The organism is Roseovarius litorisediminis (assembly GCF_900172295.1).
GTDB classification, from domain to species: domain Bacteria; phylum Pseudomonadota; class Alphaproteobacteria; order Rhodobacterales; family Rhodobacteraceae; genus Roseovarius; species Roseovarius litorisediminis.
Genome location: NZ_FWFL01000001.1, coordinates 513,316 through 569,131, shown reverse-complemented (window position 1 = coordinate 569,131; position 55,816 = coordinate 513,316). Strand labels below are relative to the sequence as shown.

The 55,816-nt window shown below is 56.1% G+C and carries 56 protein-coding genes, 2 tRNA genes and 2 pseudogenes (2 of these 60 running past the window's edge); 38 read left to right on the top strand and 22 right to left on the bottom strand.

All coding sequences use genetic code 11. The features are described 5' to 3' along the window. Nucleotides 1-1,127 carry the 5' portion of a substrate-binding protein gene (locus PEL8287_RS02725; RefSeq protein ID WP_085890799.1) on the bottom strand. Its footprint begins 220 nt before the window's first position, so 1,127 of the gene's 1,347 nt are visible here — the first part of the coding sequence; the start codon lies at nt 1,125-1,127; its stop codon lies beyond the left edge, outside the window. A 219-nt stretch (nt 1,128-1,346) separates the two neighbouring features. On the opposite strand from PEL8287_RS02725, the gene PEL8287_RS02720 reads away from it, so the two are divergent. From PEL8287_RS02720 to PEL8287_RS02680, 8 genes are all read left to right on the top strand, one after another. Next, nucleotides 1,347-2,654 (top strand): helix-turn-helix domain-containing protein, encoded by a 1,308-nt coding sequence (locus PEL8287_RS02720; RefSeq protein ID WP_085890798.1) that lies wholly within the window; start codon nt 1,347-1,349, stop codon nt 2,652-2,654. A gap of 71 nt (nt 2,655-2,725) precedes the next feature. Next, nucleotides 2,726-3,094 carry a response regulator transcription factor gene (locus tag PEL8287_RS02715; RefSeq protein WP_085890797.1) on the top strand — a complete coding sequence of 123 codons (369 nt, stop codon included), beginning with the start codon at nt 2,726-2,728 and terminating at the stop codon, nt 3,092-3,094. Nucleotides 3,095-3,360: 266 nt separating this feature from the next. Further along, on the top strand, nt 3,361-6,045 hold the full coding sequence (locus tag PEL8287_RS02705; protein ID WP_085890795.1) for a sensor histidine kinase: 2,685 nt from the start codon (nt 3,361-3,363) through the stop codon (nt 6,043-6,045). A 157-nt stretch (nt 6,046-6,202) separates the two neighbouring features. Beyond that, nucleotides 6,203-7,006, top strand: coding sequence for a flagellar motor switch protein FliM (locus PEL8287_RS02700; RefSeq protein WP_176228534.1), 804 nt, complete (start codon nt 6,203-6,205; stop codon nt 7,004-7,006). Further along, on the top strand, nt 6,978-7,220 hold the full coding sequence (locus tag PEL8287_RS19695; RefSeq protein WP_139837669.1) for a hypothetical protein: 243 nt from the start codon (nt 6,978-6,980) through the stop codon (nt 7,218-7,220). The genes PEL8287_RS02700 and PEL8287_RS19695 overlap by 29 nt, the downstream gene beginning before the upstream one ends. A 177-nt stretch (nt 7,221-7,397) precedes the next feature. Next, a complete protein-coding gene (locus PEL8287_RS02690) occupies nt 7,398-7,721 on the top strand; it encodes a TraR/DksA family transcriptional regulator (protein WP_085890792.1) in 324 nt (107 codons plus the stop codon). Nucleotides 7,722-7,815: 94 nt separating this feature from the next. Next, a complete protein-coding gene (locus PEL8287_RS02685) occupies nt 7,816-8,025 on the top strand; it encodes a hypothetical protein (protein ID WP_085890791.1) in 210 nt (69 codons plus the stop codon). Between the two features lie 78 nt (nt 8,026-8,103). Then, nucleotides 8,104-10,158, top strand: coding sequence for an enoyl-CoA hydratase-related protein (locus PEL8287_RS02680; RefSeq protein WP_085890790.1), 2,055 nt, complete (start codon nt 8,104-8,106; stop codon nt 10,156-10,158). Nucleotides 10,159-10,166: 8 nt separating this feature from the next. Here the strand turns inward: PEL8287_RS02680 and PEL8287_RS02675 are convergent, their stop codons facing one another. After that, nucleotides 10,167-10,382: a hypothetical protein gene (locus PEL8287_RS02675; RefSeq protein ID WP_085890789.1), complete on the bottom strand. Its 216-nt coding sequence runs from the start codon at nt 10,380-10,382 to the stop codon at nt 10,167-10,169. A gap of 157 nt (nt 10,383-10,539) precedes the next feature. On the opposite strand from PEL8287_RS02675, the gene PEL8287_RS02670 reads away from it, so the two are divergent. Continuing rightward, on the top strand, nt 10,540-10,797 hold the full coding sequence (locus PEL8287_RS02670; protein ID WP_085890788.1) for a DUF2312 domain-containing protein: 258 nt from the start codon (nt 10,540-10,542) through the stop codon (nt 10,795-10,797). Between the two features lie 9 nt (nt 10,798-10,806). Here the strand turns inward: PEL8287_RS02670 and PEL8287_RS02665 are convergent, their stop codons facing one another. After that, a complete protein-coding gene (locus tag PEL8287_RS02665; RefSeq protein WP_085890787.1) occupies nt 10,807-11,682 on the bottom strand; it encodes a hypothetical protein in 876 nt (291 codons plus the stop codon). Between the two features lie 168 nt (nt 11,683-11,850). Here PEL8287_RS02665 and PEL8287_RS02660 point away from each other — a divergent pair. Both PEL8287_RS02660 and PEL8287_RS20525 read left to right on the top strand, forming a co-directional pair. Next, nucleotides 11,851-11,926: transfer RNA gene (locus tag PEL8287_RS02660), tRNA-Thr, on the top strand. 183 nt (nt 11,927-12,109) lie between these two features. Beyond that, nucleotides 12,110-12,634, top strand: a pseudogene (locus PEL8287_RS20525) (tyrosine-type recombinase/integrase); the annotation flags it as partial. Nucleotides 12,635-12,892: 258 nt separating this feature from the next. Here the strand turns inward: PEL8287_RS20525 and PEL8287_RS02650 are convergent. Next, nucleotides 12,893-13,132, bottom strand: coding sequence for a hypothetical protein (locus PEL8287_RS02650; protein ID WP_085890786.1), 240 nt, complete (start codon nt 13,130-13,132; stop codon nt 12,893-12,895). A gap of 5 nt (nt 13,133-13,137) precedes the next feature. Beyond that, nucleotides 13,138-13,791, bottom strand: coding sequence for an alpha/beta hydrolase (locus PEL8287_RS02645; protein ID WP_085890785.1), 654 nt, complete (start codon nt 13,789-13,791; stop codon nt 13,138-13,140). 157 nt (nt 13,792-13,948) lie between these two features. Here PEL8287_RS02645 and iscR point away from each other — a divergent pair, with 157 nt between their 5' ends. From iscR to PEL8287_RS02585, 13 genes are all read left to right on the top strand, one after another. Then, on the top strand, nt 13,949-14,410 hold the full coding sequence (gene iscR / locus PEL8287_RS02640) for a Fe-S cluster assembly transcriptional regulator IscR (protein WP_085890784.1): 462 nt from the start codon (nt 13,949-13,951) through the stop codon (nt 14,408-14,410). A 169-nt stretch (nt 14,411-14,579) separates the two neighbouring features. Further along, complete coding sequence (locus PEL8287_RS02635; RefSeq protein WP_235862164.1) at nt 14,580-15,566, top strand: cysteine desulfurase family protein; 987 nt, start codon at nt 14,580-14,582, stop codon at nt 15,564-15,566. A gap of 15 nt (nt 15,567-15,581) precedes the next feature. Beyond that, nucleotides 15,582-17,105 (top strand): Fe-S cluster assembly protein SufB, encoded by a 1,524-nt coding sequence (gene sufB / locus PEL8287_RS02630; protein ID WP_085890783.1) that lies wholly within the window; start codon nt 15,582-15,584, stop codon nt 17,103-17,105. Beyond that, nucleotides 17,098-17,340 (top strand): hypothetical protein, encoded by a 243-nt coding sequence (locus tag PEL8287_RS02625; RefSeq protein WP_085890782.1) that lies wholly within the window; start codon nt 17,098-17,100, stop codon nt 17,338-17,340. The genes sufB and PEL8287_RS02625 overlap by 8 nt, the downstream gene beginning before the upstream one ends. A gap of 1 nt (nt 17,341) precedes the next feature. Further along, nucleotides 17,342-17,947 (top strand): hypothetical protein, encoded by a 606-nt coding sequence (locus PEL8287_RS02620; RefSeq protein ID WP_085890781.1) that lies wholly within the window; start codon nt 17,342-17,344, stop codon nt 17,945-17,947. A 35-nt stretch (nt 17,948-17,982) separates the two neighbouring features. Next, nucleotides 17,983-18,738: a Fe-S cluster assembly ATPase SufC gene (gene sufC, locus PEL8287_RS02615; protein ID WP_085890780.1), complete on the top strand. Its 756-nt coding sequence runs from the start codon at nt 17,983-17,985 to the stop codon at nt 18,736-18,738. Then, nucleotides 18,738-20,024, top strand: a complete 1,287-nt coding sequence (sufD, locus tag PEL8287_RS02610) for a Fe-S cluster assembly protein SufD (protein ID WP_085890779.1) — start codon at nt 18,738-18,740, stop codon at nt 20,022-20,024. Before sufC ends, sufD begins: the two co-directional genes overlap by 1 nt. Further along, nucleotides 20,024-20,506 (top strand): YIP1 family protein, encoded by a 483-nt coding sequence (locus PEL8287_RS02605; RefSeq protein ID WP_085890778.1) that lies wholly within the window; start codon nt 20,024-20,026, stop codon nt 20,504-20,506. Before sufD ends, PEL8287_RS02605 begins: the two co-directional genes overlap by 1 nt. Then, entirely contained in the window at nt 20,506-21,102 is a 597-nt protein-coding gene (locus PEL8287_RS02600; protein ID WP_235862130.1) for a Yip1 family protein, read from the top strand. Before PEL8287_RS02605 ends, PEL8287_RS02600 begins: the two co-directional genes overlap by 1 nt. A gap of 1 nt (nt 21,103) precedes the next feature. After that, nucleotides 21,104-22,324, top strand: coding sequence for a cysteine desulfurase (locus PEL8287_RS02595; RefSeq protein ID WP_085890776.1), 1,221 nt, complete (start codon nt 21,104-21,106; stop codon nt 22,322-22,324). 114 nt (nt 22,325-22,438) lie between these two features. Next, nucleotides 22,439-22,570 carry a hypothetical protein gene (locus PEL8287_RS20425; RefSeq protein WP_268877792.1) on the top strand — a complete coding sequence of 44 codons (132 nt, stop codon included), beginning with the start codon at nt 22,439-22,441 and terminating at the stop codon, nt 22,568-22,570. A 146-nt stretch (nt 22,571-22,716) separates the two neighbouring features. After that, nucleotides 22,717-22,793, top strand: a tRNA-Arg gene (locus PEL8287_RS02590). An 844-nt stretch (nt 22,794-23,637) separates the two neighbouring features. Then, complete coding sequence (locus PEL8287_RS02585) at nt 23,638-24,252, top strand: Hint domain-containing protein (RefSeq protein ID WP_085890775.1); 615 nt, start codon at nt 23,638-23,640, stop codon at nt 24,250-24,252. Between the two features lie 143 nt (nt 24,253-24,395). On the opposite strand, the gene PEL8287_RS02580 is transcribed toward PEL8287_RS02585, so the two are convergent. After that, nucleotides 24,396-24,995 carry a nucleotidyltransferase family protein gene (locus PEL8287_RS02580; RefSeq protein ID WP_085890774.1) on the bottom strand — a complete coding sequence of 200 codons (600 nt, stop codon included), beginning with the start codon at nt 24,993-24,995 and terminating at the stop codon, nt 24,396-24,398. Nucleotides 24,996-25,072: 77 nt separating this feature from the next. Beyond that, nucleotides 25,073-27,493: a GcvT family protein gene (locus PEL8287_RS02575; RefSeq protein ID WP_085890773.1), complete on the bottom strand. Its 2,421-nt coding sequence runs from the start codon at nt 27,491-27,493 to the stop codon at nt 25,073-25,075. Nucleotides 27,494-28,096: 603 nt separating this feature from the next. On the opposite strand from PEL8287_RS02575, the gene PEL8287_RS02565 reads away from it, so the two are divergent. Next, a complete protein-coding gene (locus PEL8287_RS02565; protein ID WP_085890771.1) occupies nt 28,097-30,526 on the top strand; it encodes a GcvT family protein in 2,430 nt (809 codons plus the stop codon). A gap of 239 nt (nt 30,527-30,765) precedes the next feature. Here PEL8287_RS02565 and PEL8287_RS02560 read toward each other — a convergent pair whose 3' ends face one another. Continuing rightward, complete coding sequence (locus tag PEL8287_RS02560) at nt 30,766-32,082, bottom strand: HlyC/CorC family transporter (RefSeq protein WP_085890770.1); 1,317 nt, start codon at nt 32,080-32,082, stop codon at nt 30,766-30,768. A gap of 70 nt (nt 32,083-32,152) precedes the next feature. Between PEL8287_RS02560 and PEL8287_RS02555 the strand changes: the two genes are divergently transcribed. Next, nucleotides 32,153-32,971, top strand: a complete 819-nt coding sequence (locus PEL8287_RS02555; RefSeq protein WP_085890769.1) for a metallophosphoesterase family protein — start codon at nt 32,153-32,155, stop codon at nt 32,969-32,971. On the opposite strand, the gene PEL8287_RS02550 is transcribed toward PEL8287_RS02555, so the two are convergent. Genes PEL8287_RS02550 through PEL8287_RS19925 form a run of 3 tightly spaced genes read right to left on the bottom strand, consistent with a single transcriptional unit; the run spans nt 32,908 to nt 35,544 of the window. Beyond that, complete coding sequence (locus tag PEL8287_RS02550) at nt 32,908-33,879, bottom strand: site-specific tyrosine recombinase XerD (RefSeq protein WP_085890768.1); 972 nt, start codon at nt 33,877-33,879, stop codon at nt 32,908-32,910. The two genes, PEL8287_RS02555 and PEL8287_RS02550, sit on opposite strands and share 64 nt — an antisense overlap. Beyond that, a complete protein-coding gene (locus tag PEL8287_RS02545) occupies nt 33,876-35,408 on the bottom strand; it encodes a hypothetical protein (protein ID WP_235862129.1) in 1,533 nt (510 codons plus the stop codon). The genes PEL8287_RS02550 and PEL8287_RS02545 overlap by 4 nt, the downstream gene beginning before the upstream one ends. Further along, complete coding sequence (locus tag PEL8287_RS19925; protein ID WP_176228533.1) at nt 35,395-35,544, bottom strand: hypothetical protein; 150 nt, start codon at nt 35,542-35,544, stop codon at nt 35,395-35,397. The genes PEL8287_RS02545 and PEL8287_RS19925 overlap by 14 nt, the downstream gene beginning before the upstream one ends. Nucleotides 35,545-35,656: 112 nt before the next feature. Here PEL8287_RS19925 and PEL8287_RS02540 point away from each other — a divergent pair, with 112 nt between their 5' ends. Next, nucleotides 35,657-36,217: a shikimate kinase gene (locus PEL8287_RS02540; protein WP_370737911.1), complete on the top strand. Its 561-nt coding sequence runs from the start codon at nt 35,657-35,659 to the stop codon at nt 36,215-36,217. Continuing rightward, nucleotides 36,214-37,329 (top strand): 3-dehydroquinate synthase, encoded by a 1,116-nt coding sequence (aroB, locus tag PEL8287_RS02535; RefSeq protein ID WP_085890766.1) that lies wholly within the window; start codon nt 36,214-36,216, stop codon nt 37,327-37,329. The genes PEL8287_RS02540 and aroB overlap by 4 nt, the downstream gene beginning before the upstream one ends. 92 nt (nt 37,330-37,421) lie before the next feature. On the opposite strand, the gene arsH is transcribed toward aroB, so the two are convergent. From arsH to tyrS, 4 genes are all read right to left on the bottom strand, one after another. Beyond that, complete coding sequence (arsH, locus tag PEL8287_RS02530; protein ID WP_085890765.1) at nt 37,422-38,144, bottom strand: arsenical resistance protein ArsH; 723 nt, start codon at nt 38,142-38,144, stop codon at nt 37,422-37,424. Between the two features lie 10 nt (nt 38,145-38,154). Further along, nucleotides 38,155-39,174: an ACR3 family arsenite efflux transporter gene (arsB, locus tag PEL8287_RS02525; protein ID WP_176228547.1), complete on the bottom strand. Its 1,020-nt coding sequence runs from the start codon at nt 39,172-39,174 to the stop codon at nt 38,155-38,157. Nucleotides 39,175-39,226: 52 nt separating this feature from the next. Continuing rightward, entirely contained in the window at nt 39,227-39,559 is a 333-nt protein-coding gene (locus PEL8287_RS02520) for an ArsR/SmtB family transcription factor (protein WP_085890763.1), read from the bottom strand. 127 nt (nt 39,560-39,686) lie between these two features. After that, on the bottom strand, nt 39,687-40,940 hold the full coding sequence (tyrS, locus tag PEL8287_RS02515; protein WP_085890762.1) for a tyrosine--tRNA ligase: 1,254 nt from the start codon (nt 40,938-40,940) through the stop codon (nt 39,687-39,689). 63 nt (nt 40,941-41,003) lie between these two features. On the opposite strand from tyrS, the gene PEL8287_RS02510 reads away from it, so the two are divergent. The 3 genes from PEL8287_RS02510 to PEL8287_RS02500 are packed head-to-tail and all read left to right on the top strand — an operon-like array spanning nt 41,004 to nt 44,010. Further along, nucleotides 41,004-42,119 carry an anhydro-N-acetylmuramic acid kinase gene (locus tag PEL8287_RS02510; RefSeq protein WP_085890761.1) on the top strand — a complete coding sequence of 372 codons (1,116 nt, stop codon included), beginning with the start codon at nt 41,004-41,006 and terminating at the stop codon, nt 42,117-42,119. Further along, complete coding sequence (locus PEL8287_RS02505; RefSeq protein ID WP_235862127.1) at nt 42,116-42,865, top strand: maleate cis-trans isomerase family protein; 750 nt, start codon at nt 42,116-42,118, stop codon at nt 42,863-42,865. The genes PEL8287_RS02510 and PEL8287_RS02505 overlap by 4 nt, the downstream gene beginning before the upstream one ends. Next, nucleotides 42,862-44,010 carry a trans-sulfuration enzyme family protein gene (locus tag PEL8287_RS02500; protein WP_085890760.1) on the top strand — a complete coding sequence of 383 codons (1,149 nt, stop codon included), beginning with the start codon at nt 42,862-42,864 and terminating at the stop codon, nt 44,008-44,010. The genes PEL8287_RS02505 and PEL8287_RS02500 overlap by 4 nt, the downstream gene beginning before the upstream one ends. Before the next feature lie 3 nt (nt 44,011-44,013). On the opposite strand, the gene PEL8287_RS02495 is transcribed toward PEL8287_RS02500, so the two are convergent. Next, complete coding sequence (locus tag PEL8287_RS02495; RefSeq protein ID WP_235862121.1) at nt 44,014-44,769, bottom strand: Hint domain-containing protein; 756 nt, start codon at nt 44,767-44,769, stop codon at nt 44,014-44,016. Between PEL8287_RS02495 and PEL8287_RS20230 the strand changes: the two genes are divergently transcribed. Together PEL8287_RS20230 and PEL8287_RS02490 are read left to right on the top strand one after the other, a co-directional pair. Beyond that, nucleotides 44,759-45,076 (top strand): hypothetical protein, encoded by a 318-nt coding sequence (locus tag PEL8287_RS20230; protein ID WP_235862118.1) that lies wholly within the window; start codon nt 44,759-44,761, stop codon nt 45,074-45,076. The two genes, PEL8287_RS02495 and PEL8287_RS20230, sit on opposite strands and share 11 nt — an antisense overlap. Nucleotides 45,077-45,263: 187 nt before the next feature. Beyond that, complete coding sequence (locus tag PEL8287_RS02490) at nt 45,264-45,569, top strand: PLP-dependent transferase (RefSeq protein ID WP_085890758.1); 306 nt, start codon at nt 45,264-45,266, stop codon at nt 45,567-45,569. A gap of 3 nt (nt 45,570-45,572) precedes the next feature. On the opposite strand, the gene PEL8287_RS02485 is transcribed toward PEL8287_RS02490, so the two are convergent. From PEL8287_RS02485 to PEL8287_RS02470, 5 genes are all read right to left on the bottom strand, one after another. After that, nucleotides 45,573-46,715 (bottom strand): Hint domain-containing protein, encoded by a 1,143-nt coding sequence (locus PEL8287_RS02485; RefSeq protein WP_085890757.1) that lies wholly within the window; start codon nt 46,713-46,715, stop codon nt 45,573-45,575. Nucleotides 46,716-46,858: 143 nt separating this feature from the next. Beyond that, entirely contained in the window at nt 46,859-48,043 is a 1,185-nt protein-coding gene (locus PEL8287_RS02480) for a vWA domain-containing protein (protein WP_085890756.1), read from the bottom strand. A 6-nt stretch (nt 48,044-48,049) separates the two neighbouring features. Next, nucleotides 48,050-48,217 (bottom strand): hypothetical protein, encoded by a 168-nt coding sequence (locus PEL8287_RS19920; RefSeq protein WP_176228532.1) that lies wholly within the window; start codon nt 48,215-48,217, stop codon nt 48,050-48,052. Nucleotides 48,218-48,221: 4 nt separating this feature from the next. Then, on the bottom strand, nt 48,222-49,595 hold the full coding sequence (locus PEL8287_RS02475) for a DUF2927 domain-containing protein (protein WP_085890972.1): 1,374 nt from the start codon (nt 49,593-49,595) through the stop codon (nt 48,222-48,224). Nucleotides 49,596-49,720: 125 nt separating this feature from the next. Beyond that, nucleotides 49,721-50,560, bottom strand: a complete 840-nt coding sequence (locus PEL8287_RS02470) for an AAA family ATPase (protein ID WP_085890755.1) — start codon at nt 50,558-50,560, stop codon at nt 49,721-49,723. A gap of 159 nt (nt 50,561-50,719) precedes the next feature. Between PEL8287_RS02470 and dksA the strand changes: the two genes are divergently transcribed. Further along, the gene (gene dksA, locus PEL8287_RS02465) at nt 50,720-51,175 is read left to right on the top strand and encodes an RNA polymerase-binding protein DksA (protein WP_085890754.1); all 456 of its coding nucleotides are present in this window, start codon (nt 50,720-50,722) and stop codon (nt 51,173-51,175) included. A gap of 71 nt (nt 51,176-51,246) precedes the next feature. Next, a complete protein-coding gene (locus PEL8287_RS02460) occupies nt 51,247-52,428 on the top strand; it encodes an FAD-dependent oxidoreductase (protein WP_085890753.1) in 1,182 nt (393 codons plus the stop codon). Nucleotides 52,429-52,455: 27 nt separating this feature from the next. Here the strand turns inward: PEL8287_RS02460 and xth are convergent, their stop codons facing one another. Beyond that, complete coding sequence (gene xth / locus PEL8287_RS02455) at nt 52,456-53,238, bottom strand: exodeoxyribonuclease III (RefSeq protein ID WP_085890752.1); 783 nt, start codon at nt 53,236-53,238, stop codon at nt 52,456-52,458. A gap of 336 nt (nt 53,239-53,574) precedes the next feature. Here xth and PEL8287_RS02450 point away from each other — a divergent pair, with 336 nt between their 5' ends. The 3 genes and pseudogenes from PEL8287_RS02450 to PEL8287_RS02440 all read left to right on the top strand — a co-directional run. Then, complete coding sequence (locus PEL8287_RS02450) at nt 53,575-53,946, top strand: DUF6749 family protein (RefSeq protein ID WP_085890751.1); 372 nt, start codon at nt 53,575-53,577, stop codon at nt 53,944-53,946. 53 nt (nt 53,947-53,999) lie between these two features. Then, nucleotides 54,000-55,076, top strand: a pseudogene (locus PEL8287_RS20520) (DUF6902 family protein). Continuing rightward, nucleotides 55,073-55,816: the 5' portion of a DMT family transporter gene (locus PEL8287_RS02440; protein ID WP_085890750.1), read on the top strand. Its footprint extends 171 nt past the window's final position; the window shows 744 of its 915 coding nt (coding positions 1-744); its start codon is at nt 55,073-55,075; its stop codon lies off the right edge, out of view. Before PEL8287_RS20520 ends, PEL8287_RS02440 begins: the two are co-directional and overlap by 4 nt.

Here is a 55,816-nt window from a genome sequence, read left to right as displayed (position 1 = left end):
CCTTCCAGAGCTTCTGCAACACCGCAGGGGTTGAATGTGCCAGCACGTTCGCATGCATCCGCATAAAGCAGGGTCTGCACATAGCAGGTGTGCGCCGAGTTCGAGGGCGGACGGCCATATTTTTCACCGAAGGATTTAACAAAGGCTTTGGTGCCTTCATCCTGCAGTTGCCAGTTCCAGTTCATCGAACCGATAACGCCTTGCACGTTTTCGCCAGCACCCGCTGCCATCAACTCCGAATAGAGCGGAACAACGATTTCGAACTGTTTACCGTTGACCATCTTGTCCTGAAGGCCGAACTGAACCGCGTTGGTCAGCGAGTTTACCATGTTGCCGCCGTAGTGGTTCAGAACCAGAACATCGGCGCCCGAGTTCAGAACCGGCGCGATATAGGACGAGAAGTCGGTCGAGGCCAGCGGTGTCAAAACGTTGTTGACGGTTTCCCAACCCATGGCTTCGGTTGCAGCCTGCATCGACGCCTGCTGAGTCCAGCCCCAGGTGTAGTCTGCTGTCAGGTGATAGGCGCGACGGTCTTTGCCGTACGCGTTTGCCAGAACCGGGGCCAGCGCGGCACCCGACATGTAGGCGTTAAAGAAGTGACGGAACCCGTTAGCCTTCTTGTCTTTACCGGTGGTGTCGTTCGAGTGGGTCAGGCCCGCCATGAAGATAACGCCAGCCTCTTGGCAGAGACCCTGAACAGCAACAGCCACGCCCGAGGACGAACCGCCGTTGATCATGATTGCGCCGTCTTTTTCAATCATCGACTTGGCCGATGCACGTGCAGCGTCTGATTTGGTTTGCGTGTCGCCGGTCACGAACTTGACCTTGTTGCCCAGAATGCCGTTGCCCTTGAGCGCTTTCGAGCTGAAGGTGTTCATCATGCCACCGTCGCCTTCGCCGTTCAGGTGCTGAACTGCAAGTTCCTGCGCGCGCAGCTCATCCATGCCTTCTTCGGCATAGGGGCCTGTTTGCGGTACGTTGAAGCCCAGGGTGACGCCGCTACCCGTGGGTTCATTGGTGTAGGCTGCTGCAGAAGAAGCCGTAAAAATCGTCGGCATGGCCACGCCTGCACCAGCAATTGCACTGGTTTTCAGTAGCCCGCGACGAGTGAAGTTAGATTTGGACATAGATACCCTCCCATTGAGAAATTCTTGGAGAGGGCCTCCTCTGCGCCTCTCCAGATAACACAGATGTGCTGGGTCATTATGCCAATGGGTAAGAAAATTTCGCAACAACTGCTTTTAACCAAACAATATTTGTGTAAAAAAATATACAGACCCATGGTTTGTTTTGTAAAAAAATTTCCTGAATTAACGGAAGTCGCGTGAATCGCAAGGAATTTGTAAATGTCTGAGAGCACGATTATCGGTACAAGAATACGTGAACGCAGGATTTTGAGTGGCATTCGCCAATCCGCGCTTGCCAAAGAAGTGGGAATTTCACCTTCTTACCTCAACTTGATCGAGCATAACCGGCGCAGAATCGGTGGGAAAACCCTTTTGAAGCTTGCCGAGGTTCTTGAGGTAGAGCCATCATTGTTATCCGAAGGCGCCGAGGCGACATTGCTGAACGGGCTGAAGGAGGCCGCAGGTGAAAGTGAGGGCGACGGCCCCGAGCTTTCCCGCACCGAAGAATTAGCGGGACGTTTTCCGGGGTGGGCGCATTTGCTGGTCAAACAGTTTCGGAGGTCTCAGGAACTGGAGCGAACGGTCGAAACCCTGACGGACAGATTGGCGCATGACCCTTACCTGTCGGATTCCCTGCACGAGGTCATCTCGACCGTGACTGCGATACGCGCAAGCTCGTCCATTCTTGTCGAGACCAAGTCGCTGGAGCCCGAGTGGCAGAACCGTTTTCATCGTAACATTAACGAAGAAAGCAGCAGACTGGCCGAGGGTGCCGAAGCGTTGGTGCGCTATCTTGAAGCGGCCCCGAACACTCAGGCAGAAATCAAATCACCACAGGACGAGATGCACGCGTTTCTGGCGGACCACGGGTATCATTTTCCGGAACTGGAGACAGAATCTGCGGGCGAGGCTGCAGAAGCTTTGCTTGCAGGTGACAATACAATGGTATCTGAAGCCGCCCGCAAGCTGACGAAGGAAGTACTTTTAAGGTACGAGGAGGATGCTCGGAAATTGCCCCTTCGTGATGTCATGGTTGAGATAAATAAAGTGGGCCTGAACCCCGAAAGCCTAGCCAGGACCTTTGACACCAACATGGCGCGGGTTTTTCGCAGGCTTGCAACCCTGCCCGAAAACGAGGTCGGACCGATAGGATTGGTGGTTTGTGATGGGTCCGGGTCCTTGACCTTTCGCAAGCCATTTCCAAGTTTTTCAGTTCCCCGAAATGCGGGCGCTTGCGCCCTTTGGCCATTGTTTCAGGTCCTGGGCCAGATATTGACGCCAATCCGCGTGCGTTTGAGGCAAGCGGGCAGGGGGGCCGAAGCGGTTCAGGCGCTGGCGGTGGCAGAAAAGGTGGGACGCGGATCGTTCACGCAACCGCAACTGGTTTCGGCACATATGTTAATTTTGCCGGATGATCCCGAATCTAGAACGGAAACGGTTCGGGATGTTGGTGTCAATTGCAGAATTTGCCCGTTGCCGGCGTGCCCCGCAAGACGCGAGCCGTCGATTATGTCAGAGGGCTTTTGACTTAGGGTTGAACATTGACGATAGTCAAATGGCGGGCGGGCCGCTGTTTAATCGGAGGGGAGGCCGATTGGATGGGGAAAAAGGTGCTTCTTATCGAAGACGAACCAAATATTATCGAGGCAGTAAGTTTTATTCTGTCTCGTGATGGCTGGGAGGTTAAGACACACTCGAATGGACATGATGCAATCATGGCCGTGCGCGAGCGTGCACCTGACCTTATAATTCTTGATGTTATGTTACCTGGCAAAAGCGGTTTTGACATTCTGCATGAAATCCGGGCAGACGAAGACCATGCTGAAACGCCGGTTCTGATGCTGACTGCGCGCGGCCAGCTGAAAGATCGAGAGATGGCCGAACGCGCCGGCGCCAGCCGCTATATGACCAAGCCATTTTCTAATGCCGAGGTATTGGACGCCGTCCGATCACTGGTTCCACAATGAAATCCAAGTCCGGCCCGGTTTTTCTTGAACGGCGAACTTACCGCCGTCGTCGTATGATCGACGCGGCACGCCTGTTGCCAGTGCTTGGGATTATACTGGTGAGCATACCATTGCTTTGGAACGGAACACCCGATCCCCATACCAGAACGACGTATGCGATGTTTTACCTATTTGTAGTCTGGATCATCCTGGTGGCGCTTTCTGCGATTATTTCAAGATATCTGGGACCAAATGAAAGCGACGAGCAATCGCTCGGAGATCGGTAAATGGCGACTCTGAACGTCCTGATCCTTGTATGCCTGTCCTATGTGGTGTTCCTATTCGCGATCGCGTTTGCGGCTGACCGGGCGGCGCTTCACGGACGTGGCACATGGTTGCACTCACCCCTGATATATACCCTGTCATTGTCGATCTATTGTACAGCTTGGACATTCTACGGGGCGGTCGGGTTTGCCGCCCGCTCAGGCTTGGAATACCTGACGATCTATCTTGGGCCGACCCTTGTAATGATCGGATGGTGGTGGACCTTGCGCAAGATGGTGAGAATTGGGCGTAGTCAGCGGATTACATCAATTGCAGACCTGATTTCTTCGCGCTACGGCAAGTCAAACACGCTGGCTGTTTTTGTAACCATTCTGGCGGTTGTCGGGACAACACCCTATATCGCGCTTCAACTCCAATCCGTTACGTTGTCCTTTGCTACATTTGCCGAAGCTGACCTGACAAGCACATCGCTTCCAAACAGGCAGTCCACCGCTTTCTTGGTGGCTGTTGGGCTTGCCTTGTTCACGATTCTCTTCGGCACCCGAAACCTGGATGTCAACGAGCGCCACCATGGGGTTGTGATGGCTATCGCGCTTGAGGCTGTGGTCAAACTGTTCGCGCTGCTGGCGGTCGGTGTTTTTGTGGTCTGGGGCCTGGCTGGCGGGGTTGAACAAACGTTAGAACGCATCAATGCGTCAGAGATTGCCCGCTGGGAAGTGCCGACCAGCCGATGGATCGGTCTGACCATGTTGTCTGCTGCCGCATTCCTTTGCCTGCCGCGAATGTTTCAGGTGATGGTGGTCGAAAACGAGAACGAAGGGCATTTGCGCACCGCCGCCTGGGCCTTCCCTGCGTACCTGATGTTGATGAGCCTGTTTGTCGTACCCATTGCCGCTGTTGGCCTTGATGTTCTGCCCCAAGGTTCAAATCCCGACCTGTTCGTTTTAACCCTGCCTTTGAATGCCGGGCGCGACGGGCTGGCGATCCTGTCCTTTCTAGGGGGTTTTTCTTCTGCAACCTCGATGGTGATCGTGGCAGCCATTGCGTTATCGACAATGGTTTCCAATCACGTTGTCATGCCGATATGGCTTCATCTTACAGGGGGCACGGCAGTTGTTTCAGGGGACGTGCGCAACGTTGCCTTGCTGGCAAGGCGGCTGTCGATCGCCGGAATTGTGCTTCTGGGGTACCTCTATCTGCAACTTTCCGGTGGCGGCACCGCCCTGGCAGCGATTGGTCTGGTCTCATTTGCGGGCGTAGCACAGTTTTTGCCCGCTTTGATGGGGGGGCTTGTCTGGCGTGGTGCAACGCGTCTTGGGGCACTGTGCGGATTGGGCGTGGGATTTGCGGTTTGGATGTACTGTTTGTTCCTGCCCAGTTTCGGATCAAGTAGCATATTACCGCAAACCCTGTTTGATCACGGCTTATTTGGGATGTCCTGGTTACGTCCACAGGCCCTGTTTGGCGTGGAGGGGATGGACCAGGTTGTGCATGCAGTGATGTGGAGCATGCTGTTGAACACCGCTTCTTTTGTTTTTGTGTCGCTTGTCAGCTTTCCAAAACCGGTTGAGCGACTGCAGGGAGCGCAGTTTGTCAACGTCTTTCAGCATTCTGCGACCGCAGGAAGCTGGTCTGGCGGATTAGCGCAAAGCGAAGACCTTATGATCATGTCGCAGCGGATTCTTGGCGCGCCCGAGGCGCAGGCGTTTTTTGCGGCTGCGGCGCAACGTCAGGGCCTGGCGGGGTATTTGCCTGAACCGTCGCCGGATTTCCTTCAGGAGCTTGAACGCGAATTGTCCGGGTCGGTCGGAGCCGCAACCGCGCACGCCATGATTTCCCAGATCGTTGGCGGTGCAACAGTGTCTGTCGAAGATCTGATGGCGGTTGCGGATGAAACCGCACAGATCATGGAATATTCCAATCAGCTTGAAGCAAAGTCGCAAGAACAGGCCCGGACCGCGCGGCAGCTGCGCGAGGCAAATGAAAAGCTGACCCAGCTCTCGGTGCAAAAAGACGGTTTTCTGTCACAGATCAGTCACGAACTTCGTACTCCGATGACGTCAATCCGGGCGTTTTCTGAAATTCTTCGCGATACCGAGGATCTTAGCCCGGAAGAGCAAAGTAAGTATTCGTCAATCATTCATGATGAAGCGATCCGGCTGACCCGGCTTTTGGACGACCTGCTGGACCTTAGCGTGTTGGAGAACGGTCAGGTTGTCTTGAATGAACACAAGGGCTGTCTGGAGGATTTGTTGGATCGTGCGGTGGCCATTACCGGTGGAGGAGCTGGCAATTTCGCCATTAGAAGGGAAAAAAGCGCGGAACAGGTGGTGCTGCTGACCGACCTGGATCGTCTGGCGCAGGTGTTTATCAACCTGATCGCGAACGCCCGGAAATATTGCGATGCTGACCGTCCGGAACTGACCATCAAAACCTCGCAGAAAGCCGACAGGTTACTTGTTGATTTCACCGACAATGGCTCGGGCATCCCGACAGACCAACAAACAGTTATCTTTGAGAAGTTTTCCCGTATCGGCCAGACAAAGGCAGGCGGGGCAGGACTTGGACTGGCAATTTGTCGCGAAATCATGGCGCGTCTGGGGGGCGGCATAGATTATTTACCAGGACAACGCGGTGCGTCCTTTCGCGTAACTTTGCCTTTAAACAGTCAAAACGCCACTCAATGAAAAGAGATACATAAACATATTGGTAACTGTGTTGCGCGTAACTTTGCCTCCAGGACACCTGATACGGGTAGTGGCGGCCAAGATGGAAACGCAAGAAACAGATTCAGTTATTCATCGCAAAGCGCGGTTTGCGCGCGACGGGTTTGACGCCCGTGCGATGTCGCCGGCAAAAGCATTTCGCTTGGCATTGGCCAAGGCAAGCGATGGGTTGTTTGGTCTTGCCGTTACGGTGACCACGATCGAGCAGGTTCAACTGAAACATGCCGACATCCAAAAAGAGATGGGCGAAAATTGCCTGTTGATATTACTTGATGGAAATGGCGGAAGGCGGGGGGTGTTGCAGTTTGACCTCCACCTTTTGTCAGCTTTGATCGAAGTCCAGACCATGGGTAAAGTCAGCACACGAGAACCTAATCCACGGTCGGTAACGCGCACCGATGCAGCAATTGTCGCGCCATTGGTAAATGCCTTGATGCCGGGGTTCGACAAGCAAATGGCGTCGGCCTGTGATGACTTCGTGCAAACGGGTTTTGTGTTTGGCGACATGGCAGAAGATGCGCGGGCTGTATCCTTGGCACTGACCGCCCCATCTTTTGATCTATTCAGAATTTCCGTCGATATTGAGGATGGTTCGAAATCGGGGTGTCTTTCGATATTAATTCCATCCGTGCCAAAAACTACTGCGGATAGCGGTAAGATTAAAACTTCGGGTTCGGACGCCAATAGTCTTGGGCAGAACGCTATGAATGCCCCGGTGACGCTAGACGCTGCTATGGCCCGGATATCGGTGCCTTTAAACGAGATTTGTACGTTTAAAACCGGGCAGAAAATTCCGCTGCCTGCTGACAGCCTTCGCGAAACATTGCTGTTGGGATCAAAAGGTCATGTCGTTTCTGAAGTTAATTTGGGGCAGTTGAACGGGATGGCGCGCCGTGCGTTTCGTTTCTGGCGAAGCCGCTGATGAAACAAGTGCGATCGGAAGGTTCAGTACACCTGCTCAGAAAACTGGTGACAACTCAAAAATAACTTCTGGCGAAGGGGACAAACCTGGAACAGCGAATGAATTGCCTGAAGAGTCACCGTTGGGTCACGCCACGGATGGCAAGTTGACGCTGAATGCGGTCGATCTCAGGGAAACATCGGGCGAGACGCAAGGCCTTTCTGAAAACATCTGAATGCCCGGAAATTTCTAATGTCGTGATAACACCGGCTGATGACTTCAGTGGTTTTTGCCAGCATGAAATCAACCAAGCCCATCTGCTGTGGCCTTTGTTGCGGACAAACCTGTTGACCTGCGTCAAAGTCAATCTGAAACCCTTGTGCAACTATGCATCTGTAGATGGAGGATGACTATGCAATCAAATTCGAAATATCGCGCAATGCTGCTGTCAAGATTGGCGGAATTGGATCAACGCCTTCACCATATCGAAGCGGAGTTGGATGAGCCGAATTCAAAGGATTGGGAAGAACTGGCAGTCGAACGCGAAGGGGATGAGGTGCTTGAGCAACTCGGCCATTCCGGTCAGGCAGAGATCGCCAGGATTCGCGCCGCCCTTCAACGCCTGCGCGATGGAAGCTACGGTGAATGCGCCCGTTGCGGCGAGCGGATTTCTGTTGAACGCCTTGACGTTTTACCCGACACGCCTCTGTGCAAATCTTGTGCGGCAATGGCTTAGCGCTTCATTTTCGATGACATTAAAATCCCGTATGGCGGGATTTTAATGTCAAAAATGAAATGTTATAGTTGAATGACCAGTCAGGAGATCAACGATGACAAATACACAAACTCAGTTAGAGCGCTTACATCGCCAGATTGAACAGGAAACTCCTGAGAAGCGTTTTCGGTTTCAACCAAAGCTTCATCACCTAATCACGACGATGAACAAAAAAGGTGAAAAAATCCCGGCACGGACCAAGCGTTTGCATGAAAAACTGTTGGAAGAGGCGATAGAAGCCCAGTTCGATAACATGCCGGTTTGATTTGACGTCCGCAATATCAGGCTTGTCCTTGTGACCTGAGCAAAATTCCGTAGTAATTGTACGGGAATTGATAGATTTGTGGGGACGGTTTTGGTTGAAGAGGTGCATTCCAGGCGCCAGAGCGGCGTTACAGTGATCACACTGGATCGGCCTGTGGCAAATGCTCTAGCCCCGGCTTTGCGCCTGGCGCTGGATTCCCAGATACGTCAGGCGATAGAGGATAGTAACTCTTGCGCGATTGTTCTGACCGGCGCAGGAAATCTGTTTTCCACTGGTGTCGATATCACGGAATACGACAGGCAATTGGCTTCCCCTTGGGTCGGCGACTTATGCAGCCTGATTGAGAACAGTGAAAAACCAGTTGTCGCTGCAATACATGGGTCGGCAGTTGGGGCGGGGTTCGAATTGGCCCTGGCCGCTCATGCCCGCGTTGCCAGGACAGGTTCAAAGATAGCCTTGCCTGATGTGGGATTGGGTTTGACACCCGGTGCTGGCGGAACACAGCGGTTGCCCAGGTTAGTAGGCGCCCAGGCGGCGCTTGAATTGATGTTATCCGGCCAATTGGTGGATGTTTCCGAACCACGCCTGAGGGGGGTTTTTGATCGCACTACTGACCAGAATCCTGAAGACGATGCTATCGATCTGGCCCTACTGCTGGCGGAAAGTGGTAAATGGAGCCGAACAAAGGATTGTGATCGGGGTTTCTCGGATCCGGAAAGATATCAAAACGCGATAGCATTTATAAAAAGCAAGCTGTCGGCAAGCACTGGTGCTGAATCGGATATTGTAAAATGTGTCGAGGCAGCTCTTTTGTTACCCTTTGAAAGCGGATTGTCGTTTGAGAGTGCTATTTTCCAAGACCGCATCAAGTTACCCGAAGCACGGGCGCTGCGCCATGTTTTTACATCAGAACGCAGGGCAGCCATCATGCCGGAACTGGCAACGGGCCGGGCTGCAGAGGTACATGATATCTGTTTTCTGGGGGCTGGGACGAATGAGTTTGAGTTGATATGCGCCTGCCTTGAACGTGGTAAAAACGTACATCTTTACGATGTGAATTTGGACGCCGTAAACGCGAAAATTGCGGGTATACACTCGATTTATGACACGGCTGTTTCGCGCAAGGTGTTATTACCCCAGGCATGCAAGGAACAGCTGGCGCGATTATCTGCCTCTACAGAGCGATCCAGCATGAAAGAGGCCCAGTTAATATTCGATTCAGGCAAAATAGCCGCTCAGGAAATATTTGCTGATGAAAATCAGGCGGCTTGGGTCATCCTCAACAGCGATTTCGACCTGGCCAGGCGCGCTCGGGAAACCGGGATCAATGAGCAGGCTGTGGGTTGCCGGATTTACAGTCCTATCAACAAGTCCAGACTGGTCGAGCTAACGGTTCCGGCTGGGTGCCCGGCCGATGCCGTCGCAACCGCTGACATGGTTTTCAACGCGATGGATATGACTGTCGTAAGATCGGCGCCCGTTACGGGTGGACCCGGATATGCCATGATTTTGGCGCTCTATCAGTCTGCTTTGAAGCTGGTTGATGCAGGAGTTCGACCGTTAGACGTTGATAAATCGGTAAAGCGACTGGGGTTTTCCCAAGGTGCTTTTCAGATGATTGACCGCGACGGTCTTCAGCTTGTTCGCGACCGCATAAATCAGGTTCAGAGATCGCGTGCCTTTGATGGTTTGCATCCTGACAATTTGCTGGACCGGCTGATAAATGCCGGAGCTGCTGGTCGAGCGGCCGGACAAGGTTTTTATCTTTATCGGGACGACAGGGTTCACCCGATCCCCGAGTTGAATGACTGTAACCCGGCGGGCGTGTCGCCGATCATCAGAACTGTAGGGCCTGAACAGGCCATACTTGCCGCTCTTGTGAACGAGGCCGTACGCCTTTTGCAGGGCGGGGTCGTTCAGCGCGCTTCCGATCTGGATGTGCTGATGGTCAAAGGCTATGGTTTTTCCGGGCCGCGCGGCGGCCCCTTGTTTCAAGCAGACGTTTTGGGCCTATCTGCCATTTTGAAGAATTTACGACTGCTTCAACCGCTTTCTGCAGGCCTTTGGACGCCCGACCCCTTGATTGAGAGCATGGTCAAGAACGGGGAACGTTTTTTTGGGCGGGTCAACTGATCTACGGTTTATGCCAAAAGAATTCCAAGCACGACAAGCATCAGCCCGATCACTGACAAAAACAAAGAGCCCATGTTCAGCGGTACGACCTTTTGAATGGTGGCCTTTAGCTCTTCATCGCGAAGACCGGCGTTTCGGGCCTTCCAGACGCGTATAATGCACCAAACAAGGCCTGCAAGCCCGGCCAATGATACACAAGCGCCCAGCCAAACCAGATATTCCATGGAGCTTCTCCCGGTGACGATGATCCGTGCTGTTTCGCCTAGTCGATGTCGTAAAGGACTGCAAGGCAGAGACGGGGGGTGAAATAGATTGGAAGTATCTTGCAGCGAACCTGACAGCCGGGTAGTCAAGGATTTCCACGAACCGGAGGCCCCCCCAATGAACGATACGATCTCTGACGCCAGCTACCGTGTAACTGCAGATGAACTGCGCCAGTTCATCGAACGCTATGAACGGTTGGAGGCCGAGAAAAAAGATATCGCTGAGCAGCAGAAAGAGGTCATGGCCGAAGCCAAGGCCCGCGGTTATGATACCAAGGTGTTGCGCAAGGTCATCGCATTACGCAAGCGCGACAAAGACGATATAGCCGAGGAAGAAGCTGTACTTGAAATGTACAAAGAAGCCCTGGGGATGTAGCAACTCACCTTATGGCATGATGACGTTTACGCCCGGTAATTGTTGAATTGCGGCGATATCGTCATCATAAACCTCTGTCAGTTGGGCGATCAATCCCTCGGTCCATCCAGGTATGTTCACCTCGATTTCAAAGGTGGTATCCTCGGCAAATTTGTCCAGAAACGCGGCGATGACACGCCGTTTCTGGATTTCACTCAGGTTCGGGTGCGCCGCAAGATATGCCTCAAACCGCTTCATGCCGACATCGCTCAGGATCTCGGACAGCAGAGAAAATTCACCTGCAATGTCTACTGTGGGGTCTACACCCGATAGTTCCCGAAGGACTTGCCCCCAGATCAGTGGCGTATCTTCATTGCACCAAACAGTCATTGCGATATCCGGGAACGCGGCACGCAGACGCTCGAATAGCCCAGACCAGCGCATTGATGTCGGCTCGGCGCCACGCAGGTAATCCGCCAGGTTATCGAAAGGTGTTTGTTCAAATATGGCCGGTAGAAAAGTTGCCGGGTTGCATATGGCCATGAAAAGCTCAATTTCATCATTTGGAAAGATTTGTTGCAGCAGATCCAGCCGGGATTCAGCGGCATTATAGAAAACACCCGCAGAGGCCGACATTTTTGGCGATCCGAAAAAACTGGCATTGGACAAGACCAATCTGTCGGTGTCTTCGCCGTTCATGACAGCACTCAGAATCTCGTCGCGCGCCTTGGGATCAATGCCGGTTTTGTCCCCGTCGTGGATGACATCCCGGATCAGTTTTCGATATGTCCTGGGACTGGGCAGGCTTGTTCCGTATTTTGCCAGATCCCGACTGTTCGCGGTCAGGCAATTGATAAGCCTGTCCTCGTCAGTCATATGCGCGCCTGCGTGAAGAACGATTTGCATCTGCCTCTGAACCCTATCGATAGCCGACCACCAATATACGGTCTTTCCGTGCTGTTTAAACTGCTTTCACGTGTTGTGTGCTGTAGGCCCGACGCTGAAGAATCTTTATCCCATTACATAAGATTTCGGCTTGAAGTGTTTTAAGTTAATGCGTATCCAAGCGCGCGTGCCCCTATAGCTCAGCTGGTAGAGCAACTGATTTGTAATCAGTAGGTCCGCGGTTCGAGTCCGTGTGGGGGCACCATTTTCCAATTTAAAGAAGTCCGGAGACATCCGATTCATCCTTGTTTATAAGGATATCCAGAAACGAGATTGTCCAGAGACGGTTTCTACCATCCAGTGAAATAACTCCAGATTAGGGGTGCCCTTGGGGGGATTTTGAAAACGGAATAAACACGGTACCCCCAGCAGGTCGTTAAGTGACAACAAGATTCGAAGCCTGAAGCCTAAAGAGAGGCTCTATCAGGTCTCGGATTTTGATGGTTTGTTTGTCGTTGTGAACCCCAACGGGCCCAAACTTTGGCGATTGAAATATTGACGGGATGGCAAGGAAAAGCTTTTGTCGATTGGGCCTTATCCGGCGATCAGCTTACAGCAAGCCCGTCAGGCGCGCGATACGGCACGTTCCCAAATTGCGGCTGGTGGTGATCCGTCGGAGTCCAAACAGGAAGAAAAGCGGATCAGGCGCGAGGCGCAGGATCAGACTTTTCAGAAGGCGGGCGAGGCGTTTCTGAGAAAGCAACGTAAAGAGGGTAAGTCTGAAGCCACATTGTCAAAGACGGCTTATCACCTGAAATTGGCAAACAAGGAATTTGGACGCAAAGCGATAACCGAGATTACAGCCCCAATAATCCTGCGATGCCTGCGGAAAGTTGAGGCTAAAGGAAATTACGAAACAGCACATCGCCTGAGCGCTCGCATCGGTTCGATTTTTCGCTATGCCGTGGCCCGTGGCATTGCTGAGCTCTGTCGCGGTGAAGGCATATCGCAGGGCGTCTTTTACAAATGGTCCAAAGACTTCATGGAAGCGGGGTAGAGACGGCTGGCAGGCGACACAGCAATGACCCGCAAACCGGCCTGGTTTCGGGGCGTAATCAACACGGTTCCACAGCGCTGAAATGTTGCCCGCTCACCTGCACCGGGCCGCCTGAGTACATAGGCCGGTGCGTCTGGTAATTCCCTCAACGCTGCTTCCAAATTTCGCTGCAGGTCAGTCTGCGCCGCCAGCCTGTTTGGCCTTGAACGCTTTTGCACGCTCGACCAGGAGGGCCTTGGCCTTCAGGTTCGCGCGTCGGACACGGATCGAGGTCAGGAATGCCTCTTCGGCAGTTTGCGACGTAGCGCCCAGCACTTTGACCAGATCGGCGATGATATCCTCGTCGCCGGAGGCGTTGATATATTTGATGGTATCGTTGGCCAGTTCGTCGGCCAGATCTTCGGTGACGCCCATGGGTTTTACCGTGTTGTCTCGGTCAGGCGGCGTTTGACATAGCCGGTGACGTTATTGATCATCGTGTCCATGTAGGGCTCTTCAAAGAAGTGGCCCGATCCTTCGATTTCCTGATGGGTGACGGTGATGCCCTGCTGTTCATGCAGCTTGTTCACCAAGGCAACGGTATCTGCGGGCGGTGCCACGCGGTCATTGGTGCCGTTGATGACCAGCCCCGACGACGGGCAGGGTGCCAGGAAAGAAAAATCGTACATGTTGGCGGGGGGCGAAACGCTGATAAAGCCGGTAATCTCAGGTCGGCGCATCAAAAGCTGCATCCCGATCCAGGCACCGAACGAAAAACCCGCGACCCAGCAATGTTTCGAGTTGTTGTTCATCGACTGAAGGTAATCCAGCGCCGAGGCGGCATCGCTTAGCTCGCCCACGCCCTGATCATATTCGCCCTGAGACCGCCCAACGCCGCGGAAATTGAACCGCAACACGGTGAATCCCATGTTGTAAAAGGCATAATGCAGGTTGTAGACCACCTTGTTGTTCATCGTGCCGCCGAACTGCGGATGCGGATGCAACACGATCGCAATCGGGGCATCTTTTTCTTTTTGCGGGTGGTATCGGCCTTCGAGACGGCCTTCTGGGCCGGGAAAGATAACCTCGGGCATATTATACATGTTTCCTTGTTGGGTGCCGTTGGCGGCATTCTTGACGAAATCGCTCAAGCACCTTAGAACTGTTCTAAGTTTCGGCCGGAGCCGAAGGGGCTGAAAGCGAGATAAGCGCTGTGTTGCGCAACGTCAATCTATTCGCGGGGAAAGAACCATGAAACTGAGCACCAAAGGGCGTTATGCGATGGTCGCACTGGTGGATATCGCGCTGCAGGACGCCGAAACATTGGTGACCCTTGGTGAAATTTCAAAGCGGCAGGATATATCCTTGCCGTATCTTGAGCAGCTTTTTGTGAAACTGCGCCGCGCAGACCTGGTGACATCGGTGCGGGGGCCGGGCGGTGGCTATCGATTGTCGCGACCGACTTCTGAGATTCGGGTTTCCGAAGTGCTGGCGGCGGTGGATGAAACCGTGGATGCGCTGCACAAGGGGGCAGGGGCCTCGGGAGGCGCCAGCGGATCAAGGGCGCAGTCGATGACGAACCGGTTGTGGGAAGGGTTGAGTGCTCAGGTTTATGTCTTTCTGCACCAGACCAGGCTAAGTGATGTTGTCAGAAATACACTGGCCCCGTGCCCGGCGGTGCCGCATCTGTTTGATGTGGTGGACGAAGAATGAGGCGGGCAGGGTTGGCGCTGCCCGTGGCACCGACATGGAACGCCATTACAGGCACAGATGAATGCCTGCGGCGCGAGTATTTCCGGAAAAATGAAAGCCGAGGCCCGCTGTGAACGCCCGGGTCTATCTGGATCATAACGCAACGGCCCCCCTGAGAGCCGAGGCCCGCATGGCAATGACCGCAGCGATGGACCTGGTGGGGAATCCGTCAAGCGTGCATGCCGAGGGGCGTGCGGCGAAGGCGCTGATCGAAAGGGCGCGTGCGCAGGTGGCCGCCGCTTTTGGCGCCCAGGGGGCGGATGTGATTTTTACTTCAAGTGCGACCGAGGCGGCGGCGCTGGCGCTGGCGGGCCGGGGGCTTCATGGAAGTGAGATCGAACACGATGCGGTCGCGGCCTGGGTGGATTGCGATTTGCCCGTGGATAAAACCGGCGCTGTTACGGTGGCAGATCCGGCCCGATCTGTGCTGCAGGTGGCCAACTCGGAAACCGGCGTGATCCAGATTTTTCCTCAGGGGATCGTGTTGAGTGACATGACGCAGGCCTTTGGAAAGATACCGGTGGCGTTCAACGGGTCAGGCTGCCAGATGGCGTTGATTTCGGCACATAAGCTTGGGGGACCCAAGGGCGTAGGCGCACTGGTGGTAAAGCGCGGTACGGAGATTGCCGCGCAGATCAGGGGCGGCGGGCAGGAAATGGGCCGCCGGTCGGGCACCGAGAATGTAATTGGCATCGCCGGGTTTGGCGCGGCTGCAGAGGCGGCGGGTCGTGATCTTGCTGACGGAAAGTGGCACCAAGTAGAAAAACTTAGAAACATTCTAGAATCATCTATTGAGGATTCTGCAAAAGAGACTATTTTTGTCGGGAAATCGGAATCGCGACTTCCCAACACCAGTTGTTTCATTTCAACTGGCTGGAAGGGAGAGACGCAGGTGATGGCGATGGATCTGGCGGGATTTGCCATTTCGGCGGGCAGTGCCTGTTCCAGTGGCAAGGTGCGCGCAAGCCGGGTTTTGCGCGCGATGGGCTATGACGAGGACGAGGCAAGCAGTGCGATCCGCGTGTCGCTGGGCCTTGAGACGACGGAAGACGATATCATGCGCTTTGCCGAAGAATGGCTGAAGTGCAGACAGAAACATCGCGCCCGGGCGGCGTGAAACGAGGAGATTGCCATGGCTGCACTTGATGAACCGCAGGTCAAGGAAGGTGTCGATCAGGAAACGGTTGATGCCGTGCGTGAGGTTGGCGGTGCCTATAAATACGGCTGGGAAACCGATATCGAGATGGAGTATGCCCCCAAGGGCCTGACGCCGGATATCGTGCGGCTGATTTCGTCGAAAAACGAAGAACCCCAGTGGATGACGGATTGGAGACTGGAAGCCTACGAACGCTGGCTGACCAAGGAAGAGCCCGACTGGGCGATGGTGGATTATCCGAAAATCGATTTTCAGGACCAGTATTATTACGCGCGGCCCAAGTCGATGGAGATCAAGCCGAAGTCGCTGGATGAGGTCGATCCGAAACTGCTTGAAACCTACGCCAAGCTGGGCATTCCGCTGAAAGAGCAGATGATACTGGCCGGTGTCGAGGGGGCGGAAGGCGCGCCTGCCGAGGGCCGCAAAGTGGCGGTGGATGCGGTGTTTGACTCGGTCTCGGTCGGGACAACTTTTCAGGCGGAACTGAAAAATGCCGGGGTCATCTTTTGCTCGATCAGCGAGGCCATTCGCGAACATCCCGAACTGGTAAAGAAATACCTTGGGTCGGTTGTGCCTGTCAGTGACAATTTCTATGCGACGCTGAATTCTGCCGTCTTCTCGGACGGGTCGTTTGTCTATGTGCCACCGGGTGTTCGTTGCCCCATGGAACTGAGCACCTATTTCCGGATCAATGCCGAGAACACCGGTCAGTTCGAGCGCACGCTGATCATCGCCGACAAGGGCAGCTACGTGTCCTATCTGGAAGGCTGCACCGCGCCACAGCGCGACGTCAGCCAGTTGCATGCCGCAGTGGTTGAGATCATCATCGAAGAAGACGCCGAGGTAAAATACTCGACCGTGCAGAACTGGTATCCGGGTGATGAAAATGGCAAGGGCGGGATTTACAACTTTGTGACCAAGCGCGCCGATTGCCGGGGCGACCGCGCCAAGGTGATGTGGACGCAGGTAGAAACCGGGTCGGCCGTGACCTGGAAATACCCAAGTTGCATTCTGCGCGGGGACGAATCTCAGGGCGAGTTCTATTCGATCGCTATCGCCAACAATTATCAGCAGGCAGATACTGGCACCAAAATGATCCACTTGGGTAAGAACACCCGCAGCCGGATCGTGTCAAAGGGCATCAGCGCGGGACATGCGCAGAACACCTATCGCGGGCTGGTATCGATGCACCCAAAGGCCAAGGACAGTCGGAATTACACCCAGTGCGACAGCCTGCTGATCGGCGACAAATGCGGGGCGCATACGGTGCCCTACATCGAGGTCAAGAATAACTCGAGCCGGGTCGAGCACGAGGCGACAACGTCAAAGGTGGATGACGACCAGATGTTCTATTGCCGTCAGCGCGGCATGGACGAGGAAGAGGCCGTGGCACTGGTGGTCAACGGCTTCTGCAAGGACGTGCTGCAGGCGTTGCCGATGGAATTTGCCATGGAAGCACAACAGCTGGTGGCGATTTCGCTGGAGGGTTCCGTTGGCTAATGCTCCGCAACCGCTGGCACGCAGAATTGCTGCGGTTCTTCCCTTTGCGCTGCCCGTTCTTGGCGGGATGGTGGGAATTTTCCATGTGAATACCACGGCGCATGGAAACCCACTGATTGGGGTTGTCCTCGGGGCACTGGCCGGTTGGGCCCTGGCGTTTCTCATCGTTAAGGTTTTGGAAAACAGGTCTTTTGGACGCGATTTGCAAACAGATAAAGATCAGGGGCCGGATTAAGATGACTGCGGCGGCGACCATTTCCCGGCCTGAGATGATCATGCCCGAGGCCGAGGCCAACGCCTTGCGCGTGGCTTATGCTGCGGCGGATGTCATTCTGGAATATGGGGCGGGCGGTTCAACGATCATGGCCGCCGAAATGCCAGGCAAGCGGATTTTTTCGGTCGAAAGCGACAAGGACTGGGCGATGATGATGCGCGACTGGTTCGCGCAAACAGCACCGGCAAAAGACACGCAGGTCGACGTGATTTGGGCCGATATCGGGCCAACCAAGGCCTGGGGCCATCCGGTGGATCACAGCGGCTGGCAGCAATACGCCCGTTATCCGCTGGGTGTTTGGAACCTGCCCGAGTTTCTACAGCCCGACGTGGTGCTGGTGGACGGGCGGTTTCGCCCCGGCTGCGCCATAGCGACAGCCCTGCGCACCACCAAACCGGTGACCATGCTGGTGGACGACTATAAACGCCGTAAGCAATACCACCGAATTGAGAGTTTCCTGGGCGCACCCCGACGCCTGATTGGCCGCATGGCCGAGTTTGAAGTGACCCCGATGCCGGTTCCGGCGGACAGGTTGTTGAATATTATCGAGATGATGACACGGCCCTGAGCCGCGTTTAAAATGCAAGCACGAGGAAGAAATAAATGTTGGAAATCAAAAACCTGCACGTCGATCTTGAAGAAGAGGACAAAACGATCCTCAAAGGCGTGAACCTGAGTGTCGAGGCGGGCAAGGTGCATGCGATCATGGGGCCCAATGGCTCGGGTAAGTCGACACTGTCCTATGTGTTGTCCGGGCGCGATGGTTATAAGGTTACTGATGGGGCGGCGACGCTGGAAGGTCATGACCTGCTTGACATGGAACCTGAAGAGCGGGCCGCGGCAGGGCTTTTTCTGGCATTCCAGTATCCTGTGGAAATTCCCGGTGTGGGCAATATGACGTTTCTGCGCACCGCCGTTAATTCGCAACGCAAGGCGCGCGGCGAAGAAGAAATGAGCGCGACGGATTTCCTGAAAATGGTGCGCGAAAAGGCCAAAACCCTGAAGATCGATGCCGATATGCTGAAGCGCCCGGTAAATGTGGGCTTTTCCGGTGGTGAGAAAAAGCGCAACGAGATCCTGCAGATGGCGGTGCTTGAGCCCAAGATGTGCATTTTGGATGAAACCGATTCAGGGTTGGATGTGGACGCGATGAAACTGGTGGCCGAAGGCGTGAACGCGCTGCGCAGCGAAGGTCGTGGATTTTTGGTTATTACGCATTATCAAAGGCTTCTGGATCATATTAAACCTGATGTAGTGCATATTATGGCCGATGGCCGGATCGTCAAAACCGGCGGGCCGGAGCTGGCGCTTGAGGTTGAAAACAACGGGTATGCTGACATTCTGGCAGAGGTGGCATAATGGCGATTGCGCGAAAGAAACTGGACGCAACCCAGGAAAGGCTTGCCAATGTTGTTCCGCCAAAGGGTGCCGCCTGGGCCGATGCGATACGGGGGGATGCCCTTGAACGCCTGCGCGCAATGGGCCTGCCGGACCGGCGCGATGAATATTGGAAATTTACCCGCCCGGATAGCCTGACACAGCAAGATGTGCCCGAGGCAGCGCTTTTTGATAACGACGAAGCCCCTTTGTTCGATGCGGTGGACCGTCTGAAGATTGTTTTCGTTGATGGTGTCTTTGACGAAGACGCCAGCGATGACCTGAGCCTTGAGGGCGTCACGATTGAACGTCTTTTTGGGGCTGGGCAGGCTGATATCCATTGGGCCAAAGACATTTACGGCGCGTTGGAAAAACGGGGTCAAAACCCGGTTGATCGCCCTTTGGCCGCGCTGAATACTGCGTTGGCAACCGATGGTGTCCTGATCCATGTGACGGGTAATGCCAGCAAGCCAATCCACCTGATTTATAGACATAAATCAGTAAGTTCAGATGCGATCTTGCACCATGTTGTCAAGCTGGACAAAGGCGCCAGCCTGACATTGCTTGAAAACGGTCCGGCTGCTGCGCGTTTCAACAAGGTCATGGAAATCGACGTAGGCGATGGCGCCGCCTTTCACCATGTGCGTGCGCAGGGCCGTGATCATGAACGCCGGGCGGTCACGCATATTTTTGCTCGGCTTGGGGCCGAAAGTGCGTTCAAATCCTTTACCATGACCGCCAATGGTGTGCTGACCCGTAATGAATGCGTGATCGAACTGGCGGGTGATGATGCTATCGCACATGTGGCAGGTGCCGCCATGGGCGACGGCGATTTCCACCATGATGACACGGTGTTCATTACCCATGATGCCGAGCGATGTGAAAGCCGCCAGGTTTTCAAAAAGGTTCTGCGAAACGGGGCAACGGGTGTGTTTCAGGGCAAGATTTTGGTCAAGGCCGGGGCGCAGAAAACTGACGGCTATCAGATCAGCCAATCACTTTTGCTGGACGACGACAGCCAGTTTCTGGCGAAGCCAGAACTTGAGATTTATGCCGATGATGTGGCCTGCTCGCACGGTAGTACCTCGGGGGCGATAGACGAAGAGGGGCTGTTTTACCTGCGTGCCCGCGGTGTGCCAAAAAGCATCGCAACCGATCTGCTGACACTGGCCTTTCTGGCCGAGGCCGTGGACGAAATCGAAGATGAAGGCCTGCGTGCGGACATCGTGGGCCGGCTGGAAGGCTGGCTGACACGCAGGCGCGGCTGATGCCTGTCACCCGCGATATAGCAGCCACCTATCGGGGGCCGCGCCGGGTTATGCGCCGACTGTTGCAGATGGGGCCACGCGAGGACAGGGCGTTGGTGATCCTGCTGGCCGGGTGTGCCGTGGTGTTCATCGCGCAGTGGCCGCGTCTGGCGCGTGAGGCGCATCTGACAGGGCAGGAATTGAACCCGCTTTTGGGCGGCACTCTGTTGGCATGGATATTTATCGCACCTTTGATCATGTATGCGCTGGCGCTGGTCAGTCATTGGCTGGCGCGGGCGATTGGCGGAAAGGGCACCGGCTTTGGCGCGCGGCTGGCGTTGTTCTGGTCCTTTCTGGCCGCTAGCCCGCTTGTCTTGCTGCATGGGCTGGTGGCAGGGTTCATCGGCCCCGGCCCGGCCCTGCAACTGGTCGGTGTGATCTGGTGTGCGATCTTTCTTTGGTTCTGGATATCGGCCCTGCGTGAAGCGGAATGGAGCGTGTGATGACACCACCTGATTTCAAGGCTCTGCTGGTGCAGTCGCTGCTGACGCCGAAAGACGCGGCGCGACAACTGATAGCCTTTAACCTGTCGCGACGCTGGCTGTGGATGGCATTGGCGCTGATGACGGTGCTGAATGCGATTGTCTATTCCGTGTCGATCCGGCTTTCGCCACCTGTGGCAGGTACGGATGGCGTGGCGTTTGTTCCACTGTTTCATTCTCCGTTCTTGTTCACGATGCTTCTTTTTGGGGCCCTTGTTATTACGGTGTTTACGCTGCAGTGGATTGGGCAGAGGATCGGGGGCAAGGCTAGGCTAGGCGATATTCTGGTGTTGCTGACATGGATGCAGGTGTTACGGCTGCTTTTACAGATTGGCGTTGCCGTGCTTATGCTTCTGGCGCCAATGTTGGCGGTGTTGTTGGTACTTATCAGTAGTTTTTGGGGTATCTACATACTGGTAAATTTTGTGGATGCGGCCCATCAGTTTGATAGCAAGCTCAAATCAGTGGGGGTTATTATCCTGGCGGTTTTTGCGATAGCCGTTGGCATGGCAATCATTCTAACAACAATTGGCCTGGCCGTTATGGGAGCCTCGTGACATGCTGGATGTTGAAAAAATTCGTGCGGATTTTCCCATTCTCAGCCGCGAAGTGAATGGCAAACCGCTGGTGTATCTGGACAATGGTGCCTCGGCCCAGAAACCGCAGGTGGTGATTGATGCGATCACTCATGCCTATAGCCACGAATACGCCAATGTTCACCGTGGCCTGCATACTCTGAGTAACATTGCCACCGAGAAATACGAAGCTGTACGCGGAATCATTGCCCGTTTTTTGGGTGTTTCCGATGAGGAACAGATTGTTCTCAATTCGGGAACAACCGAGGGCATCAATATGGTCGCCTATGGCTGGGCCATGCCGCGCCTGAAAGCGGGCGACGAAATTTTGCTGTCGGTGATGGAACATCACGCAAATATCGTGCCCTGGCACTTTCTGCGTGAACGGCAGGGCGTGGTCCTGAACTGGGTCGATACCGATGCCAGTGGGGTGCTGGATGCCCAAAGGGTGATCGACGCCATCACGCCCAAAACAAAACTGATTGCCATTACCCATCTGTCCAATGTTCTGGGCACCAAGGTGGATGTCAAAACCATTTGTGACGCAGCGCGCGAACGTGGCGTGCCGGTTCTGGTGGATGGCAGTCAGGGGGCCGTGCATATGCCCGTGAACGTGGATGAAATCGGCTGCGATTTTTATGCCATCACCGGTCACAAGCTTTACGGCCCCTCAGGCTCGGGTGCGATCTTTGCCCGCAAGGAACGGATGGCCGAAATGCGCCCCTTCATGGGCGGCGGTGATATGATTCGCGAGGTTTGCAAGGACCGCGTCAGTTATAACGATCCGCCAATGAAATTTGAGGCAGGCACCCCGGGAATCGTGCAAACAATTGGCTTGGGTGTTGCACTTGAGTACATGATGGAGATCGGAATGGAGGCGATTGCCGCGCATGAAGACGACCTGAGCAGCTATGCCCAAACCCGCCTGAGCGGGTTAAACTGGCTGAATGTGCAGGGTAATGCACCGGATAAGGCGGCGATATTTTCGTTTACCATGCAAGGCGCCGCCCATGCTCATGATATCAGTACAATCCTTGATAAAAAGGGCGTTGCGGTGCGGGCAGGACACCATTGTGCCGGGCCCTTGATGGAGCATCTGGGTGTGACCGCCACTTGTAGGGCGTCTTTTGGAATGTACAACACGAAGGCCGAGATAGACGCGCTGATTGACGCGCTGGAGCTGGCTCATGAACTATTTGGCTGATTCTGTGATAAAGTTTCGGCCTTGGCGGGAACACGCTTAGTATAACCTGCCAATCGACATAACGTTATTTTTGTTGTTATGGTGATTCTGTCTGCAATCAACTGGAGTAAAACCATGAAGATACTTTCTCTTATTGCCATCCTGATGTCCGGTATGGTCCTGTCCGCCTGCGCTCAGCAAGAAGAGCCCGCACCGATGGTAGTGGAGCCTGAGCCCGTGTATGACAAATACGGCAATCCCGTCTGATTCAGACATATAATCAAGAATTGAAAGCAGGGTCCGGACTAGTCCGGGCCCTGCTTGCGTTTTAGAATCTGAGCCGTTTGGACGTTACATATTTTGAAATTCCCGATTGCGTGGCCTGTCCCACGCCGCTATACCGCCCGCCACAGGCACCTGTAGCTCAGCTGGATAGAGCGCTGCCCTCCGAAGGCAGAGGCCAGAGGTTCGAATCCTCTCAGGTGCGCCATATTACTGCCCCGTATTTGCATGGCTCCAAACCACACAGAAGCAGATACGAAACACCTTAAAATCAATTTGTCACAGGCAGCTAATCCCTGCAGGGGTATTACATTATGGAGCTCAGGAAGATTAGCCGGAAATTTAAGGCGACCTAGAATCATACGTTTCCGGATTCGCCACGATCAACCAAAATACATTTAATTGAACACAATTTAAGGTTTTAGCGGTTCGACGATAAACTTTTTTCCCACGAGATTTTGTGAGGAAATGGCATGTCAGAAGTCAAAACCAAAATACCTCCTAAGGTTGTTGTTCCCCGCTAATCATTTTGCGAAAATGTCTAAATAGAAAAGAATAACCATGTCGTCGTATAGGCGAAAAATGAAAAAGTTCGCGCTATGAATGTAAATTAACGTTTGGTGACAGAGCGAGTTATCGTGAATGTGCGACAACACAAGGTTGAACGGCGAAAAATTTTCCTTGGAGCAGGATTTGTCATTCGATATGAAAGTAGTCGCCCTTCTGGGGGTGCGATTTGTAAGAAAATCGACCGCGTTACATCAACTGGATGCGTTTGAAATCAGGTTGGTGTAACGCGGATGACATTCACAAGGCGGAGGCTTCGGCGCGTATAGTGTGCATGGCCAATGTTCAATGTGTTGCCATTGGTTGGATAAAGATCGCTCGTGTACCTGCAGATTTCCAGGCGGGATATTTGAATGAATTCGCGTCGTATTTGTGGCGTTCGTCCTGGATCTGATGTCGTTGTGTTGGAGTAAAGAGGATTTGGCAATGGTTGGCTGGAAATTAGATCGCAGGCTTTCTTTCACTTCGGTCACGCTGGGGGCTTCATGATTGGGCTCACCACACGTAATCCATCAGAGGATGTCGTTGCCAGTGCGTTCATTGCAACGCCACGCGGAGAGTGCCCTCTTGAGGAATTGAAAATTGGTGATCGGATTATAACCCGGGACAATGGGCTGCAGAAAATCTGTTGGGTCGGCCGCCGTGATCTGACAGCCCAGGACCTGTCGGCGCAGCCACATCTAAAGCCTGTTCTGATCCGGGCCGGCGCGCTTGGAAATGGGTTGCCCGAGAGCAATATGCTGGTCAGCCCGCAGCATCGCTTTTTAATTCACAACGAAAAAGCTGGGGCGCTGGACGTTGAAACCGAAGTTCTGGCTGCAGCCAAACATCTGGTTGGCATCCAAGGCGTCGACGTCATTGAAGCGCGCCAGGCAAGTTACATCCTTTTCATGTTCGAACAGCACGAGGTTATCCTGTCAAACGGCACCTGGACCGAATGTTTCCAGCCCGCTGAAAAGGTTGTGGATGGTATGGGAGCGGAGCAGCGCAAAGAGATTTTTGCGCTTTTCCCGTCCTTGCATGAAACCAATGGAGTCAAAGCCTACCAAGAAACGCGCCAGTCCTTTGACCAGAATAGAGCGAAAATGTTGGTGAAATGATGTTATGCAGCAGACTGGTGCACATTGCGCACCGGTCCCCCGAAATCGGGTGGGGGGGTTGATCCGATTTCAAGAAACAATCCCGGCGTAATTGCCGGGATTGTTTTCGTTTTATCCCGGTGAAACAAACCGCAGTCCGCGCATCAACGCTTGCTTTTCTGGCGCCAGTCTGCCCACGCTTCCGGGGTGTCCAGATCGAGTGTAGCTCGGTCATCCGGAAGAGCAAAAGCGACGACTCTTTCGCCTTGCAGAAGGTCGCGGGCGCCGGTGTCGCCCTGCAATTGTGTCAACTTGAAAAATAAGCGTTTGGGAAAAATCACCGGGTGGCCAGGGGTGTCCGCAGCATCGGTGGCACGAAGGATGTGATCATTTGCAAAGGCGTGCATCATCGCTTTCAGATCGGACGTTTGCAGGTTTGGCATATCAGCCGGAAGGATCATCAGGCCCCTGACCGTCAGTGATTTGGCCCACTCTGCACCTGCCCGAATTGACGCGGCCATGCCTTCGGATGCCTTTTGAACGGTAACGATATCAAGCCGGTCATCAACTGCCGTCCTGAGGGCTGCTAACCGATCCGGACGATTGGGGGGCAGGGCAACCAATACCGGTGCGCCGGTACCCAATGCCATCCTTACTTGCCTTAGCAACAGGGGTTGGCCATCGACCTGTTCCAATAATTTATCGCGCCCCTCCATCCGCAAAGACGCACCTGCTGCAGGGATCAGAATGGCTATTTCAGTCATTTTTATCCTTTCATTGCAGCACTATAGAGCAAGAGGCCAACCTGTATGCGCGAAGGCGGTTGACAAGCATCCGATCGCTAGCTGCGCATGTGGTCACCTTCAGGATCGAGCAGGGGATCACTGATCAGTGTAGCCGGGCGCATCTGCCCAAGAATTTCGATCTTGGCGGTCAGAGTGCTGTATTCGGCAGCCTCGGCCAGGTCTCGTGGAATCAGGCCAAGGGCGATGGATTTCTTTGCATGGTGCGAATACCCGCCCGAGGTGCAGAACCCCTGCACCTTACCGTCGATCCAGATCGGCTCGTAGCCATGTGCGTCGGCATCAAGGGCGTCCACTTCGAACGCCACCAGCTTGCGTTCCGAGCCGCTTTCACGTTCGGCTGAAGCGGCGGCACGGCCGATGAAATCTGTTGTCTTGTCAAAGCGGATAAACCGGTCCATTCTGGTTTCACCTGGGGTGTAGTCGGGCGAAAATTCACTCAGCCAAGAGCCAAAAAACCGGTCCAGACGCAGGGACATCATTGCGCGCATGCCGAAGGGCTGAATGTCGTAGGCATGTCCCTCGCGCATCAACACATCCCAGAGGGCGCGCTGTGACATTGGATCGCAATAGATTTCGTAACCCAGGTCGCCGGTGTAGCTGACGCGCTGGATCAGGCAGTCGACCATGCCGATCGTGGCGTGGCGCAGATCCATGAACTTCATGTCGCCCACTTTGTCACGTGTACAGGCCACCAGCACTTCACGCGCCCATGGACCAGCAATCTGAAATCCGTTCAACCGGTCACTGATGTTCTCGACCGCTACATCCTCGGCCTCGTTCATCTGGAACCAGCGCATGTGATAGGCCTGCGCACCATACGAGGCCGTCAGCTGAAACGCCTCGGCGCCCAGACAACTGACAGTGAAATCACCTATCAGGCGCCCCTTGGGGCTTAGCATTGGGGTCAGGGATACGCGACCCGGCCTGGGGATGCGCCCAGCCATGATCCGGTCAAGCCAGCCCCGGGCATTGGGGCCGGTGACAAGGTATTTGCCAAAGTTATGGACTTCGTTGATGCCCACGCTTTCGCGCACGGCGCGGACCTCACGTGCGGTGGCCTCCCATGCATTCGAGCGGCGGAAAGACGGCGTTTCGTATCGCGGTTCATCCTCTTCCGCAAAGTAGTTCACCACTTCCAGCCCGTATTGCTGACCCCAGACTGCCCCCATCTTGTCAAAGACATCATACATTGGTGTCTGGCGGAAGGGGCGCGCGGCGGGCAGTTCTTCATTGGGGTAGGCGACGCTGAACCGTTTCTGGTAGTTCTCAATCACCTTGGGGCGGGTGTAGCCTGGCGTGATCCAGTCGCCAAAGCGGGCCACGTCCATCGCGGTCACATCACGCTCACATTCGCCCTCAATCATCCACTGTGCCAGCATCAGACCGACACCACCACCCTGGCTGAACCCGGCCATGACACCGCACGCGCTCCAATAGTTGCGCAGGCCCGGCACCGGCCCGACCAGTGGGTTACCATCCGAGGCAAAAGTGAACGGCCCGTGGATCACAGATTTGACTCCGGCCGCCTCCAGTACAGGAAAGCGGCGATAGGCAAACTCGATGCTGTCTTCGATCTTGTCCAGATTGTCAGGTAGCAGCTCATGACCAAAATCCCAGGGCGTGCCGTCGACAGCCCAGGGCTTGCAGGGTTGTTCGTAAAAACCGATGCACAGGCCGCGCCCCTCTTGCCGCAGATAGGATTCACCCGCCGGATCCATCACATGCGGATGCTCCTCGTCGCGTTCGTAGATTTCGGCAATATCATCGGTGACTATATATTGATGCTCCATCGGGTGCAGGGGCACATAGATACCCGCCATGGCGCCCACTTCGCGGGCCCACAGGCCACCGGCATTCACGACATGCTCTGCGTGGATGGTGCCTTTGTCTGTCACCACATCCCAGGTGCCGTCCGGGCGCTGGTTGGTTTCAATAACCTTGCAGTGTGTTTCAATCGAGGCCCCGCCCATACGTGCGGCCTTGGCATAGGCATGGGTGGTGCCTGACGGGTCCAGGTGGCCATCAAGCGGATCATAGAGCGCGCCCAGAATACCGTCGGTGTTGGTGATCGGTGCGATCTTTTTGATCTCGTCTGGTGTCACGATATGGGTATCCAGCCCCATGTAGCGGTGCTTGGCCCGTTCAGCCAACAGCATATCGAAACGGTCCTGGTTGTCGGCCAGAGTCACACCACCGACATGGTGCAACCCGCAGGACATGCCGGTGATCTCTTCCAGTTCCTTATAGAGCTTGATCGTATAGCCCTGCAGCGCCGCCATGTTGGTGTCGCCATTGAGCGTATGAAACCCGCCCGCAGCGTGCCAGGTCGAGCCGCTGGTCAACTCAGAGCGCTCGATCAGCATCACGTCAGACCAGCCCAGTTTGGTCAGGTGATACAGCACCGAACAGCCAACGACACCGCCGCCGATCACTGCCACACGCGTTGTGGTTTTCATGCAAACCCCTCCTTTGATTGACGCCCTTACCGTGAACGCCTTGGGCAAAAACGCATGTCGAAATGCGACAAATACAGTCGTTTCCCTTGGTCTAGCTGATTTCACCCCAAGGGTTAACAAAAGATTAACAAGCGGCCAGGACAGGATTTTATAAGGCCGCTTTTGCCATGATCCATCCATTTGTTCGAATCTTTATGACAATTGCCTGCCTGCATTTTTCCGCTTCATATTCCATGGCCGATCCGGGGCAGATGGCATTAAACCCAACGCCCACACAGCGTTTGCAACACCTAAGCGAGCCGCACATCATCAACGCGGCCTGTTGCAAGACTTGCCGCAAGGGCAAGGCTTGCGGTGACAGCTGCATCAGCCGCAACAAAACCTGCCGCAAGAGCAGCGGCTTTGCCTGCGACGGGTGATCCCCGCCAATCTGCCCATTGGAAACCGATACCCACTAAAATCACCACCCTGCCGCAAAGCTAAATATCCTGTCGGAAAAGAAGATGACATTTGTACTGGCGCGACGGAACATGTCGGGAACCGGCAATACCTCTGTCAGATTTGGCATAAGGGTGGGCCAACATTCAGCCAAGGGAAGATCCCATGAAGACCCATGCACAGGCAGTCGTAATCGGCGGCGGCGTTATCGGATGCTCGATCCTCTATCACCTAACCAAACTGGGCTGGACCGATGTTGTCCTGCTGGAGCGTAACGAACTGACGTCAGGCTCAACCTGGCACGCAGCAGCCAACATCCATGGCCTGCATGACAGCGCCAACATCAGCCGTCTGCAGCACTATACGATGAACCTCTACAATTCTCTTGAAGAGGAAACCGGCCAGTCCTGCGGCGTTTTCCAGCCAGGTTCGCTCTATCTGGCGCAGACCGAAGCGCGCGAACATCAACTGAAGCTGCAGGCCGCCAAGGCCAAACTCTATAATATGAACTTCTCCGAGATTACCCGCGACCGCGCCGAGGAATTGCACCCGCTGGTCAATTTCGACGGTATCCGCTGCATCATGTGGGAACCCGATGGCGGTAATGTCGATCCCTCGGGCGTGACCAATGCCTATGCTGTCGGTGCACGTCAGCGCGGCGCCGAGATTCACCGCTTTACACCGGTGACCGGGACCAAACAGAAGCCCGATGGCACCTGGACGGTCGAAACCCCCAAGGGCAATATCGAAACCGAATGGGTGATCAATGCCGCCGGTCTATGGGGGCGTGAGGTGGCCGCACTTGCAGGCATAGAATTGCCCCTGCAACCCACCGAGCATCAGTATTTCGTGACCGAGACCATCGCCGAGATTGACGCGATGGACCGTCGCCTGCCGTCTGTGGCTGACCGCGACGGCGAATATTACCTGCGTCAGGAAGGCAAGGGCCTGCTGATCGGCGCCTATGAACAGGACATGAAATTCTGGGCGGAAAACGGAACACCTCTTGATTTTGCCCATGACCTTTTTGCCGACGATCTCGACCGGATCATGGAAAATGTCATGCGCGCAATGGACCGGGTACCTGTGGCCGCAGAGGCGGGCGTCAAGCGTGTGATCAACGGCCCGATGATCTGGTCGCCTGACAGCAATGTCATCCTTGGCCCCGTGCCTGAACTGAAAAACTACTTTGTCTGCGGCGGCATTATCCCCGGATTCAGCCAATCCGCAGGCATGGGCCTGATGGTTGCGCAATGGCTGACCACAGGCGAAATGGAATACGACATGTTCCCGTGGGACATCGCCCGCTTTGGCCTTTGGGCTAATAACAAGGATTTTGTCAAGGCCAAGGTGCAGGACCAGTATGCCCACCGTTTTGCCATCCACTATCCGAACGAAGAGCGCGCCGCAGGCCGCCCGCTGCGCACGCGTCCTGTCTACGAGATGCAGAAGGAAATGGGCGCGGTGTTTGGGCTCAACTACGGCTGGGAGCACCCGCAATGGTTCGCCGGTGAGGCCGGTGCCAAGGATACAAACGGCTTTACCAGGCAGAACTGGTGGGGGCCTGTGGGCGAGGAATGCAAGATGCTACGTGAACGCGCGGGCATCATCGACATCTCGAACTTTGCCAAATACCGCTGCAAGGGGCCAGGGGCCTCGGATTGGTTGAATTCGGTCTTTGCCAATCGCATGCCCAAAGGCATCGGGCGGTCCTGTCTGACACCGCTGATTGGCGTACGTGGCGGCATCGCAGGCGATGCCACTGTCACCCGTGTGGCCGAGGATGAATTCTGGATCGTCAGTTCAGGCATGGCCGAGCGCTATCACAAACGCTTTTTTGATGCGGTGCCGCTGCCCGAGGGTACGACGTTTGAATCCCATACCGAGGCGATGTGCGGCTTTAACGTGGCCGGGCCCAAATCGCGCGAGTTGCTGCAGCGCCTGACCAACGCATCGCTGGCCACCGAAGATTTCCCCTTCATGCGGTCGCAACAGATCGAACTGGCTGGCGTCAAATGTCTGGCGTTGCGGGTTTCGTTCACCGGCGATCTTGGGTGGGAGTTGCACTGCGCAACCGAGGATCAGCTTCGTCTCTACGAAGCTCTGATCGAGGCCGGGAAGGATTTCGGAGCAGGTCCGGTTGGCGGGCGGGCGCTGATGTCGATGCGGGTCGAAAAAGGGTACGGCTCTTGGTCCCGCGAATATAGCCCTGAATATTTTCCGCACGAAGTTGGCTTCGACATGCTGTGCAAGATGGACAAAGAGTTTCTTAACAAAGCAGCTGCTCAGGAAGCAATGTCCAAACCCACCCGCGAAAACCTTGTGCTGATCCACATCGACGAGGATGCTGTGAATGCCTCAAACGCCGACGCGACAGGTGGCGAGCCGATTTTTAAAAACGGCAAAGGCATTGGCCGCGTTACATCGGGCACCTACGGTTACACGGTCGGCATGTCATTGGCGCTTGGCTATGTCCGAACCGGAACAGCTGCGCCAGGTGATGAGGTTGAAGTGATGGTGCTGGGCCAACCCCACAAGGCCCGTATTCTTCACGAGCCGCCATTTGATCCCAAAGGCGAAAAGCTCCGCGCGTGATTAAATGCCCCGGTCCAAAACCGGGGCATTTTCATTTGAGATGCATGGTAACGTGTCGAAACATTCATTGGGATTGGCACCACTGTTTTGAAACCCAAGCCAGATACCCAGATCGACGTCAAAGCTACGCCGCTGAGCAACCGCCAACACTGCGCTGTTGCTCTGCGTGATCGCGTCATCATGTTTTAGATTGGGGCTTTGTAAGGATCGCACCAAAGACCGCAGGGTCTTTACGGAATTCAGTCCAACAGCTTGCCGATTTTCAGCTTGGTAATCCGGTTGTCCTTGCGTGACATCACTTCAAACCTGAACCCGTGAAAACTAAACACCTGACCTACTTTCGGGATCATTTGCGCCTCGTGGATCACCAGACCGGCAATTGTGTTTGCCTGATCGTCGGGTAGTGCCCAGTCGGTGATGCGGTTCAGATCGCGAATGGTAGTGGCGCCGTCTACAAGAAATTGATTGTCCTCAATCTCCCTAATTTCAAGTTCTGATTCTTCCGGGTCGAATTCATCAGTAATCTCTCCAACAATTTCTTCCAGAATATCCTCAAGCGTGATCAACCCTTGAATCGCCCCATATTCATCGACCACGAGCGCAAAATGGCTGCGGATCCGAAGGAACTGACGCATCTGTTCATCCAGCGTGGTGGTTTCGGGGACAAAGTACGGCTTCATCATCACTTTGCTGATATCGAAAGACTTCAGCGTTTTAAGGGATGAGCCGGGCCTCAGAACCAGTTTGTGCATCGCGCGCAACAGATCCTTGGCGTGGACCACGCCAATGATGTTGTCTGGTTCATTGCGAAACACGGGCAGGCGGGTATGGTTGCTGTTCAGGCATTGATCCAGAAGAATTTCAGGATCAGTATCGACATCAATCATTTCGATCTGACTGCGGTGAAGCATGATCTCTTCAACCGCCCGTTCCCCCAGGTCCAGTGCGCCCAGGATACGATCCCGGTCTTCCTTCTGAACCACGCCTTCTGATTGACCCAGGTAAAGAGCGCCCGCAATTTCCTCGCGGACGGCAAGGATATGGCTGTCGGGGTCCGTCTTGACGCCAAACAGGCTTAGAATCCCGCGCACAAACCATCGAACGGTCGAAACGATTGGAGAAAAAACCTTTATTACCAGCACAATGACGGGCGCGGTTCGTGCGGCAGCCACTTCTGCATTGGTGATGGCGTAGGTTTTTGGAAGCACTTCGGCAAAGATCAGAACCAGCAAGGTCATTACCAACGTCGCCAGGGCGACACCGCTTTCACCAAAAATTCGCGTGAACAACGCGGTGGCCAGCGATGCCGCCAGGATATTCACCAGGTTGTTGCCCAGCAGGACGGAACCGATCAGGCGTTCATTGTCCTCAGTTATATCCAGCGCACGTTTTGCGCCGGCCGACCCTTTTTCCGCCTGAGCGCGCAGCTTGCCACGTGATGCGGCGGTTAGCGCTGTTTCACTCCCCGAGAAAAAAGCCGATAAAATCAGCAGGGCAATAATGGCGCCACTGGTCAGCCAAAAAGCCGTATCAAGGGTGAAAGATGTAACTTCCATTCAGATCTTTGTCCTTTTATCCACTAGGGTTATGGGGTGCCTAGGCATCGCAATCAAGGGATCTTTAGCGATGAAACTGCAGGATTTGGGAGAGTTGGATGCGCCCGTCTTTTTATTCGGAGGGCCGTATTCTAACCTTCAGGCCACACAGGCGGCGAAGGCGGCGGCGCACGACAGGCAAATTCCGGCGTCCCATGTGATCTGCACCGGTGACATCTTGGCCTATTGTGGCCAGCCTGTTGAAACCCTGTCGGAGATTCAAAGCTGGGGCTGTGCCATTGTTGCCGGAAACTGCGAAAAACAGCTGGCAAGTTTTCAGCAGGATTGCGGATGCGGGTTTGACGAAGGCACTGTCTGCGACCGGCTGTCGGCGGGATGGTATGGTCATGTGGATCAGGCCGTTCAGGCTGCTGACCGTGACTGGATGGCGAGCCTGCCTGACATTTTAACCTTTTCGCATCAGGGCCTTCGTTGTGCAGTTATCCATGGTGGCCTGAGAGATATCAGTCGCTTTATCTGGGGAGTAAGCGAAGATACTGTATTTCTTGAGGAAATCGGTGAAATTCATGCTGTGACCGGTCATGTGGATATCGTCATTTCCGGCCATTGCGGTTTGCCTTTTCAGCGAAAGGTGCAGGGGGTGACGTGGCTAAACGCCGGCGCGATTGGTATGCCACCGAACGATGGCCGGTCCGAAACCCGTTATGCCGTTTTGTCCGACGGACGGGCCGAAATCTTTGGCCTCGAATATGATCACGTTGGTGCTCAGACTGCAATGAAGGCCGCCGGACTTATCCAAGGCTATGACGCTGCCTTAGTTTCGGGCTACTGGCCGTCCGAAGATGTTTTACCACCCGAACTTAGGCGTTCGGCTTTGGCCAACGGGTGATGTTTCAGAACCAGTTCCTTCAGGCGTTCCTCCAAAACATGAGTATAAATCTCGGTTGTTGCCAGGTCTGCGTGGCCCAGCAACGTCTGGATCGCGCGCAAATCAGCCCCATTCGCCAGCAAATGGGTGGCAAAGGCGTGCCGAAGAGTGTGGGGCGTAACCTTGGAAGGGGAAATGCCGGCCACAACGGCCAGTTCCTTGATCAGTGAATAAAACCGGTGGCGGGTCAGGTGGCCCAATTTGCCATTCGATGCAAACAGATACGTCGATGGGGGGCGGCGTTTCTGTCGGTCCAGATCAGCGTTTCTGTCACGAAACTCCAACCAATCCGCAAGGGCCTCACGCGCCGGAGGAGATAGCGGAACCATGCGTTCCTTGCCACCCTTACCACGGATCAAAAGCATCCTGGGATCGCCACGTGTTGCCGCCACGGGCAACGAGACCAGTTCAGTAACCCGCATGCCAGTTGCATAAAGCAGTTCCATAAGACAGGTGTTGCGGCTTCGATCGGCAGTGTCTCGACCGTGCGTGCGTGCCGCCTCGAGCAGCCGATCCACCTCGTCCTGGCTGAGTGTTTTGGGCAATCGCTGGTCGCGACCGGGGCCCTTGATACGAATGGCTGGGTTGTCCTCTCGCAACCGCTCTTCAAAGGCAAAGCGATAGAGTTGCCGGATTGCCGAGAGGCGCCTTGCACGTGTCGATTTTGCAAGCCCTTGGCTATCGCAAAAGACAAGGTAGGCCTCGACATCCTGCTGGGTTGCTTCTGATATGGTAAAGGAATGATTTGTCAGCCAACTCTGATAATCTGTCAAATCGCGTTCATATGCGGACAATGTGTTCGCCGAGGCACCAAGTTCGGCTGCTTGTGCTTCAAGAAACATGGGTATCCAGTTCTTGCGCAGGGTCATCGAGTTTCTTTCAGAATCAATAATTGAAGTGCGGCCCTGCGCGCCGTGTCTTCAAGGCCAACGGCGCGAAACGTCGCCAAGGCACCTGAAATGGCGCCAGTGTCCGAACTGCCCGCCCGGTCCAGTTGGTTGGCAGCAGCCAAGATTGCCTGTCCCAACTTTCCCTGATCCAGCAGCGCCTGGTGCTTAGGTGAGGCCTTGGTTGATGAAAATGCTGTGGCAATTGCCTGCTCTAACCCAGAGTGCGCAGCGTCGGCAGTTGGCGTGCCGCGAGCGATATCTGCAAGAAATTTCTGGCGTGGTGTCTTGGCGGTCAGGGTTGTCATTGCAGCTTCGTAATCCGGCGAAAGAAGAGCAATTTCAAACAGTTGATGCTGTGCGTTCGTTGATAAATCTGCGTCTTGCAAACGTTGACTGAATAGTTGCGCGAACGCCACTTCAAGTCCCTGGGATCGGAAAGCTTCAAACGCATCGGATAAAGTTTCAGAAACAGCTTCCCCAGAGCTTTCAGACAGGGCATCGTCCAGCGCCTGAATGCTGGCAACCCGGTCCCACACCCCTCCGGAAGCGGCAGGGGTGCGCTCGGTATAAAGTCCCAAAAGGCGCGTCGCGGGTAGGGCGCCTGTGTGGGTCAGACGCTCGGCCGCTTCAATTTCCGACTTCCACCCCGTTGTTTTACGCAGATCCGCGATGGCATAGGCGCGCGGCAAACCACGGGTCGGCAGGGGGCTTCCGATGGCTTCGAACAAACGGAAAAGAAGTGGTGTCAAGGACGGGCTTGGCACAGTTGCAGGTGTATCTGAAATCGTTTCGGGATCAAGAAACTGCGCCAGCAGGGTTACCTCGATCGGCGTCAGGGCGCCAAGGGCGGCGGCAGTTTCGTAAGTCAGTGCAGCAGTTTGCCAGTCGCCTGCGCGGGCCGTGCAGTAAATCCGGGCGGCATAGCTTTGGCTGAGAGAGGGATCAGCACGAAGGTTCTGGCAAGGAGCGTCTTCGCTTCCATTCAAAAGGGCCAGGTCAAGCCATTGGTCGAAAAGATGTTCCGTAGATGGCCCTGCACGCTCGATCAACGCCAGAGCGGGTTCTACTGCGCCGAAATCCATCAATATTTTCGTGCGGACCTTTAGGAACTTTCCATCCGCTGGCGCATCAGATGGGGCGTCAGCTTCGGCCATTAAAAGCGTGTAATACAGAGCCTGAACCGCTGGGATTGGTTCGTTCGAGTGATCGGCAAGTAGCCGGGTCAGGTCATCGGTCCTGCTGGGATACCAAAGATCTTTGGGGAGCCCGGTCGTGGACGTGGGCAACAACCCGACGGCATCCGGCGATGCGGCGCCCAACGGCAATACGTCCACCTGCGGTATCACTACACCGTTTGTGACCGGTGGCTCGTTTAATTGCGGGGCAAGTGGTTCTGCAATCGGAACTGGAACCGGTTGGCCGAGCCAGTCAATGGCCGTCAGAGGGGTCTGGGCCGCCAGGGTCGTCGCCAGTAAAATGGCGAAAACGGATATACTAACCGGTTTCAAGAATGATTTCCTGGCGAATCTCTTCAGAGGGTGGCGAGAAGTCCGCGCCGAAAAACGGCCCAATATAAGCATATATGACAAGCGCGATAAATGCCAGAATGGCCAGGTAAAACAGCCATTTAATCAGTCTTGTCATTGTAAGTTCTGCCCGTTTCCATTTTGCTTTTACCCACTTTATAACTGGCCTTTCGGGCAAGATCACGTCATTCAGTGAAAAACGCGAACAATTGGCAGGGGAGCGCCGAGACGTGGCTGCGACAGGAACCTGGAAGCTGAAAAAAACCGTCGTTCTGGTTGGGATGATGGGGGCAGGCAAAACTGCCGTGGGCAAAGCGCTTGCAGCCCAGTTGGCTGTGCCGTTTGTGGATTCTGATACTGAGATCGAAAAAGCGGCGAACATGACGATAGCTGAGATATTTCAAAGGGATGGCGAAGCTTTCTTTCGCGACCGTGAAACCGAAGTCATTGACCGTCTGCTGGATACATGTTGCGGAGTCCTGTCGACAGGTGGCGGAGCATTTCTGTCTGAGCGTAACCGTCAACTGATTTCGAAAAAGGGAGTGTCGGTCTGGTTGAATGCCGATTTGAAACTTTTGTGGAGTCGGGTAAAGCATAAAAATACCAGACCTTTACTGCGTACTTCCAATCCATTTGAAACCCTGCGGGTGCTTTATGAAGACCGCGTTCCGATTTACGCCAAGGCGGATCTGAAGGTTGAGGCGAAACCAGAGTATTCCATTGAAACGATGGCCGGGCATGTGCGGGACGCGCTGGCTGGCCGCAAAGATGTGTTGGAGCAATGTAGATGATGGAAACGGTCCATGTTGGTTTGGGTGATCGGGCGTATGACATTCACATCGGACCGGGGTTGCTGACGCGGTCCGGATCGTTTTTTGCACCGTTCCTTAAGCGCCCCCGTGTGGCGATCATCACCGATGAAACTGTCGCGAAACTGCATTTAAGTACGCTTGTCAAAGGATTGGAACTACAAGGTATTTCGTCCTCTTCTCTGACGCTCCCAGCGGGAGAATCAACAAAATCATGGCCGCATCTCGAGCGTACAGTTGAATGGTTGCTGGACGAAAAGATCGAGCGCAATGATGTCGTCGTGGCCTTTGGTGGTGGTGTTATTGGCGACCTTGCGGGTTTTGCCGCGGCTGTGTTGCGACGGGGCGTCAGGTTTGTACAGGTACCGACAAGCCTGCTTGCGCAGGTGGACAGCTCGGTTGGGGGCAAGACGGGTATCAATGCGCCTCAGGGCAAAAACCTGATCGGCGCGTTTCATCAGCCCAGCCTTGTGCTGGCCGATACCGAGGTGTTGGACACGCTGACCGAACGAGACTATCTGGCTGGTTACGGCGAAGTCGTAAAATACGGCCTTCTGGGAGACAGTGAATTCTTTCAATGGCTTGAAGGAAATGCTTCACGTGCTGCTGCGGGAGATATGGCGGCACGGATCAGGATCGTGAAGCGTTCGGTCGAAATGAAAGCCGACATTGTTGTGCGCGATGAAACCGAGCAGGGAGATCGGGCGCTCTTGAATTTAGGTCATACATTCTGCCATGCTTTGGAGGCGGCCACGGGGTATTCCGACCGGCTTTTGCATGGCGAGGGTGTGGCGATAGGTTGTGCACTGGCGTTTGAACTTTCAGCGCGCATGGGTTTGTGTTCGCAGGAAGATCCAAGCCGGGTTCGCCAACATTTGAAAGACATGAAGATGAAGGTTGATCTATCTGATATCCAAGGAGAATTGCCAGATGCGGATGCACTGCTGAACCTGATGTCACAGGATAAAAAAATGATGGCAGGCAAGCTACATTTTGTTCTTGCAAAGGGCATCGGCAAGGCATTTGTCACTTCGGACGTCGACCCAGACACGGTGCGCGGCGTGCTGCGCGATGCGCTTGAACTGCGCGGCTAAAACGTACGATGGGTACGAAACGTACGTGGATTTCGTACGCGGGTGGATAGGGTTTCAGATGCGAGCGTACGTTTTGTACGTTTCCAGGGGTTTCAACCACCCGTTGCCTTTGGCGCATTCACCCGTTTTGACAACTCTTCCCGTGATTCTATCCGCTCGGAATAGCGGTCCGTCAGATAGGGTGCTGTGCCGCGGGTCAGTAGCGTGAACTTGACCAGTTCTTCCATCACATCAACGACGCGATTGTAGTAGGGGCCGGGTTTCATCCTGCCCTCGGCGTCGAATTCATCCCAGGCTTTGGGCACCGAGGATTGGTTGGGTATCGTGATCATCCGCATCCAGCGGCCAAGAATGCGCATTTGATTGACCGCGTTGAAGCTTTGGCTGCCGCCGCAGACCTGTGCCACGGCCAGCGTCTTGCCCTGGGTCGGACGGATGCCGCCGATGGGGGCCAGCGGTATCCAGTCAATCTGGGTTTTCAGAATGCCGGTCATCGCACCGTGGCGTTCCGGGCTGACCCAGACCATGCTTTCTGACCACAGGACCATTTCGCGCAGTTCGGCAACCTTGGGGTGGGTGGCGTCCGCATCATCGGGCAGAGGCAGGCCGGAGGGGTCAAAGAGACGGGTTTCAGCGCCAAGGCGTGACAGGATGCGTGCAGCCTCTTCGGCCAGATGGCGCGAGAAGGACCGTTCGCGAAGAGAACCATAGAGCAACAGGACACGCGGCGGATGGCGGGGCTGCTCATCCGGGAAAAGCCGGGCCATGTCGATGGTGTGAAACTGGCTGTCGTCGATGTTGGGCGTGTTCGGCATGATTTCCCCTTCAGCCGGGAAACCAGTGGCGGGTACGGTTGGCGAAGGCCACCAGTGACAGCATGACCGGCACCTCGACCAGCACACCTACAACCGTGGCAAGGGCAGCGCCAGATCCAAGCCCGAACAGGCTGATCGCGACGGCGACCGCCAGTTCAAAGAAGTTCGACGTGCCGATCAGCGCGCAGGGGGCGGCGACGTTGAAAGGCACCTTCCACAGCCGCGCTGCACCATAGGCAACAAAAAAGATGCCGTAGCTTTGCAACAGAAGCGGCACGGCAATCAGGGCTATGACCAGCGGCGTTTCCAGAAGCACCTGTCCCTGAAACCCGAAAAGCAGCACTACGGTAATCAACAGGCCGAGAATGGTGATGGGTTTGATTTGGTCGCGAAAGGCGTCAACCGCTGCTTCACCGCCTTTTCCCATCAGCCGGGTGCGGGTGAACAGCCCGGCGATCAGCGGGATCACGATATACAGCAGGACCGACAAAAGCAGCGTTTCCCATGGTACGACGATGTCAGTTACACCCAGTAAAAACGCTACGATGGGGGCAAAGGCAAAGACCATGATCACATCATTCACGCTGACCTGAACCAGCGTATAGGTGGCATCGCCCCGGGTCAGATTGGACCAGACAAAGACCATTGCAGTGCAGGGCGCCGCCCCCAGCAGGATCACACCTGCCAGATAGGCCTGCGCGTCGTCGGGCGGGATAAGGCCCGCAAAGACAAATTCAAAGAACAAAACCCCAAGAGCCGCCATGGTAAAGGGCTTGACCAGCCAGTTGATTGCCAGCGTGATGATCAGGCCCTTGGGGCGTTCACCGATTTGTTTGAGCGCGGTGAAATCCACGCCGACCATCATCGGATAGACCATGGCCCAGATCAGCAGCGCCACGGGCAGGTTGACCGAGGCAATCTGCAGATCCGCCAGCAGTTGAAAGAGGCCGGGGATCAGGTTGCCCAACAAAACGCCCGCGCCGATGGCCAGCGCCACCCAAAGCGACAGCCAGCGTTCAAATGTGCCCATGCCGCCAGCGACGTCGGTTGCGGTTTGATTGGTCATGAGTTTGGTCCTTTTATCAGCAGGCGCAGGCGATTTCATCTATCAGCGGTTGGCATTTCGACGGCTGCCCGCCACAGCAATCTTCCATCAGGAAGGCCAGCAATCCGCGAACACCGTCCATATCGGCGAAATAGCGGATGGTGCGGCCTTGCCGGGTGTTTCGGACAAGGCCGGATTGCAGCAGGATGGCAAGGTTGGCGGACATGGTGTTTTGCCGAACGCCAAGGGTTTCGGCGATCTGACCGGCGGCCATGCCCTCGGCGCCGGTACGGACAAGCAGGCGGAAGACATCGAGCCGTGTATCCTGGGACAGGGCTGAGAAGGCGGCAAGAGCGTTTAAGTTTTCCATATATCGGGAAGTATTGATATATGGATTGAATCGCAAGTGACAGTTTTGTGACGGGGTCACCGAAGTCTTTGAAAGACTTCGGTCCGATTTCTTTTGAAGAAATCGGTTGGCGATGCGTTGAAAATGATCAGTCGGCGAGCTTCACAAGCGCGTGGCGCTTTTTGCCGGCCGAAAGCTTGATCGGCGAGGCCAGAGCGGCCGCGTCGAGCAACAGGCCGGCATCGGTCAGCGGCGTGTCGTCCAGCCGGGCGCCGTTTTCAGCGATCAGGCGCTTGGCCTCTTTACCCGATTTGGCCAGGCCCGCCTTGACAATCAGTTGCACGATGGAGATGCCGTCGCCCAGGTCGGATGCCGATAGCGAGACGGTGGGCAGATCGTCACCGATGCCGCCTTTTTCAAACACCTCGCGGGCGGTCGCCTCAGCGGCGGCGGCAGCGTCTGCGCCGTGCAGTAGCTTTGTCACCTCGTTGGCAAGGATGATCTTTGCGGCGTTGATCTCGGAACCTTCCAGGGCGCCAAGACGTTCACATTCATCCACCGGCAGTTCGGTGTAGAGCTTCAGGAAGCGGCCTGTGTCGGCATCGGTGGTATTACGCCAGAACTGCCAGAAAGTGTAGGGCGCGCACATGTCGGCATTGAGCCAGACGGCACCGTCCTGGCTTTTGCCCATCTTCTTGCCGTCCGACGTGGTCAGCAACGGCGAGGTGAGACCATAAATCTCGTGATCCAGCACCCGTCGGGTCAGGTCGATCCCGTTGACGATATTGCCCCACTGATCCGACCCACCCATTTGCAGCAGGCAGCCATAGCGGCGGTTCAGTTCCAGAAAGTCATAAGCCTGCAGGATCATGTAGTTGAATTCAAGAAACGACAGCGATTGTTCGCGATCAAGGCGGGATTTGACTGATTCGAAGCTGAGCATGCGGTTGACCGAGAAATGCCGCCCGATGTCGCGCAGGAAATCGAGGTATTTCAGATCATCAAGCCATTCGGCATTGTTGAGCATGAGCGCGCCGGTCGGGCTGTCGTCGTAATCCACATAGGCGGCAAAGACCTGTTTGATGCCGCCGATATTGGCGTCGATCTGATCAGGGGTCAGCAACGGGCGTTCATCCGCGCGGAAACTGGGGTCACCCACCTTGGTGGTGCCGCCGCCCATCAGGGTGATCGGCTTGTGCCCGGTCTTTTGCAGCCAGCGCAGCATCATGATCTGGATCAGGCTGCCCACATGCAACGATTTGGCGGTGGCATCAAAGCCGATATAGGCCGGCACCACGCCTGCGGTCAAAGCCTCGTCCAGCCCCTGATAATCGGTGCAGTCCGCCAGAAAGCCGCGCGCCATCATGACGTTCATGAATTCCGATTTGGGGTGGTAGGTCATAATGCTTGTCCCGTGGTGGTTTGCGGGGCATGTATAGGCAGGTAACAGGCGAAGGAAAAGGCCATGTTGAAGGCTGAACGCATGTGGGCGTTGGGGGCGATGTCCGGTACGTCGCTGGACGGCGTTGATGCGGCCATGGTCGAGACCGATGGTGAGGTGATATTTGGCTTTGGCGACAGCACATATCGCCCATATTCAGCGCAGGAACAGGGGGTTTTGGGGCGCGCGCTTGGCAAGTGGCCGGGTGAGAATGTCAGCGAAGCCTTGCGGATTGTTCAGACGGCGCATGAGGACGTTCTAAGCGGGTTTGACGGCGCGGCGCTGGTGGGGTTTCACGGGCAGACGCTGGCACACGAGCCGCGCGGGCGCGGTACATATCAGATTGGTGATGGCGCTGCATTGGCCGAGGCATTGGGCATTCCGGTGGTCTGGGATTTCCGCAGCGCGGATATGGAGCTGGGCGGCGAGGGCGCGCCGCTGGCGCCGTTTTTCCATTTTGCCTGCGCGCGGTGGATCGGCGCCGAGGCGCCCGTGGCGTTTCTGAACCTTGGTGGCGTGGGCAATCTGACCTGGGTTGATCCTTCAAGGAGAGCCCCCGAATCTGACGGCGCGCTGCTGGCTTTTGATACCGGGCCCGCCAATGCACCAATCAACGACCTGATGATGGCACGGTGCGGTCAGCCGTATGACAAAGGCGGTGCCGTTGCCCGCAAGGGCACGGTGGCGCAGGGCGCACTGGAGCTGTTTCTGGCCGAGCCGTATTTCATGCGCATGCCGCCCAAATCCCTTGACCGCGATGCGTTCAAGGACATGATTGGGCTGGTCGGTGAATTGAGCGATGCCGACGCGGCGGCCACGCTGACGGGAATGAGCGCAGCGGCAGTGCTGCAGGCCATGGAGCATTGCCCATCCCCACCCGAGCGGTTGCTGGTCACGGGCGGTGGGCGGCATAATCCGGTTCTGATGGAAATGCTGCGTGTCTCGCTGGATTTTCCGGTGGAGCCGGTGGAATCGGTCGGATTGGATGGGGATATGCTGGAGGCGCAGGCCTTTGCCCATCTGGCCGTGCGGGTGGCGCGAGGGTTGCCTACCTCTTGTCCCGGCACAACAGGTGTCAGGGCGGCAGTTTCGGGGGGCACGATCAGCCGACCGCAGCAGAGCAAAAGGATAGCGGGATGACCATGGTTGAATTTGACAGGGGGGCAGGCGGCGGGGCCCGAGTTGGCATGGTGGTGCTGAGCACCGATGAGACGCTTGAGTTTGAGGCCCGGCAGGTGCTGGCTGGGCGTGACGTGAATATGATGCACACAAGGATCGAGTCGCATCCGCAGGTCACGCCCGAGTCTTTGCAAGAGATGAAGGCGCTGATGCCGGCCTCGGCCTGGTTATTGCCTGCGGCACTGGATGCGGTTGCCTATGGCTGCACCTCGGCCTCGGTCCTGATCGGGCCGGAGGTGGTCGAGCGCCAGATACAGACGGTTCAGCCCGGTGTGCCGGTGACCAACCCGATCACGGCTGTGATCGCGGCGCTGACTGCATTGGGGGTCAAACGGATTGCGCTGGTGACGCCCTATACGGCCGCTGTTGCCGCGCCGATGCGCGCCTTTCTGGCGGATCGCGGGATTCAGACGGTGAAGGAAATCAGTTTTGGCGAGGGCGATGACCGTCAGGTGGCACGGATCAGTCAGGCCTCGACCCTTGCGGCGATGCTGGATGCGGGCCGCAATGACGGGGTGCAGGCAGTTTTTGCCAGTTGTACCAATCTGGGCGCGTTCAACATCATTGATCAGGCCGAAGCCGAGCTGGGCCTGCCGGTAATCAGCTCGAACCTGGCGCTGATCTGGCATTTGTTGCAACTGGCGGGGGTTGACGCATCAGGCTGGGGGCCCGGGAAGTTGTTCAGGGATCATGGGGCTGTTGGATGAGCACTGATGCGGACAAGCTGAAACCGGCGACAATTGCTGCGCATGCGGCAGGCGCCGTTGATGTGGCAGGCGCCGGTGTGGTTCCGGGCGTGCATCTGGCGACGACCTATCGGCGCGGGGCGGATAACGCGCTATTGGTGGCGGGTAATGCCTATGGCCGGGATCAGAACGAGACCGTACGGCAGGCCGAAGAGGTTTTGCGGCAGTTGGAAGGAGCAGCGGCAACGCTGCTTTTCCCGTCGGGCATGGCGGCAATAGCGGCGCTGTTCCGTACCCTGCCGAATGGCGCGCGTGTGGTGCTGCAATCCGGCATTTACTGGGGCGCCACAGCGTGGATTCGTGATTTTTGCTCCCGACGCGATCTTGTGCTGGACGAGGTGGATGCCCCGGACCTGCAGGCGCTGAGCGCTGCCTGTGTCAGCCCCGCCGATCTGGTGTGGATCGAGGTGCCGTCAAATCCGTGGCTGAAGACAGTGGATATTGCCGCCGCAGCCCGGATCGCCCATGCCGCCGGCGCGGTACTGGCGGTGGACAGCACAGCGGCCACGCCGGTGCTGACACGGCCGCTGGAACTGGGTGCCGATTTTGTGATGCACTCGGGCACAAAGGCGATCAATGGTCATACGGATGTAGTGGCGGGTGTGCTGTCGTGCCGCGACAAGACCAGCGCGATCTGGCAGGCGGTCGGCATCGACCGCCACGATGCCGGCGCCATCATCGGCCCGTTCGAGGCCTGGCTGCTGATGCGCGGGATGCGCACGCTGCCCCTTCGGATTGAGCGGATGTGCGTCAACGCGATGGCGATTGCCAAGTTTTTGCAAGCCCATGAAGGTGTCGAGGCGGTTTTCTATCCCGGCTTAACCAGCCATGCCGGGCATGAGGTGGCTACACGCCAGATGAGCGGCGGTTACGGTTATCTGATGTCGGTGCTGGTCAAGGGCGGGCGCAAACGGGCGCTTGACGTCATTGGGCGGCTGCACCTGTTTCATCGGGCGACGTCGCTGGGGGGTGTCGAAAGCCTGGTCGAGCATCGCCATACGATCGAGCCCGACACAGGCATTCCTGAAAACCTGTTGCGCCTGTCCATCGGGATCGAAGATGCGGGCGACCTGATCGCCGATCTGAAACAGGCCTTGATGGCGTAGCGGTTACTCGGCTGCGATGGCCGGGGCAAGAGCGGCGCGGATATGATCGGGAACCAGCCGTGCAGAACTGATCCGGGGCATGTCCATTTCGGGGATGGTTGCGGTGGCTTCAGCACCGTTTTCAAAACTGTCACGACCAGCGTAGTCGATGAAAGATTCTGCCGCCACGCCCTCGGCCAGCAGCAGCTCGTGTGCGTCGGTTTCGACGTGGTAATAGGTGAAGCCATCGGGCATTTTGCCCTGCACCTGATAGATGGTTGTGCCGTTCACAAGCGCGCCAGCGTTGATCAGGTGGCCGTCAATGGCGATCGCATGGTCGGCCGAAAGGTACAGGTCACGCTTGGGCAGGCCATTGCCCAAAGCACCGGCGGTGATGCAAATCGGATTGATCTTGGCAGGGTGTGCCAGGCGGGTATCCACGCGGGCATAACCCAGCCATTTGACAGCACGCGCATTGCCGGATGCGGTCAGAACCATGTCACCGGGTTGCAGGGTTTCAACATCGCGCACGCCCTGGGGCGTCGCAATCTGGGTGCCTGCTGTGAAGCAATTGATCGTGGCGCTTAAAGAGTTGATAAATAAAATTTCACCAGCGCTGCCGCTTTGATTGGTGAAAACGAGGCTGGCTGCGGGGCCCGCCAGTGTGTTGATACCGGTTGCCAGGGCCTGACCATTGACAGTCCAGGAACCAGCCAAAAAGCTGACGTTGACTTGGATCGTGCCATCAAATCGCGTTTGGCCAGCGCCAGTGACATCCAAAGTAAAGATGTCCTGGGCCGTAGAATTTGTTCCGTTACCGATTGCGGCAGTCAGAAATCCGCCGCCAATTTGCAGAGAATTACTGCCGTCACCATTTGTGATCGACCAAGTAAAATTTACGCCACTTTCAGAAAAGCTAAGCGTTTTGGTGCCAGCGACTGAAGTAGAAGCATTCGTAGCCCCGGCGAAAGAAAAAGTAGCCAAATCAACACCCGTTTTACTTGTTTTGGTTAAGTTTAGCTTTGCTAACATGGTCTGGGAATTGAAACAAGCTGGCATCTATCAGGTCGACCCTGTCGCCCATTGAATATGTCCGCTTTGTACGATACCGCCAAACGTTTCATGGCGGTCAAATGGGGCAGACCTGAGAAAAATGTGCGATGACTGTTCCGCACCGTTACTCTGCTGGCAGATCGAATTTAAATAAATAGCAGACTTCTTGTGGCGGGATTCTGAAACTGGCGCGATACCACTATCGGATTCGCTTGACAGTAATGAGGGTCGGCGCGGTACCGGCGGTGGACAGGACAGCGGCCAAACCGGTGCTGACCCGGCGGCTGGAACTGGCTGCCGATTTTGTGATGCACTTGGGTACAAAGCCGATCAATGGTCATACGGATGTAGTGGCGGGTGTACTGTCATGCCGGGACAAGACCAGCGCGGTCTGGCAGGCGGTCGGCATCATCGGCCCGTTAAAGGACTGGTTGCTGATGCGCGGGATGCGCCCGCTGCGCCTGTCCATCGGGATCGAGGAAGCGGGCGACCTGATCGCCGATCTGAAACAGGCCTTGATGGCGTAGCGGTTACTCGGCCGCGATGGCCGGGGCAAGAGCGGCGCGGATATGATCGGGAACCAGCCGTGCGGAGCTGATCCGGGGCATGTCCATCTCGGAGATGGTTACCGTTTCCTCGGCCCCGTTCTCAAAGCTGTCGCGGCCTGCATAGTCGATGAATGTTTCAGATTCGACGCCTTCAGCCAGAAGCAACTCATGCGTGCCCGTGTCGACGTGGTAATAGGAAAAGCCGCCTTTGGGCATCCGATCCAGCTGATAAATGGTTGTGCCGTTGACCAGAGCCCCGGCGTTGATCAGGTAGCCGTCAATGGCAATGGCGTGGTCGGCGCTAAGAAGGAAATCGCGTTCCGGCAACCCATAGCCCAGGGCGCCAGCCGTGATGCAGATGGGGTTGACCCGGACAGGGTGCATCAGGCGGGTGTCGATGGGCTGCTTACCGATCCATTTTACGGATGTGGTTCCATTGCCAGTGGTAATAATGTCACCCGGTGCAAGTTTTTCAACTGCGATGGCGCCGTCAGGGGTGTCTATCAGCGTACCTTTGGCAAAGCAGTTCACCGCTTTGACCGAGAATGTATCGATGCTGATCGCGTCAGCGCCCAATGAGTTGGACGCGAAGACAATCCCGGTAAACACGCCGGTGGCGCTGACCTGGGCGTCATTGGCGGTGACGGTCTGGGTTACGGTGCCGCCAGAATTGCTGTTGGTGAAGCGGACCTGAAAGGATCCGTTCTGCCAGAAGGCAGATAAACCCAGAACGACCGGCGAGCCTGTGGTGCCGGAAAAGGAGACGTTGGGGCCCAGGAAGGAATTGCGCAGGGTCAACAGGAAACTGTCATTCCCGTCATTATTATCAAGAAAATTAAAGATACCTGCGTCTAGGACCGTCGGTGTGAGTGTAGAACCGCCAGATCCCGTAGGCGTCAAGGTTGATGTTAGAGTTCCGGGAATTTCAACTACCGCCTGGCCAGTCAGGGCAGTGGTTGAAAACGTAAAAACGACACCACCTGATTGCAAAGAACCGATCTCGCCTGTTGCGGTGACCGGAATGAGGAACCGCAATGTGGAGCCCGTGCCTGCGAGGGTGGAACTTGACGCCGTCGTTGTCGAGCTTGGAATAGATGTTGTCGTGGTGAAGTCAAAAAATGGCATGGTGTCTGTCCCCGTTTTTTTTTTGAACTTACCATTGTTGCAAACGCTGACCTAGCGTTAACTTTGCTAAATTCAGATATTTTTGGCTTTTGCTACACTAGGGGCTGCGCGGGATTCTTTCGCTCTCGGACCTGGCGAATTTTTCAACGCACCAGTTCCTTCATGCCGCGTTCCAGCCCTTCAAGGGTCATGGGGACCATCTGGCCCTCGAATATTTCGTGGATCATGCCGATGGAATGGGTATAGGCCCAGATGTGTTCAGGCACCGGATTGATCCACAGATTGGTGGGCCATTGGGTGCGGGCGCGTTCCAGCCAGACCTGGCCTGCTTCGGCGTTCCAATGCTCGTTCGCGCCGCCGGGATAGGCGATTTCATACGGCGACATGCTGGCGTCGCCAACAAAGATGCATTTGTAGTCTGAGCCGTAGGTGCGCAGAACCTCGTCAGTCGGGGTCTGGGCATCCCAGCGGCGGCGGTTGTCACGCCAGACACCTTCATACAGGCAGTTGTGAAAGTAGTAGTATTCAAGGTGTTTGAATTCGCTGCGGGCAGCTGAAAAAAGCTCTTCCACCACTTTGATGTGCGGGTCCATCGATCCGCCAACATCAAGAAAAAGCAGGACCTTGACCGCATTGCGCCGCTCGGGCCGGGTTTTGACATCGAGATAGCCGTGTTCAGCCGTGGCGCGGATGGTGCCATCAAGATCCAGTTCGTCATGGGCGCCGTCGCGGGCCCAGCGGCGCAGGCGTTTGAGGGCCACCTTGATGTTGCGGGTGCCCAGTTCAACGCTGTCATCAAGGTTCCTGAACTCGCGTTTGTCCCAGACCTTGACTGCACGCTGATGGCGCGATTTGTCCTGGCCGATCCGCACCCCTTCGGGGTTATAGCCATAGGCGCCAAAGGGCGAGGTGCCCGCGGTGCCGATCCATTTGTTGCCCCCCTGATGGCGGCCCTGTTGTTCCTTGAGGCGCTCTTTGAGCGTCTCCATCAGCTTATCGAACCCACCTAATGCTTCGATCTCGGCTTTCTCTTCGGGGGTCAGGTGTTTTTCGGCCAGTTTTTTCAGCCATTCGGCGGGCAGGTCGACAGCATCCAGAACCTGCTGGGCCGAGATTGATTCCAGCCCTTCGAAACTGGCCGCGAACGCGCGGTCAAAGCGGTCGATCAGGCGTTCGTCTTTGACCATTGCAGTGCGCGCAAGATAGTAGAAGCCTTCGATGTCATAGGTGACAAGGTTGGCGGCCATCGCTTCGAGAAAGGTCAGATATTCGCGCAGGCTTACCGGCAGGCCTGCTTTTCTGAGGTTTTCGAAGAACGGAAGAAACATATGGTGTCAGAGCGCCATGCGGTGAATGATCAGCGTCAGAAACAGCCCCGCCAGCGTGAACATCAACGCATAGACAAAGGCATATTGCAGAATATCGGCCAAGGCACCTTTGCGGCGTCTGGCAACAAGAGCGCCGGTGATGGCGCCCAGAATGGCCCCGAGAAGTACGATCATTTGCTTACCCCTTTGGTCCTTTGGTGGGGCTGATGGCAGCGATTTCAAGCAGCTTTGCACGCACCGCCCAGTCAGCGCCGAACCCGTATCGCGCCCAGCCCAGACTGTCCAGCCGAACGGCCCGGGCCTGATCGGTTCTGCCGGTCAGATCCAGCGCTTCTGCGCGCAGCATGAGCAGTGTTGCCAGAAGACCGGCATTTTCAAACCGTTCGGCCGTGGCGAGATGCGGTTGCAGGATATGCAGGGCCTGTTCACCCTGGCCGCGGCTGATGGCATAGGCGGCCAGATGCGAGGCCGAATAGGCCCGGTGCAGTTCGGTGCCCGGTGTGCGCCGGTAAAATTCATCCGCAGCCAGGAACTGATTTTGCGAGGTATCGGCATTGATGGTTTGCGTCAGGCGACCAAGGGCGAAATGACTGAAGGCGCGGCGGTGGTCGGTCCAGCCCTGTGCTTTGGCGATGCGCAGGGATTCCTGCGCGGCAGACACACGTTGCCTGGGGCCTGTGCCGGGGCCAAGCGCTGTCTGAATCGCGCTTATCCAGGCGCGTGGCGTGGCGCGGGCCGGATGCGACGCAATCTGATTGCCGCGCGGATTGAGCCGCGACAGGATCGCAGGCAACCGTGCGGCCACCTGCATGCGGCTCATACCCGAGTGCAGTTCAGGCGCGTAGTAAGTCCGCAGGATCAGCATGTCGAAACCGGTCAGCACGGTGTGTACATTGTCGTCGTTGAAAACGCTGTCGCGCAGCCTGTAAAGATCATTAAGCGGGCCAATGGCCTGGGCGATTTCCTCGTGCAGGCAATCGCGCACCTCTTGTGGGCTGGAATCACTGGGCAGGAAGATCGCCAGTTTCTCGCGTTTTTGCAGCAGGGCCCAGTTGGTCAGACGGCTGTGCCGGTTGGAGCGGTATTGCGACAGACGTGAAATATTGGGCACAACAAAGCAGGCGGCCTTGGGCAGGTGACGGCGAATTTGCTCGCGGGTCACGGCCTCAATCGTGATATTGGCGGTGTCACCGCGGACACGGCCTATGTCGATCCCGGCCTCGGCCCGCAGGCGATGGATCAGGCGGTCAAGATCAAGGATCAGCGTAGGCGGTGGCGACCCGGTAACCCGGATGCTGATCGGTTCCTCGAAACGCGAAAACGTTTCAAGCGCACGGCCCGATTCAAGTTCAAAGCTGAGATCCAGAAAATCGCGCGCGATATCGCGGTTCGAGCGGTCGGGCGGAACGGGGTGAGGCGATGCAAAAACCTTCATTGGGGGCAGTACGGTACTGTGCTTTGTTGCCGCGCGCGATGGGGTATCGTCCTGCAGGGCTGGCGCACAGGCCCCAAGGGCCAGCAATAGCCCCGCAGTCAGCAGGATATGGCGCATAAATCCCCTATTGAGGTTGATCCGGGCCAATGATGGCTGCCCTTTGGCACAACGTGCGATCCCGTCCGACAGTCGGTGTCGGGGGTGGAAAACTGGCGGGATTGCACGAAGGGCTTCGCCTTTTGTCATCGCTGGCGTCTTGCCATGAAAGCCAGCCTCTCGAACAGATGTACATCCTGTTCGTTTTTGAGCAATGCACCATGCAATTTGGGCAGGGCATCGGCCCCGTCCCGCCGAAGGTCTTCGGGTGACAGATCTTCGGCCAGAATAAGCTTGAGCCAGTCCAGAACCTCGGAGGTTGACGGTTTTTTCTTCAGACCAGCCTGATCGCGAATCTCGTAGAATTGCGTCAGGGCGGTTGCGAGTAGGGCGTCTTTGATTCCCGGGTGGTGCACTTCGACGATCTTTTTCATCGTCTCGGCATCGGGAAACCGAATGTAATGAAAGAAACAGCGGCGCAAAAACGCATCGGGCAGTTCTTTTTCATTGTTCGAGGTGATGATCATCACCGGGCGATGTTTGGCGCGGATCGTTTCACCGGTTTCATAGACGTGGAACTCCATCTTATCGAGTTCCTGAAGCAGGTCATTAGGAAACTCGATATCTGCCTTGTCGATCTCGTCGATCAGCAGGACAACTTTTTCGTCCGAGGTGAACGCCTCCCACAGCTTTCCGGGCTTGATGTAGTTTTTGACGTCATGCACGCGTTCTTCGCCAAGCTGGCTGTCGCGCAACCGGCTGACGGCATCGTATTCATAAAGCCCCTGCTGGGCTTTGGTGGTGGACTTGATATTCCACTCGATCATTTTCAGGCCAAGCGCCTGCGCCACCTGGCGGGCCAGTTCGGTTTTGCCGGTGCCGGGCTCGCCCTTGACCAACAGCGGACGTTCCAACGTTACCGCAGCGTTAACGGCGACGGTCAGGTCTTCGGTGGCGACATAACTGTCGGTCCCCTGGAATTTCATATCGTTTTCAATCCTTTTCGCGGCATGGTTCATGCCTTTGTCGGGTGTAACTTAATGTGAACTGCAAATCACATCAATGCGATGTGATTGCCTAGTGACAATCCTTTTTTCAGCGTGTAATGCAGCGCGCAGGGGTGCCACTGTCTGAGGAGATTTGCTATGGCAGACGCTGGCCTGAAAGAGGGAGCCAACATGAAAGCGGAAGTGTTTCTGCCCGAGGATTATCGCCCGGCTGAAGACGAACCATTCATGAACGAGCGGCAGACAGAGTATTTCCGCCGCAGATTAATCACCTGGAGAGAAGAGCTGCTGGAAGGCAGCCGCGACACGATCGAAGGGCTGCAGGATGGCACACGGGCAATTCCCGATGTCGCCGACCGCGCCAGCGAAGAGACCGACCGCGCGCTGGAATTGCGTACGCGGGATCGTCAGCGCAAGCTGGTGTCCAAGATTGACGCAGCTCTGCGCCGGATTGAACAGGGTGAATATGGCTATTGCGAAGTAACCGGTGAACCGATCAGCCTGAAACGGCTGGATGCGCGCCCGATTGCCACCATGAGCCTTGAGGCCCAGGAGCGCCACGAGCGCCGTGAAAAAGTACATCGCGACGACTAGGCTGTTTTGCCGCGTCAAGAAATGTAACGTCGGGGCTTTCGCTCCGGCGTTTTTCGTCCCAAAGGGGGCGTATGACGTTGGATGGTTTAAAGATTCTTGTGATCGGCGCCGGGATAGGTGGCCTGGCTGCGGCGCGTGCTCTGGCACTGCGGGGCGCGGATGTGACCGTGCTGGAACAGGCCGGCGCGATTGCCGAAGTCGGCGCGGGATTGCAGATCAGCCCCAATGGGTTCGTCGTGCTGCACGCCCTTGGGCTAAGCGATTTGCTGGCAGCGGGGGCGGTTCAGGGGCAGGCGGTCAGCCTGCGCGACTATCGCAAAGGCGAAGTGTTGCGTCTGGACCTGCGGCAACTGGAAAGCCGGGATTATTATTTTGTACACCGCGCAGACCTGATTGATGTGCTTGCCGAAGGCGCCCGGGCGGCGGGTGTAAAGATACGTCTGCTGCAGAAGGTCGATCAAGTGATCCCCGGTGCCCGCCCCGAATTGCGGATGGCCAATGGTGTGGTCTTGTCTGCGGACCTGGTGATTGGTGCGGATGGGTTGCATTCGAAAGCACGCCAGGCGCTCAATGGCACTGCTGCACCGTTTTTTACCCGTCAGGTTGCCTGGCGTGCGGTTGTCCCCAATCTCGAGGAGCGCGGGCCCGAGGTGCGGGTGCATATGGGACCCCTGCGTCATGTCGTGAGCTACCCGTTGCGCGGGGGCAAGGCGCTGAACATCGTGGCGGTACAGGAACAGGCCGCCTGGGCCGCAGAAAGCTGGAGCCAGCAGGACGATCCGATGGCGCTGCGCGCGGCTTTTGGAGATTTTGGCCCCGAGGTGCAGACCTTGCTGGCGCGGGTCGAGAACGTGAACCTCTGGGGCCTGTTCCGCCATCAGGTGGCACAGAACTGGTACCGCGAGGGGGTTGCACTGCTGGGCGATGCTGTGCATCCAACCCTTCCCTTCATGGCACAGGGCGCCTGCATGGCGCTGGAGGATTGCTGGGAGCTGGCCGAGGCCCTGTCGGATTCAGAGACCGTCGACCAGGCGCTGGCACGCTATCAGTCGCGCCGTGAAAGTCGTGTACACCGGGTAGTCGAGGCGGCAAACGGCAATGCATGGAAATACCACCTGTCGTTTCCGCCACTCAGGTGGGCTGCCCATACGGCGCTGCGCGTCGGCGGGGCCATGGCGCCCGAGCGGATGATGCGTCAGTTTGACTGGCTTTACAACTTTGATGTAACCGAAAAAACCGGCACAACCCTCTGAAAATTCGCAGAATTTTCGCAAGCCAGCTCAGGCGGCAAGGTCGATCCAGATGGGGACGTGATCCGAGGGCTTTTCACGGGCGCGAATTTCCTTGTCGATCCGGCAATCGGTCAACAGATCGGCGGCCTGGGGCGTCAGCAGGAAGTGATCGATTCGGATTCCGTCATCGCGGTTCCAGGCACCAGCCTGATAATCCCAGAATGTGTAGTGACCGGGTGCTTGCGTGCGCGCACGGAACGCTTCGGTAAAGCCCAGATTGACGATCCGGCGATAGGCGGCCCGGCTTTCCGGGCGTGCCAGCGCATCTTCGCCCCACGCCTCGGGGCGTTTGGCATCTTCATCCTGGGGGATGATGTTGTAGTCGCCCGCCATCAGCGCGGGCTCTTCGGATGCCAGCAATTCTGCCGCACGCGCATGCAGGCGGTCCATCCACGCAAGTTTGTATTCGAATTTCGGTCCGGGTGCCGGGTTGCCGTTGGGCAGATAGAGCCCGCACAGCCGAACTGCGGTTTTGTCGCCCATGACCGTGGCCTCAATCCAGCGGGCCTGTTCGTCGGCATCGTCGCCGGGCAGGCCGCGGGTAATATCCTCAAGCGGAAGCTTTGACAGGATCGCCACGCCGTTAAAGCTTTTCTGACCGTGGGTTTCGACGGTATATCCCTTGTCTTCAAATATCTCGCGCGGGAAATTTTCGTCGACGGATTTGATCTCCTGCAGCAGGGCAACATCTGGCTGCGCTTCGTCCAGCCAATCCGAGAGTGCCTGAATACGGGCTTTGATGCCGTTGATATTGAAGCTGGCGATTTTCATCCGCGGGTCCTTTTCTGCTGTTCTCTCTATCGCGCAGCGCCGCCGGGGTGGCAAGAGACAGGTCGCGGCTATGTCGTTTCAGCAATGCGCAATCGGGGCGCTGATTCGGCGTTTTACGGTGCCTGAAGGTCGATTCAGGTGCTCGATTCCTGGATTTTTCACCCCTGTAACAGAATTTTTTTTCCAACCCAATCCGTCCGCGTTTTCAAGATCTTGAGAGCAACCTATAGGCGAGTAATGTGCTTAATAACAATCAAAACACGAAAATAGACTTGGCGAAACACGTTTAGCGTGTAAGCGTTTTAGGGCAGCAACTTTAACCTGGGGAGACCAAGAATGCGCACTCAACTCAAACATGATTTTTCGGATATTAACGAAACAAAACGAAAGCAGGCCGAGGTATCAGCAAGCCCGCATGACGGTACGGCCGTCGAAGCCTTTACATCGTCGATGGGCCCTGTCGTTGGCGTGGATGCCGGGGCTGGGGAAGGGATTGAAATGTTCACCTCGTCAATGGGACCTGCCGGGGTGACAACGCTTGAGGCCGGTGAAGGCCGTGAAATGTTTACATTTTCCATGGGGCCGCTTGCGTCTGCCAAAGCCGAAGGCGGTGATGCCGTCGAGATGTTCACTTCTTCGATGGGGCCAATTGGCCAAGTTACCGCAGAAGACGGTGACGGTTGTGAAATGTTCACCTCGAGCATGTAACCGATGGCGGGACGGGGTGATTGCGCCCGATTTTTGGCAAGGAGGTCTGCGACATGACAAATGTTGTTACACTGAACGCCCCGTTTCGCCAGAACAGCAAGGTCGCCCGTCAGGCGGCCCTGCTGGAGCGTTTTGCCAGGCAGCGCCGTAATGGCGAAGATGTTTTCTGGCTCAAGGAAAACGCCGAAGTGCTGAACCTGTTCAAAAGCACCGGCGTTGATCTGCCTGATCAGGCATTGGCGACGCACAAGGCGTTTTACGCGGATATCGAAAAGCGCATGGGGTTTTTCCCACAGTATTACAGGTTTTTACTGTCGATTTGTCTGGATCTGGAGGATCTGGGCATGCCCGGGGCCAAAGGTGAAACGCTGGCGCGTTGGGTGGCCGATGAAGGTCTGGCGGGGGCGGAACTTTCGGACCTGCAACGCGCTGAGGCGCGGCGGCTGTGCCTGCTGCAGGGCATTGACCCTGTGTAGGACGATATCGGGCTGGATGACCGCTTGCGCCGTTTTGCGGCGCGGTCGCAAACCTTTACCCTGCCCAACAAGAAAGCCGCCTACGAGCTGACGCATATTGTTTTTTACCTCTCCGAATATGGCCGGGTGGATCCGCAAGTGGATGATGCCATTGTCGACAGCCTGAAATTTGCCGGAACGCTGGCGTTTCTTGATCTCAACCTGGATTTACTATCCGAGGTCTGCATTGCCCTGCGTTTTGCCGGGCAGATGCCGCCCCATATCTGGGAGGGGTGGCTGCGGCAGCAGGCCAGGCAGTTTACCGTTTTCGCCCAGCCGGAGGCAGGTGCCAGTGACGACTATAATCAGTTTCTGATGGTGAACTGGTTCATGTCTGTGGCCGGGCAGGGCGGATTTGCGCAGCAGATCCCCGAGGGACGGCTGATGTTTCTGCAACCCCCGGCCGGGTCGGGCCCGTTGCGGCAGCTGTCGGAAAGCCTTTATCGGCTGGATGGCGCGCGCAGTGCTGATTGGCAGGCGATGCGCCGGGCCGTGGGCGCGGACCTTTCAGACGACGCGCAACTGGTGCTGAGTGCAGCCGAGGCTGCAATTGACAAGTTTGACCGCTTTTTCGCCGGGTTTGCCCGGGTCGGCATGCGGCGGTGCAGGCCATGAAGCGCGGTGTGTTCACGGCGCCGGTTGTGGCAGGTGTTGCGCTTGTAGGGTTTTACACACTGCTGATTTCCGGGGCGGACGCGATCACCAAGATGATCGCCCAAGGATACGCCGCCCCGCAACTTTTTGCCCTTTCGGGTGGTTTGGTGGCTGTGTTTTGCCTATTGCTCAATCGTCGCAGCGGGCACGGGATGCGCACCCGTTGCCCCGGGGCCATGGCCATCCGGGCCGGGGCAACGGTGGCAGGAACTGTGGCTTTTTTTTATGCCTTCTATCTGTTGCCCTTTGCAGACGTTTTCCTTTTCATCGCGCTGATCCCGATTTTCGCGGCACTTATGTCTGGCCCGCTTCTGGACGAGCCGTTGCGGCGACAGGCCTGGGCGGCCCTGGCCCTGGGGACTGTCGGCGTGATGTGCCTATTCCCCGGCGGCTTTGGGTCGGTTGGGTTGGGGCATCTGGTGGCGCTGGCGGCGGCGTTTTTTGGAACGGTGTCGATGGTGGCGTCACGCTATATTGGCATGCGCGACAACAACCTTTTGGCACAGGTGTTTTACCCGAATCTGGCCCTGATGGGGGTGATGGCGTTGACGCTGCCGTTTGTCTTCAGACCAATGGGACTGGCTGATCTGGGGTTGGTGCTGGCTTACGCGATACTGCTCTTCGGTGCCCGCTGGGTGCTGGTGGCGGCATTGCAGATATTGCCAGCCTATGTTGTCACGCCGCTTGTGAACCTTCAGTTC

What these genes read in the sequence shown, in the direction of transcription:
- PEL8287_RS02720 (WP_085890798.1), top strand. Translation starts at nt 1,347, where the DNA reads ATGTCTGAGAGCACGATTATCGGTACAAGAATACGTGAACGCAGGATT.
- PEL8287_RS02715 (WP_085890797.1), top strand. Translation starts at nt 2,726, where the DNA reads ATGGGGAAAAAGGTGCTTCTTATCGAAGACGAACCAAATATTATCGAG.
- PEL8287_RS02705 (WP_085890795.1), top strand. Translation starts at nt 3,361, where the DNA reads ATGGCGACTCTGAACGTCCTGATCCTTGTATGCCTGTCCTATGTGGTG.
- PEL8287_RS02700 (WP_176228534.1), top strand. Translation starts at nt 6,203, where the DNA reads ATGTCGCCGGCAAAAGCATTTCGCTTGGCATTGGCCAAGGCAAGCGAT.
- PEL8287_RS02690 (WP_085890792.1), top strand. Translation starts at nt 7,398, where the DNA reads ATGCAATCAAATTCGAAATATCGCGCAATGCTGCTGTCAAGATTGGCG.
- PEL8287_RS02685 (WP_085890791.1), top strand. Translation starts at nt 7,816, where the DNA reads ATGACAAATACACAAACTCAGTTAGAGCGCTTACATCGCCAGATTGAA.
- PEL8287_RS02675 (WP_085890789.1), bottom strand. Translation starts at nt 10,382, where the DNA reads ATGGAATATCTGGTTTGGCTGGGCGCTTGTGTATCATTGGCCGGGCTT.
- PEL8287_RS02670 (WP_085890788.1), top strand. Translation starts at nt 10,540, where the DNA reads ATGAACGATACGATCTCTGACGCCAGCTACCGTGTAACTGCAGATGAA.
- PEL8287_RS02665 (WP_085890787.1), bottom strand. Translation starts at nt 11,682, where the DNA reads ATGCAAATCGTTCTTCACGCAGGCGCGCATATGACTGACGAGGACAGG.
- PEL8287_RS02650 (WP_085890786.1), bottom strand. Translation starts at nt 13,132, where the DNA reads ATGGGCGTCACCGAAGATCTGGCCGACGAACTGGCCAACGATACCATC.
- PEL8287_RS02645 (WP_085890785.1), bottom strand. Translation starts at nt 13,791, where the DNA reads ATGCCCGAGGTTATCTTTCCCGGCCCAGAAGGCCGTCTCGAAGGCCGA.
- iscR (WP_085890784.1), top strand. Translation starts at nt 13,949, where the DNA reads ATGAAACTGAGCACCAAAGGGCGTTATGCGATGGTCGCACTGGTGGAT.
- PEL8287_RS02635 (WP_235862164.1), top strand. Translation starts at nt 14,580, where the DNA reads ATGGCAATGACCGCAGCGATGGACCTGGTGGGGAATCCGTCAAGCGTG.
- sufB (WP_085890783.1), top strand. Translation starts at nt 15,582, where the DNA reads ATGGCTGCACTTGATGAACCGCAGGTCAAGGAAGGTGTCGATCAGGAA.
- PEL8287_RS02620 (WP_085890781.1), top strand. Translation starts at nt 17,342, where the DNA reads ATGACTGCGGCGGCGACCATTTCCCGGCCTGAGATGATCATGCCCGAG.
- sufC (WP_085890780.1), top strand. Translation starts at nt 17,983, where the DNA reads ATGTTGGAAATCAAAAACCTGCACGTCGATCTTGAAGAAGAGGACAAA.
- sufD (WP_085890779.1), top strand. Translation starts at nt 18,738, where the DNA reads ATGGCGATTGCGCGAAAGAAACTGGACGCAACCCAGGAAAGGCTTGCC.
- PEL8287_RS02605 (WP_085890778.1), top strand. Translation starts at nt 20,024, where the DNA reads ATGCCTGTCACCCGCGATATAGCAGCCACCTATCGGGGGCCGCGCCGG.
- PEL8287_RS02600 (WP_235862130.1), top strand. Translation starts at nt 20,506, where the DNA reads ATGACACCACCTGATTTCAAGGCTCTGCTGGTGCAGTCGCTGCTGACG.
- PEL8287_RS02595 (WP_085890776.1), top strand. Translation starts at nt 21,104, where the DNA reads ATGCTGGATGTTGAAAAAATTCGTGCGGATTTTCCCATTCTCAGCCGC.
- PEL8287_RS20425 (WP_268877792.1), top strand. Translation starts at nt 22,439, where the DNA reads ATGAAGATACTTTCTCTTATTGCCATCCTGATGTCCGGTATGGTCCTG.
- PEL8287_RS02585 (WP_085890775.1), top strand. Translation starts at nt 23,638, where the DNA reads ATGATTGGGCTCACCACACGTAATCCATCAGAGGATGTCGTTGCCAGT.
- PEL8287_RS02580 (WP_085890774.1), bottom strand. Translation starts at nt 24,995, where the DNA reads ATGACTGAAATAGCCATTCTGATCCCTGCAGCAGGTGCGTCTTTGCGG.
- PEL8287_RS02575 (WP_085890773.1), bottom strand. Translation starts at nt 27,493, where the DNA reads ATGAAAACCACAACGCGTGTGGCAGTGATCGGCGGCGGTGTCGTTGGC.
- PEL8287_RS02565 (WP_085890771.1), top strand. Translation starts at nt 28,097, where the DNA reads ATGAAGACCCATGCACAGGCAGTCGTAATCGGCGGCGGCGTTATCGGA.
- PEL8287_RS02560 (WP_085890770.1), bottom strand. Translation starts at nt 32,082, where the DNA reads ATGGAAGTTACATCTTTCACCCTTGATACGGCTTTTTGGCTGACCAGT.
- PEL8287_RS02555 (WP_085890769.1), top strand. Translation starts at nt 32,153, where the DNA reads ATGAAACTGCAGGATTTGGGAGAGTTGGATGCGCCCGTCTTTTTATTC.
- PEL8287_RS02550 (WP_085890768.1), bottom strand. Translation starts at nt 33,879, where the DNA reads ATGACCCTGCGCAAGAACTGGATACCCATGTTTCTTGAAGCACAAGCA.
- PEL8287_RS19925 (WP_176228533.1), bottom strand. Translation starts at nt 35,544, where the DNA reads ATGACAAGACTGATTAAATGGCTGTTTTACCTGGCCATTCTGGCATTT.
- aroB (WP_085890766.1), top strand. Translation starts at nt 36,214, where the DNA reads ATGATGGAAACGGTCCATGTTGGTTTGGGTGATCGGGCGTATGACATT.
- arsH (WP_085890765.1), bottom strand. Translation starts at nt 38,144, where the DNA reads ATGCCGAACACGCCCAACATCGACGACAGCCAGTTTCACACCATCGAC.
- arsB (WP_176228547.1), bottom strand. Translation starts at nt 39,174, where the DNA reads ATGGGCACATTTGAACGCTGGCTGTCGCTTTGGGTGGCGCTGGCCATC.
- PEL8287_RS02520 (WP_085890763.1), bottom strand. Translation starts at nt 39,559, where the DNA reads ATGGAAAACTTAAACGCTCTTGCCGCCTTCTCAGCCCTGTCCCAGGAT.
- tyrS (WP_085890762.1), bottom strand. Translation starts at nt 40,940, where the DNA reads ATGACCTACCACCCCAAATCGGAATTCATGAACGTCATGATGGCGCGC.
- PEL8287_RS02510 (WP_085890761.1), top strand. Translation starts at nt 41,004, where the DNA reads ATGTTGAAGGCTGAACGCATGTGGGCGTTGGGGGCGATGTCCGGTACG.
- PEL8287_RS02505 (WP_235862127.1), top strand. Translation starts at nt 42,116, where the DNA reads ATGACCATGGTTGAATTTGACAGGGGGGCAGGCGGCGGGGCCCGAGTT.
- PEL8287_RS02500 (WP_085890760.1), top strand. Translation starts at nt 42,862, where the DNA reads ATGAGCACTGATGCGGACAAGCTGAAACCGGCGACAATTGCTGCGCAT.
- PEL8287_RS02490 (WP_085890758.1), top strand. Translation starts at nt 45,264, where the DNA reads ATGAGGGTCGGCGCGGTACCGGCGGTGGACAGGACAGCGGCCAAACCG.
- PEL8287_RS02485 (WP_085890757.1), bottom strand. Translation starts at nt 46,715, where the DNA reads ATGCCATTTTTTGACTTCACCACGACAACATCTATTCCAAGCTCGACA.
- PEL8287_RS02480 (WP_085890756.1), bottom strand. Translation starts at nt 48,043, where the DNA reads ATGTTTCTTCCGTTCTTCGAAAACCTCAGAAAAGCAGGCCTGCCGGTA.
- PEL8287_RS19920 (WP_176228532.1), bottom strand. Translation starts at nt 48,217, where the DNA reads ATGATCGTACTTCTCGGGGCCATTCTGGGCGCCATCACCGGCGCTCTT.
- PEL8287_RS02475 (WP_085890972.1), bottom strand. Translation starts at nt 49,595, where the DNA reads ATGCGCCATATCCTGCTGACTGCGGGGCTATTGCTGGCCCTTGGGGCC.
- PEL8287_RS02470 (WP_085890755.1), bottom strand. Translation starts at nt 50,560, where the DNA reads ATGAAATTCCAGGGGACCGACAGTTATGTCGCCACCGAAGACCTGACC.
- dksA (WP_085890754.1), top strand. Translation starts at nt 50,720, where the DNA reads ATGGCAGACGCTGGCCTGAAAGAGGGAGCCAACATGAAAGCGGAAGTG.
- PEL8287_RS02460 (WP_085890753.1), top strand. Translation starts at nt 51,247, where the DNA reads ATGACGTTGGATGGTTTAAAGATTCTTGTGATCGGCGCCGGGATAGGT.
- xth (WP_085890752.1), bottom strand. Translation starts at nt 53,238, where the DNA reads ATGAAAATCGCCAGCTTCAATATCAACGGCATCAAAGCCCGTATTCAG.
- PEL8287_RS02450 (WP_085890751.1), top strand. Translation starts at nt 53,575, where the DNA reads ATGCGCACTCAACTCAAACATGATTTTTCGGATATTAACGAAACAAAA.